We start from the raw sequence: 57,671 nt of genomic DNA on the forward strand, positions 1-57,671 counted from the left end.
GGACACCCTCGAACAACTCCCGCCGCCACGAATCCAACAAGATCCGGCCCAGCTCCCTGTCACCGGCACCGGTAGCCGTTACTCTGCTCATCGAGAACCCTGCCCATTGATGATCTTTGTGTGAGAACTCAGATCATGGACAGGGTCCTCCCCATTCCGCTAGACCTCGACCACCACAAATCCCCCCGATGGTCAAAACACGAGGAGAACGCCCGCCGGTGACGGCGGGCGTTCTTCGTAGGTACGGGATCAGCGCCGCCGGAAGCGGCGGTGGGCCGGGGCGGGCGCCAGTTCGGCGGCCAGTTCGGCTTCCAGTTCCTTGTCCAGCGCGGCGGTGAGTTCGTCCTCGCTGCTCAGGGCGGCGGCGCGGGGCTGAAGCGGCCGGGCGGTCAGGCCGGTGGGCCGGGTGGCCGGTGGCTCCTCTTCCTCCAGCTCGGTGATGGATTCGGCGAGTTCGGCCACCGGATCCATCTCGGCCATGGTGTCCCACTCGTCGCGCGGCAGGCCCTGCCAGGCCTGCTTCGGCTCGGCGGGCGCGGACTGGAACACGAAGGTGCGGTACGACCAGAAGCGGAACAGGGTTGCCAACACCACGCCCCCGGTCTTGGCGACATTCAGCGCCAGCAGGCTCGTCATGCCCAGCCCGTACTTGGCGGCGGCCAGGACCCCGAGTTCGATCAGCAGGCCCACCCCGTTGAAAAGGAAGAAGAGGGCGTATTCCCGCTGCATGGCCGATTTGGGGCGATCTCGGTACGTCCAGTGCCGATTCATCAGATACGACGTGATGGTCGCCACCACTGTGGCGACCACTGTCGCTTTCAGTTGGCCATCGACGAAAACGGTGAGTGCCAGGGCGTTGAACACCGCGTAATTGATTGCGGTGTTGACGCCACCGACCAGGCCGAATTTGAGCGCCTCATGGATGAACTTCTGCCAGCGCTCAGGCAGCAGACGGACAAGAGGCATGCGTAACACCTTAGGGCAGTGGGCTGGGGCCGGCAGGCTCCGGCCGGACGGGTGGGCGGCAGGTCACGCCCCGCGGTCCCGGTTCACTTCCGTGACGACAGGGGTTCCCGGATCCACGAAGACGAACCGTCGGTAGGACCAGAATCGGAACAGGGTCCCCAGGCCGGTGCCCACCACGAAGCTGGCGATGTTGTCGGCCAGCCGGGTCTGGAAGACCTCCGGCCAGATGCTGCCCAGGCCGTACCGGCTGATGGCCAGGCAGGCCACCGCGATGCCCAACCCCACGGCGTTGAAGAAGAAGAACAGGGCGTACTCGCGCGCCGGGTGGGAGCGCTTGCGGTGCCGCCAGGTCCAGAAGCGGTTGCCCAGGAAGGCGAAGGTGGCCGCGATCACCGTGGCGATCGTCTTCGCCGTGATCTGCTCCACACCGGCGGGGCCGATCAGGTAGTTGAACAGGGCGAAGTCGATGACAAAGGCCACACCGCCGACCGTGGCGAACTTGCTCATCTCACGCACGAGGTGACCAAAACGGTCGCGCAGGGAGTGGATCAGACCCGTGCGGGTCTGCCGGGGGCCTGGCTCCCCGGTCATCGTGGCGGCCACCGTGCGAGCGTACCGGTTCGTGACCCTATAGCGGCGGATCGACCGCTTGCGGTGTCCGTCGGCGCGGCGGTGGACTCGGACATCAACGGAGCGTAACCGGGTCTGAGCGATCCGGAGTTGAATTCCACTACCTCCCAGCGGGTGACAAAGCGCCGCCGTCGGGTAGAGCGGATAGAGGCCCGCCGCAAGATTTGCGTGAAACTGCGCGCGAAAGCGGGTAAAGGGCCGTGAAGCGGCAGCGTGCCCGCGCCTTGTGCAGTTCTTCACAACCAGTCCCACTGACTGGGGAGGTCCCTCGGTTTACGCTGAGCCCAATCCCAGGTTTCCACGAAGGCGACGCACAACGCGCGCCAAGACTCGTGCATCCCATAGACAGGTCAGCGTCGACCACAAGGAGATGTGTCATGGTTGCTCCGGCCACTGTTCGGGGTATCGATCAGGCCCCGACGTCCCACCCCAAACTGCTCGCCTGGGTCCGTGAGGTCGCTGAGCTGACCACCCCTGACCAGGTGGTCTGGGTGGACGGGTCCGATCAGGAGTGGCGCCGCCTCACCGATGAACTGGTCGAGGCCGGTACCCTCATCCGGCTCAATCCCGAGAAGAAACCCAACTCGTTCTACGCTCGGACCGACCCGACGGATGTCGCCCGCGTCGAGGAGCGGACATTCATCTGCTCGGTGGACGAAGCGGACGCCGGCCCCACCAACAACTGGATGGCGCCGGCCGAGATGAAGCGGACGATGACGGATCTGTACCGCGGTTCGATGCGCGGTCGGACGATGTACGTCATCCCGTTCGTGATGGGTCCGGTCGAGGCCGAGAAGCCCATGTTCGGTGTGGAAATCACCGACAGTCCATATGTCGTCGCCTCGATGCGGATCATGACCCGGATGGGTGCGAAGATCCTCGAGGCGATGGGCGACGACGCGGATTTCGTGCAGGCCCTGCACTCGATCGGCGCCCCGCTGGCGCCGGGCCAGCAGGACGTGGCCTGGCCCTGCAACGAGACCAAGTACATCTCGCACTTCCCGGAGACCCGGGAGATCTGGTCCTTCGGCTCCGGCTACGGCGGTAACTCGCTGCTCGGCAAGAAGTGCTACTCGCTGCGGATCGCCAGCGTGATGGGCCGCGACGAGGGCTGGCTCGCCGAGCATATGCTGATCCTCAAGATCACCTCGCCGGAGGGCAAGGTCTACCACATCGCCGGGGCCTTCCCCTCGGCCTGCGGCAAGACCAACCTGGCCATGCTGGAGCCGACCATCCCGGGCTGGAAGGTCGAGACCATCGGCGACGACATCGCCTGGATGCGGTTCGGCCCGGACGGCCGGCTGTACGCGGTCAACCCGGAGTACGGCCTGTTCGGCGTGGCACCCGGCACGGACTGGAAGACCAACGCCAACGCCATGCGGACCCTGGACAAGGGCAACTCCATCTTCACCAACGTTGCCCTGACCGACGACGGCGACATCTGGTGGGAGGGGATGGGTGAGCCGCCGGCGCACCTGATCGACTGGAAGGGCAACGACTGGACCCCGGAGAGCGACAGCCTCTCCTCGCACGCCAACAGCCGGTTCTGCACCCCGATCACCCAGTGCCCGATCCTGGCCGAGGACTACTACGACCCCAACGGGGTGCCGATCGACGCGATCCTGTTCGGTGGCCGGCGGCGGGACACCGTACCGCTGGTGACCGAGGCCCGGGACTGGGTGCACGGTGTCTACATGGGCGCCACCCTGTCCTCGGAGACCACCGCCGCCGCCTCCGGTGCGGTCGGTGTGGTCCGTCGCGACCCGATGGCCATGCTGCCGTTCATCGGCTACCACGGCGGTGACTACTTCCGGCACTGGATCGAGATGGGCAAGGGCGCCGACGGCGACGAGTCGAAGCTGCCCAAGGTCTACTACGTCAACTGGTTCCGCAAGGACCCCGAGGGCAGCTTCCTGTGGCCCGGATTCGGGGAGAACTCCCGGGTCCTGAAGTGGATCATCGAGCGGCTCGAGGGTCGGGCGGAGGCCGTCGAGACCCCGATCGGCATGGTCCCGACCCTGGACTCCCTCGACGTCGAGGGCCTGGACATGACTCCGGAGGATGTCCGGATCGCGCTCAAGGTCGACCCGGACGAGTGGCGCAACGAGCTGCCGTTGGTCACCGAGTGGTTCGAGAAGTTCGGTGACAAGCTGCCCGGGGTCCTCTGGGCGGAGTTGGACGCCCTGCGGGCCCGACTCGACGCGGAGCAGCCGCGCGGGGTGTGATCCAGGCGGGATTCGAGGCATCATCGGATCCCATGAGGACGGCCGCCGAGACCGAGGTCCGGCGGCCGTCCGCCGTCCGGGCCATGACCGTGCTGCTAGTCATGACCGCCCTGGCCACCGTCGTGGTCGAGGTGCTCAACTGGTGGTACGCCCCGGAGCAGGGCTTCGGGCTGGCGGTGCGTACCGGTTGGGCGATGCTGCGGTCGTTCGGCTTCCTGCTGCTGATCGGTCACGTCCGACGAGGGCGTACGGTGGCCCGCCCGCTGGGCCTGATCCTCGCCATCACCACGGTCTTCGCGGTGGGTCGCCTGATCGTGCCCCGGCACGGCGTGCCGCCGCTGCCCGGCCTGCTCGGCTTCGCCCTGCTCACCCTGCTGTGCGCCATGGTGGTCTGGATGCTGTACCGCTCCCCGGCCATCGCGGAGCATCTGGTGCGGCACCGGCCCCGCCTGGTCATCGACCGGTCCGGCATCTCCTGGCGGGAGACCCCACCCCGCAGGCCGGAGGCCAACGCCTGGCTGCTGACCAGCCGGGTGGCCGCCTTCACCTACAGCCCGCTGATGCTCGTACCGGCCCTGGTGGCCGGGGCGGCGATCCTGGACGGGCGGCCCTTCGCGCTGCCCGCGGTGCTGTTCTGGCTGGCGGCCGGGATCGCCACCAGCTATCTGGTGCTGTTCTGCACGGCGTTCCTGATGCGCGGCAGCCGGTGGGCGGGCACCCTGCTGGTGGTGATCACCCTGGCCGTCCTGGCCGTGGACCTACCGCTGTGCTGGTGGTTACTCGGTGTGGATGGTCTGATCCGCGACGGCACCCCACTGGTCGCCGCGGCGGGGCTGGCCCTGTACGGGGTACGCCGGGCAGCCACCGCCACACCCTCGTCCTGACCTGGGGGGATTCGACCGCCCTTTGCCGCCTGTGCGCGGTATCGGCCACCGGCCCGCCCACCGGCGCGAGGGCTCGCTACTCTGCAAGTGATGACTCTGCGGAAACTTCTCTACTCCGTCTACGAGCGGCGGCTGACGGCCAAGCTCGCGGGCCGTCCGGTGCCCCGTCATGTGGGCGTGATGTGCGACGGTAACCGCAGGTGGGCCCGGGAGATGGGCTTCCTGGACCCGAACGACGGGCACCGCAAGGGTGCCGAGCGGATCAAGGAGTTGCTGCGGTGGTGTGACGCGGCCGGCGTCGGGCACGTGACCCTCTGGCTGCTCTCCACCGACAACCTCTCCCGTCCGGCGGCGGAACTGAATCCGCTGCTTCAGATCATCGAGGATCTGACCACCGAGCTGGCCGAGGCGGGCAACCCCTGGCGGCTGCGGATGGTGGGCGCCCTGGACGTGCTGCCGGCACACCACGCCGAGGCGCTCAAGGCCGCCGAGGAGCGGACCCGGGAGCGCAGTGGCGGTGCCCAGGTCAACATCGCGGTCGGGTACGGCGGACGCCGGGAGATCGCCGACGCGGTCCGTTCGCTGCTGCTGGAGCATGCGGCCAACGGCGGCACCCTGGAGGACCTGGCCGGCTCGCTCGATGTCGACGACATCTCGGAGCACCTCTACACCCGTGGTCTGCCCGATCCGGATCTGATCATCCGTACCAGTGGGGAGCAGCGGCTGTCCGGCTTCATGCTGTGGCAGTCGGCGCACTCGGAGTTCTACTTCTGCGAACTCAACTGGCCGGACTTCCGGCGGGTCGACTTCCTCCGCGCACTGCGCTCGTACGCCACCCGCCAGCGGCGTTTCGGGGCCTGACCGCCGGGGTCCTCCGGCGTCAGGTCAGGTGGTGGGTGGCCTCGGTGAGGAAGTCACCCAGGGCGGCCGGGGAGTCGATGGTCAGGTCGGCGGCCTCGGCGACCTCGGCACCGGTCTCCGGGTTGGCCACGGCGACGCAGACCCCCAGGAAGTCGGCGTCCGCGGCGGCGCGGGCCCGCAACGCGGCGAAGGCCTTGATGTCGGAGACGTCGTCGCCGAAGTACCAGGCGCCACCGGCATCCTGCACCAGTTCGCCGATGACCATGCCTTTGTCCCGGTCGACCGGGGGCTTGATCTCCAGCACCATCCGCCCGCCCTGCACCCGCAGCCCCAGCCGCTCGGCCTGGGCCCTACCCCACTGCTCGACCGTCTCCGCCAGCGCAGGCGCGGTACGCCAGTGCAGGGCCACCGACAGCCGCTTGTACTCCACCAGGGCCTGGGCGGGAAGTTCGGCTCGGGCCCGCTCGGCCAGTTCGCTCATGGTGGGCACGAACGGCAGGGCGGCCGGCTCGGTGACGATCTCGCCGCCGGAGTGGCTGTGCTCCAACCCGTACAGGCCGTAGAGGTCCACGCCGGGCAGCCCGTCGAAGTGCTCCCGCAGGAACTCGACCGGCCGGGCGGAGACGATCGCGATCCGCCGCACCACCGGGGCCAGCGCCTCGAGAGCGGCCAGCACCTTCGGCGCCGGCAGCACCTTCGTGGGGTCGTCGGCGACCGGCGCGAGGGTGCCGTCGAAGTCGAAGAAGAGAACTGTCTCGGCTGCCCGATCGGCGGTGGCCCGCCAGGCCTGGTCGGCATTCAACGGGATCTTCGGCTGCTGGTCGCCCAGATTCAACGGTGGCACGCGCGACAGCGTACCCCGGGTTTCGGCGATGAATCCTGGCCCGAGTGAGCTCGTTCGGCCCTTGCGCTCAGCGTTCGGCGGCTCCTCGTCCTCGGCGTCCGAAGGGCACCACGGCCGCCTCCTGACCGTGACTGAGCAGGTAGCCCTCCACGAATCCGGCGTTGCGGTCGCCGGTCTGCGCCTCGATCTCCCGCAGCCGCTCGACCAGGAATTCGGTGAGCGCGGTGACCCGGTTGTTGAGCCGCTCGTGCAGCTCGGCCAGCACGGCCAGGACGATCGCGGTGCTCGCCGCGGCGAGCGCGAAGAGGTTGACGAGCAGGGGAAGCTGCCCGCCGTTGAGGGCCAGGGTCACTGCGTTACCGGTGACGCAGAGCGTTACCGAGATCGTCGCGACCACGACTGCCGACCATTTCAGGGTCATGAAAGACCCTCCTTCTGTCCCGCAGGGCTGGGTTCGGCCTTGTCCCGTCCCCCCGCCGACGACGAGCCCAAGCAGTACAGATACGGACGCTAGCGTGCCCGTTCCCGCCCCGTAGCGAAACGAATGAGCCTGACCTGCTGTTCTTTCGCCATCTGAGGAACTAGCTGGCCGCTTCTTCCCGTTTTCGCCCGGCAGGCGGCAGAGTTGGACGGTATGCGAGGTAACGGATGGTTTCTCGGATGTGGAACTTCTCCGCGTCCGACACCTCGGGGTCGACCAGGCGGCGCAGCAGGGCCTCGACGTCCGGATCCATCGGCGGGGGTGTCGGGTCGGCCCGGTGCCGGGAGGTGGTGCGGTCCCAGCCGAGGGCCGCGAAGGCCGCCGCCGGGTCGAGGCCAAGGCCGTCACAGAACGCCACCACCCGCTCGGCCTCCGGGTCACTGGCCCAGTCGCCGCGTACCCAGCGGTTGATGGTCTGTCGGGAAACCCCGGTACGCCGGGAGACCTCGGTGCCGCTCCACGCCCGGGTGGCGCGCGCCTCCTCCAGGGCCCGACGGACGAAGGTGGCGAAGGCGATCTTCCGGGCGTTGGCGGTCTCGGTCACCTCGCGACCGTACGACCGTTGAGTCTGGGTGGGGGGCCGCGGCGCGCCCCTGTCACGCTTACGTGACGCTGGTGGTGGGTGGTCGTACGGCGGCCAATCACTGCTCCTGAGGGGTCTCACCTGGGCAGGATAGATGTACGTAGGTGCCGGGGCAAACATGCGAAAAGCTGATACTGTCACGCCCATGGGACAACCTACGGTGTGTCACGTGCATGAGACGAAGGGTGCTCGCCTGCGTCACGCGCCCGTTGCGTGGGAGGTGTGGTGACCGAACTCGCGACCCGTGCCCAGGCCTTCGGTCTGGTCGCGGAGGGTGTCGCCGCGGGGCTGAGCGCACCCTGGCGGCTCTACCTGGCCCGGGGATGCCGCTACCTCTCGCTCAGCGTCGGTGACCGGGCCGAGTGGGACGCCTGGCGGACCCACCTCGGCTGCCCGGAGCTCAGCGTCCGGGTCTACGAGGCCGGTGGGGAGATCCGGCGGTCGTCGGTGGCCGAGGTCGTGATGGACGGCTGCCGGATCACCGTCGAGCTGGTGGAGGAGGTCGGTACGGACGACCTGGACCGGCTGCTGGTGATCGACCCGACGACTGTCGAGCCGGAGGAACGATGAACAACGTGCGAGGTACCGGAGCCGCCGGATGAGTCCTTTCCTCGCGATCTTCCTGGTGGTCGTGCTCGCCGCGACGAGCTACGCCGCCGGGCGACTGCACGGGCAGCTCAGCTACCGGATCGGTTACCGCTTCGGCTACCGCCAGGGCTACTTCGACGGTGACCGTGGGGCCTGGAACCGGCGGCGCCGGGACGCCCAGGCCGCGATCGCCACCGCCCTGGCGGTCACCGGGCCGGGCAACACCCGGGCACCCGCCGCGGTGGCTCGCCCGGGCACCACGTACACCGGATCGTCGTTCACGACGCCGACCGCCTCGGTCAACGGGCGGCACCCGACCGGCGCCCTGGTACGACGAACCGGCTGAGACCGGTCGACGGGCCTGCGGGACCGTCCAGGACCGCGGGGTACCGCCCTGCTGGGGCGGGTACCGCGGGGGATCACGTCAGACCGGGACGGTGGTCCCACCGGCCGGGGTGCGCGCAGGGGGCATGCATCCCGGCCGGTGCACCGCTCGTCGTGGGGGCCAGCGGATCGACCCCCTGAATCATGCTCTAGCCGGGACGGGTGCGGGCAGCTAGCGTCTAGGCATGGCGCGGGACTGTCCCGAGCCAGCCGGCCCGCCCGGCCTGCGACCTCGCGCACGGGGCCCGCATCCGACCCCGTGTCCGTCGGGCACCGGAGGAGGCGGACCGCGGGTGGCCGGGTGCCCATCCGCCGGAGCAGGCCTGTGACCACTCGCCGTACAACCGCCGGTGCCGACCAGGGCTCGGACGCGACTGCCACGACCCGCCGTACCGCCCGGAGCCGCCGTGGCGCGGCTGCCGGATCGGCCGACACCAGGGAGCCTCGACCAGCGGGACAGTCCTTTGTGCTGGACACCTCCGTCCTGCTCAGCGACCCGGCGGCGTTCCACCGCTTCGCCGAGCACGAGGTGGTCCTGCCCCTGGTGGTGATCTCCGAACTGGAGGGCAAGCGACACCATCCCGAGCTGGGCTGGTTCGCCCGCAAATCGCTGCGCATGTTGGACGAGTTGCGCATCCGGCACGGGCGGCTGGATCTGCCGGTGCCCGCCAACGACGAGGGTGGCACCCTGCGGGTGGAGCTCAACCACACCGACGACGGGGTACTGCCGCCGGGCTTCCGCAACGAGTCCAACGACGCCCGGATCCTCTCCGTAGCCCTGAATCTCGCCGCCGAGGGGCGGGAGGTGACCCTGGTCAGCAAGGACATGCCGCTGCGGGTCAAGGCCGCCTCGGTCGGGCTGCGGGCCGACGAGTACCGGCACGGCCAGGCCAGCGACCCGACCTGGACGGGGATGGCCGAGCTGGATCTGGCCGAGGAGGACATCGGACGGCTCTACGCCGGAGAGGCCATCGATGTGGACGCCGCGGCCGGCCTGCCCTGCCACACCGGCCTGGTGCTGCACTCCACCCGGGGGTCCGCCCTCGGTCGGGTGCTGCCGGACAAGACCGTCCGGTTGGTACGTGGCGACCGGGAGGCGTTCGGGGTGCACGGCCGCTCCGCCGAGCAGCGGATCGCCCTGGATCTGCTGCTCGACGAGTCGATCGGCATCGTCTCGCTGGGCGGCCGGGCCGGTACCGGAAAGTCGGCCCTGGCGCTCTGCGCCGGGCTGGAGGCGGTGATGGAGCGCCGCCGGCACAAGAAGGTCATCGTCTTCCGCCCGCTGTACGCCGTCGGCGGCCAGGAACTCGGCTACCTGCCCGGTTCGGAGTCGGAGAAGATGTCGCCCTGGGCCCAGGCGGTCTTCGACACCCTGGGTGCGGTGGTGCACGAGAACGTGCTGGAGGAGGTCACCTCGCGGGGTCTGCTGGAGGTGCTGCCGCTGACCCACATCCGCGGGCGCAGCCTGCACGACGCCTTCGTCATCGTCGACGAGGCCCAGTCACTGGAGCGGGGGGTCCTGCTGACGGTGCTCTCCCGGATCGGCCAGGGGTCCCGGGTGGTCCTGACCCACGACGTCGCCCAGCGGGACAACCTCCGGGTCGGCCGGCACGACGGAGTGACCGCGGTGATCGAGGCCCTCAAGGGGCATCAACTCTTCGCGCATGTCACCCTCAGCCGTTCGGAGCGGTCCCCGATCGCCGCCATGGTGACCGATCTGCTGGAGGACATCCCGCAATGATGACCTTTTAGGGCGTGTTTACCTGCATTTTGCAAGTGACCCACGTCACAATACAGTCTGGGCGTTTCCCAACCGCCTCACTGTGCGCGATCGTGTCCCACGGCGCTCACGTACCGCTGGAAGCGTTGGTGGCCATTCGTCACCTCCCCTGAGGGAGACGGATGATCACCGGGTGTAGGAGGTGCGGCCACGGTGACCGGGAAGCCGGTCACGGGCGCTCGCGGTGTGCTTCGGCCGGTGGGCTGGGTCACCCCGTGTCCCTGACCCCGACGAAGGGATCACCACGTGAGTCGGCTGTGGAGCCGGTTCGCCGCTCGTGGCGTCGCTGTCGTGCTGCTCTCCGGGGGCATCGCCGGCGGCTTCTACCTCAGCGATGACCGCCAGACGCCGCGCCCGGATCCGGGCGCGCAGGTGGCCGGCAGTGTCACCGAGATCGACGTCGACTACCGGCAGGAGCAGCAGGTCTCCCGCCAGCTACGGGCGGTGCGTCAGCAGGCCGCCGAGACCAGGAAGCAGGCCCGCGCGGCCGCCGAGAAGGCCCGCAAGGCCGAGGAGGCGGCACGCAAGAAGGCTGCTGCGGAGAAGGCCGCCAAGGAGGCTGCCGCCGCTCGGGCCCGGGCCCTGAAGCCGTACGACGGACCGGTCCCGGCCTCCTGCAAGGAGTACAGCGGGCACCGGAAGACCGGCTGCGCCCTGATGATCGACGCTGGTTTTAAGATCGACCAGTTCCCCTGCCTGGACAGGCTCTGGAACAAGGAGAGCGGCTGGAACCCCCGGGCCCACAACAGCAGCTCCGGCGCCCACGGCATCCCGCAGGCCATGCCGGGCAGCAAGATGGCCACGGTCGGCGCGGACTGGGAGACCAACCCGGTCACCCAGATCAAGTGGGGCCTCGGCTACATCAAGGGCCGCCACGGTACGCCGTGCAACGCCTGGAACCACTCGCAGAACCGCGGCTGGTACTGACCGCTTGACCGCCGGGTCGGCGGGAACGAAGGGGTGTCTCCCTGGTTCCCGCCGACCCCGTGCTGTCCGTGCCGACCGTATGCCGAGGGGCGGTGCCCTGGGGCGAAGAGTGGCGGCTGCCGGAGTTTGCTGATAGCTGTTGACAGGTGACCCTGCACCCTGTCAACGGCGACCCGCACCGGTTCGGCACGGAAGCCTTCTATGCGTCCATCGGCCGGGCCTTCGTCGCGATGTGCGCCGTGGTGCCGGTGCTCTTCCTCATCGAGGGCCTGGACACCTGGCTCGGTGCCGGCTTCGACGCCGCCGCAGGCATCATCCCGCAACGCATCGAGGGACTCGACGGGGTCTTCTTCTCACCCTTCCTGCACCACGGCTTCGAACACCTCTACAGCAACAGCATCCCGCTGATCCTGCTCGGCACCTTCGTGCTGGCCGCCGGCGCCCGGCGGTTCCTCTGGTCCACCCTGGTGATCGTCCTGGCCAGCGGGTTGGGTGTCTGGTTCACCGGGTCGCCCAACACGATCGTCGTCGGGGCCAGCGGGGTCATCTTCGGCTACCTGGGCATCCTGCTGACCCGGGGCATCTTCGAGCGCAGCTGGTGGAACTTCGCCGTCTTCCTGCTGGTCGGCCTGCTCTACGGCGGTCAACTGGCGCTCGTCCTGCCGACGGACGAACGGATCTCCTGGCAGGGGCACCTGTTCGGACTGCTGGGCGGCATCGTGGCGGCGATCATCTTCCGCCGTCGACGTACGGAGTACGACGACCCGTACGGCTCCCAGTCGCCGATGACCATGCCCTGAGCCGTACCCTCACCGCGGCCTTCGGCGTCCGGTCAGGGCGTGGAGCCGACCGCCCAGGGTGGCGACCGCGACGGCGACCAGGGTCAGCAGGGCCCCCAGGAAGGTCCGCGGGCCGGGCTGCGAGGCGGCCGTGGGCAGCACCACGTCCAGCAGCACCGCACCGATGACCTGGCCGGCGATGGTGGCCAGCCCGAGCACGAGTACGCCGATGAGCCGCACCACCGCGGCGGCGACCGCGATGAACGACACCCCGACCAGCCCGCCCAGGTAGAGCCAGGGCTCGGTCGGCAGGCTGCCCGAGGGTACGCCGCGTACCCCTAGGCTGACGGCGAAGGCGACGAGCAGGACGCTGGTCCCGACGGCGAAGTTCACTCCGGTGGCGGTCAGCGTGCTGCCGCTGGCCACCCGGACCCAACCGTTCACCGCCTGCTGCCAGGCCACCCCGATCCCGGCGATCAGCGGCAGCGCGATCAGCCCGAGGGTCTCCGGTTCCAGCCCTCGACCGCCGACGGCCAGCAGCACCGCGACCACGGTCAGGACCGCACCGGCCAGCCGGGTGCCGGTCACCGGCTGCCGTCCACCCGGGCCGATGCCCGCCCGGTCGACCGCCAGGCTGCTGCCGGACTGCCCGGCTACCACCGCCACCGTGAAAGCGGCCACCCCCAGGGTGCCGACCGTGGCCCCCTGGGTGAACACCAGCAGGGCTCCACAGGCCCCGCCCAGGCACTGCCAGGGGCGCAGGGCACCCGAGGCCAGGGCGTCCCGCAGGGCAGCCAGCCCGCGACGCCCACTGCGGGTGGCCGGCAGCAGCACCATCAGCAGCAGCAGGCCGACCCCGAAGGAGATCACGGCCGCGGCCAGGCCGTCGCCGAGGCGTACGCCCAGTTCGCCGTTGATCCGCGACTGGACGGCCACCGCCATTCCGGCCACCGCCGCCAGGGCCACCGCGCCGACCCGGCGCCCCACGGAGGGCGACGTCCGGGGCTGGCTCACTCCCTGGCCCCCGTGGGGGTTCGTCTGTCGTACCCGCTCACGCCTGCTCGGCCAACGGCCGGCCGTCGAAGTCCACCGCCGAGTAGAGCGCCAGCTTCTCCAACCGGTGGTACGAGTCGATCACCCGGATGGTGCCGCTCTTGGACCGCATGACGATCGACTGGGTGTACGCCCCACCGGCCCGGTACCGCACCCCCCGCAGCAGGTCACCGGAGGTGACCCCGGTGGCCACGAAGAAGCAGTTGTCGCCGGTGACCAGGTCGTCCGTGGTCAGCACCCGGTCCAGGTCGTGCCCGGCGGCCAGCGCCTTCTCCCGCTCGGCCTCATCCTGCGGCCAGAGCTTGGCCTGCATCATCCCGCCCATGCACTTCAGGGCGCAGGCCGCGGTGATCCCCTCGGGGGTGCCGCCGATGCCCATCAGCACGTCGACGTCGGACTCCCCGCGGGCGGCGGCGATGGCACCGGCGATGTCGCCGTCGGAGATGAAGCGGATGCCGGCACCGGCCCGGCGGATGTCGTCGACCAGGCCGTCGTGGCGGGGCCGGTCGAGCACACAGACCGTCACCTCGGAGACGCTGGTGCCCTTGACCTTGGCGATCCGGCGCAGGTTCTCGGCGACACCGGCGTTGATGTCGACGACGTCCGCGTAGGCCGGTCCCACGGCGAGCTTCTCCATGTAGAAGACCGCACTGGGGTCGAACATCGCACCCCGCTCGGCGACCGCCAGCACCGCCAGGGCGTTCGGCATCCCCTTGCTCATCAGGGTCGTACCGTCGATCGGGTCGACGGCGACGTCCACCTCCGGGCCGCTGCCGTCACCGACCTCTTCCCCGTTGAAGAGCATCGGGGCGTTGTCCTTCTCGCCCTCGCCGATCACCACGATCCCGCGCATGGGGATCGAGTTGATCAGCTTGCGCATGGCGTCGACGGCGGCGCCGTCGCCGCCCTCCTTGTCGCCCCGTCCCACCCACCGGCCGGCAGCCATCGCTGCCGCCTCGGTGACCCGGACCAGGTCGAGAGCGAGGTTGCGGTCGAGATTCTGTGGGGTACGCGTCCTGGTGGTCGTCATCTGAACGGCTCCTCCTCGCGGCGGTGCGGGGTTGACCGGGCCGACAGTGGGCAGCTGCCGGCGGTGTCCCTGATCCTCACACGATGGCGGACGCGGAGCGGGGGCGGGGCGGTGATGGGCCGGATACCGCCGGTCGGGCGGCTGCCAGAATGGTCGGGTGGAATCTGCACTGCCTGCCGACCGCGAACCCGCAGACCAGCCGCCGGGCGATGCCCGGCCGACCGCCGAGCGGCGGGGCGGCCCGGGCGGACCTGACCGGCCTCCGGGCCCCTCGGCGGCGCCCGGGAAGCCGGCCTCCACCCGCTCGCCCCGCGACATGGCCATCTCCCTGCTGGTGCTGCTGATCCCGATTGCCCTGCTGCTCGCCTTCTACCGGGGTTTTCTCGGCGGCGACCAGCCGACTCCGATCGATCCGGTGCCGGCCTTCGAGCAGGCGCAATCCGCCGGGGAGTTCCCGGTGAGCGTGCCCTCCGGGCTGAGCAAGGAATGGCAACCCATCCGGGCCTCCTACCGCGCGGTAGAGGGGGGTTCCACCCTGCGGGTGGGATATGTCACCCCGGAAGGACGTGGCGTCCAGTTGGTGCAGAGCAACGTGCCGCCGGAGCGACTGCTGCCCACCGAACTCACCGACGCGGGACAACCGCAGGGGCAGACCGATCTCGGTGATGGCACCTGGCAGCGGTACACCGCGCGGGGCAACGAGCAGGCCCTGGTGCTGCTTCAGCCGGACCGCACCGTGATCGTGATCGGCGATGCCCGGGACAACGAACTGCGGGAGATGGCCAGCGCCGTGGACTGATTTACGGGCCGCGAGATGTCGGTCCGATCCGTTACGCTTCCGGCGTTCGTTTCTCGGGTGGTGTGAACCGTCCGGCTTTCCCAGTTTGAGAAGAGATTTTCTGTGAAGATTCGACGCTGGAGCGTGGGCGTTCTCGCCGCCACCTTGCTGGTTCCCGGCGTAGCCGCCTGCAATTCCGACGCCACCGACTCGTCCAGCGGGTCGGGCACGGCGGCCTCCATCCCGAAGGACCCGAAGACGGCCCTGGTCGCCTCCACCAAGGAGTTGAACGAGGGGAACTTCACCTTCACGATCGACTCGGAGTCGATCAAGGGAGGCGGCAGCGTCCACAAGCCGAGCAACAGCGCGCAGTTCTCCATGAAGGCCGGCGACGAGACCTTCACCATGGAGATGGAGATCATCAAGATCGACGCCGACAGCTACGTGAAGATGGACCTGGGTGAGCTGTTCGCCAGCCTCCCGGGGGCGGAAGACATGAAGGGCAAGTACCAGCACGTCGACGCCACCAAGGCCGGCGACGCCAAGAGCCTCGACATCTTCAAGGACGGCACCGACCCGGCCAACTCCGCCGAGATGTTCAAGGGTCTGGGTGAGGTCCAGGAGACCGGCCCGGGCACCTACAGCGGCAAGATCGACATCACCGCTGCCAAGGACTCCGTGGCCGCGGACGAGGACATGCTCAAGGCCCTGGGTGACCAGGCCAAGGAGATCCCCTTCACCGCGAAGGTCGACGACCAGGGCAGACTGACCGAGCTGGTGCTCTCCGTGCCGGCCGCCGGCGAGCTCAAGGCGCAGGAGATCACGGTCAAGTACGCCGACTACGGTGCGGCCAGCCCGGCCAAGAAGCCGGCGGATGACGAGATCGTCGAGGCCAACGAGCAGCTCCTGGAGATGTTCAGCTAGGTCGACAGGTGTCACCCGGACGGGGGAGCGGGCATGATCCGCTTCCCCGTTCGGCGTCTGTGGGGTGGGTGGCGGGCCGGGATCCCGGGAGTCGGTGCCGGAGTAGGTGATTGCCCGACCGGCCGGCAGGGAACAGAGAAGACAGCCTCCGGCGCGCGAGATGCGTCGGGCGACCCTGCTGGGAGACACCGATGACCGTTCGACGACTGAGCGCCGGCCTGATGGCCGCCGCGTTGCTTACGCCCGGAGTCGCCGCCTGCACCACCACCGGTGACGGCACCGCCGGGACCACCGCCACGCCGTCGGCCACCACGACCGCCAGTGGTGCGGCCGGCGACGCCGACGCCAAGCAGGCCTTGCTGGACTCCACCCGGGAGATCAGCAACGGCAACTTCCGGTTCCGGATGTCCGGTGCCGGTTCCACCGCCGAGGGGCAGGTCCACCAGCCCAGCCAGAGCGCCCAGATGAAGGTGAGCATCGGCGAGCCGACCGATGACCTGGCGATGACCCTCGACCTCATCCACGCCAAGCCGGACAGCTGGGTCAAGCTGGATCTTCAGGGCTCGGCGGCGTCCAGCGTCCCCGGGCGGGACAAGCTCAGCCTCGGCAAGTACCAGCACCTGGACCAGAGCCGCATCCAGGGCAACCGCAACCTGGGCTTCGACTTCGACAAGGTCGACCCCGCCGGCAGTGCGGTGCTCACCCAGGCCATCACGGAGGTACGCCGTACCGGCGACGGTGCGTACGCCGGCACCATCGACCTGTCCAAGGCGGCCGAGGCCGGCTCGCTGGACCAGAGCATGATCACGGCCCTCGGCGCGCAGGCGAACTCCGTGCCCTTCACCGCCACCACGGACACCCAGGGTCGGCTCACCGAGATGGTCCTGCAGATCCCCGGGGTTCAGGCGGGGGCGGCGACCCAGGAGATCCGGGTGACCTACAGCGACTACGGCAACGCGACCGCAGCCCAGAAGCCCCCGGCCGACCAGGTCGTCGAGGCGCCGCCGGAGCTGTACAACCTCTTCGACTGAGCACCACCGATCGCGCGGCCCGGGTTCACCACCTGGCGTCGCGCGATCACTCTTTGCGCTCCACTGGCTGACCGCGATCACGCGGCTGGGGTCTTGTCGGCTGGCGCGGCGCGGGGTGGTCAGCCGGCTGGGTCTGTCGCCGCGCGATCGCTCGGCCGCGTTCTTACCGGTTGGCTTGGCGTGGGGCGGTCAGCCGGCGGCGTTCTGTCGGCTGGCCTCGATGCGGGCGCGGGCCCCGTCCAGCCAGCGCTGACAGATCACCGCGAGTGCCTCACCCCGCTCCCAGAGGGCCAGGGACTCCTCCAGGGAGGTCCCGCCGGCCTCCAGCCGATCCACCACCGAGGCGAGTTCGGCCCGGGCCTGTTCGTAGCTGAGCCGTTCGTCGGGCCCGCTCGTCTGCTCGTCAGTCATCGCATCCATCTCAACACAACCCTCCGACACCTCCCGCCACCGCACCGCGGGTTGCGGTGGTCAGGTGGTCACGGTGGCGGCCAGTTCGCCCTCGGCCAGGCGTACCCGCAGGGGGTCACCGGGGCCGACCTGGTCGGCCGCGCGGACGACATGGCCGTCGGACCGCTGCACGATGGCGTACCCCCGATCGAGGGTGGCGGCGGGGGAGAGGGCCCGCAGCCGGGCCAGGGTGTGCCGCAGGTCGTCGTCGGCGGCGGCCAGGCGGTGGCCCAGGTTGCGTTCGGCCCGCTGGCGCAGGGCGGCCAGGTCGGCGGCCCGTTGGTCGACCATCACCTGAGGGCGGGCCAGCACCGGCCGGGAGCGCAGGGCCTCGATCCGGTGGCTCTCCCGATCCAGGAGGTGGTGCACCGCCCGGTGCAGCCGGTGCCGTGCCTGGTTGATCAGGCGGATCTCCTCGGCCAGGTCCGGCACCACCCGCTTGGCGGCGTCGGTCGGGGTCGAGGCGCGTACGTCGGCGACGTAGTCGACGAGCGGGGCGTCCGTCTCGTGGCCGATCGCGCTGACCACCGGGGTACGGCAGGCGAACACGGCCCGGCACAACGCCTCGTCGGAGAAGGGCAGCAGATCCTCGATGCCACCGCCACCCCGGGCCAGGATGATCACGTCGACGCTCGGGTCGCTGTCCAGCACCTTCAGGGCGTCGATGATCTGGGTGACGGCACCGGGGCCCTGTACGGCGACGTTCACGGTGCGGAACTCCACGGCCGGCCAGCGGCGGCGGGTGTTGGTGAGCACGTCCCGTTCGGCGGCGCTGGCCCGACCGGTGATCAGCCCGATGCGTTGCGGCAGGAAGGGGAGCCGTCGCTTGCGGGCCCGGTCGAACAGCCCTTCGGCGGCCAGCAGCTTCTTGAGTTTCTCCAGCCGGGCCAGCAGCTCACCCAGGCCGACCTGGCGGATCTCGTCGGCCCGCAGGCTTAGGGTGCCCCGGGCGGCGTAGAACTCCGGCTTGGCGTGCACCACGATCCGGGCACCCTCACGCAGCTCGGGAGCGCCGGAGTCGAGCACGTCCCGGTTGGTGGTGACGGTGAGGCTCAGCTCCGCCGAGGGATCACGCAGGGTCAGAAAAACCGTGCTGGCTCCCGGCCGCCGGCTGATCTGCGCCACCTGCCCGTCGACCCACACCCAGCCCAGCCGAGCCACCCAGGCGCCGATCTTCTGACTGACCACCCGCACCGGCCACGGCTCCTCCGAGCTGCTGGCCCCCGAGCTGCCGGCCCCCGTCCCCCCACCCACCCCATCACCCACCCCCCCACCCTAACCCCCACCCACCCCACCCCATCGAGCCCCGTTGATCATGAGGTTGGCGGCAGCGTGGAGATCGAAAACTGCCGCCAACCTCATGATCAACAGCTGCAGGCGGTGGGGGAGTGGGGGCGGGCGTAGGATGGGGGGGTGACTGAGGCTGGCATCGGGAAGCGCGTGCTCTTGGCCAAGCCCCGCGGTTACTGCGCGGGCGTCGACCGGGCGGTGCAGACCGTCGAGGAGGCCCTCAAGCTCTACGGTGCGCCGATCTACGTGCGTAAGCAGATCGTGCACAACAAGCATGTGGTGCGGACGCTGGAAGCCAAGGGCGCGATCTTCGTGGAGGAGAACGAGGAGGTTCCCGAGGGCGCCACGGTGATCTTCTCCGCCCACGGGGTGGCACCCGAGGTCTACGAGCAGGCCAAGCAGCGCTCCCTCAAGGCGATCGACGCGACCTGCCCGCTGGTGACCAAGGTGCACCAGGAGGCGAAGCGGTTCGCCGCCGAGGACTACGACATCCTGCTCATCGGTCACGAGGGCCACGAGGAGGTCATCGGCACGGCCGGCGAGGCCCCGGAGCACATCCAGCTGGTGGACGGCCCGGAGGACGCCGACCGGATCACCGTGCGTGACCCGAACAAGGTCGTCTGGTTGTCCCAGACCACCCTGTCGGTGGACGAGACCATGGAGACGGTGGCCCGGCTGAAGAAGCGGCTGCCGATGCTCCAGTCGCCGCCCAGCGACGACATCTGCTATGCCACCAGTAACCGTCAGTACGTGGTCAAGGAGATCGCGGCCGAGTGCGACGTGGTGATCGTGGTCGGCTCGCGTAACTCCTCGAACTCCGTACGCCTGGTGGAGGTGGCCCTGGACGCGGGCGCCCGGGCCGGGCACCTGGTCGACTTCGCCCACGAGATCGACGACGCCTGGCTGGTCGGCGCCCAGACGGTGGGCCTGACCTCGGGAGCCAGCGTCCCGGACGAGTTGGTCCAGGAGGTGCTGACCCATCTCGCCGCGCGCGGCTACACCGACGTGGAGGAGGTGGTGACCGCCAACGAGCGACTCACCTTCTCCCTGCCGCAGGAACTCAAGCGCGACATGAAGGCCGCTGCGGCGGCCCGCGGCTGAGCGGCCCACCCGAGAAGATGGAACGGATCACCCGGCTACCACGTCAAAGGCTGGCATGAGGACCCTTCGGATCGCCGCCACGGCGTTGATCGTCTGCACCGCGCTCGTCGCCTGCGCCGGCCAGGGCGCCGGGGACGGCACCGCCACCCCGACGGGAGCGCCAACCGTGACCGAGCTGCCCACCCCGGACCCGACCGAGCCTCCGGCGGCCGACCCGACGGACACGACCGGCCCGCTGGGCCGACCCGGCAAACGCCCGGGCGGCCCGCCGCAGCCGACTTCCACCGGTGAGATGACCCTGACCGGTCAGATCGAGTCCGGGGTCGAGCCCGGATGCCTGCTGCTCGACGGCTACCTGCTGCTCGGCGGCCCGCGCGAGGTGCTGACCGCAGGCGCCGCCGTGACGGTCACCGGGCGACCCGAACCGGGCCTGATGACCACCTGCCAGCAGGGCACCCCCTTCAAGGTCGCCTCCGCCAAGCGCGCCTGAGGTAGCCCCGCCGGGGGCGCGAGAATCCTGTCCGGACGGCAGGATGCATCGATGCGTCTACGATCGTTGCTCCTGCCGTCGGCAGGGCTCCTGTTCGCCGTACACCTGGCGGGTGTGCTCACCTCCGCGCCGATCCTGCGTCACGCCGAGGTCCTCGCGGTGGCCCTGATCCTGGCGTACGCGCTGGTAGTCGGTCTGCCGTCGCCGCGCTGGGTGGTGCCGGCCGGGCTCGTCGTGGTGGCCGTCGACGCCTGGTCGACGATGCCGGTCGATCCTGCCGCCGCCGGCTACCGGTGGCACCTCCTCGAGCCCGGTCCGCCTCCGGAGTTCACCGAGGGGCTGTGGACCGGGCTTGAACTGACCTGGGCGGCACTGGTCTTCGTGCTGCTGCTGGCCCTCGTGAACCGGCGGGCAACCGCCGGGGGACGGCCGCGAACCGACTCCCCGGCGAGTGGACGGCTGGTGATCGGGCTGTTGCTGGCCGGCGGGCCGGTGCTGGGGTACGCGGTGTTCCGGGTGGTCGAGGTGCGCCGCAACACGATGGAGGTCGAGCTGGCGGACCAGCACGACGGGCAGCCCGGCACTGAGGTGCTCGCCGCCGCGGTGCTCGCGCCCCTGGCGCTCGCCCTGGCCGCCCTCCTGCTGGCTGCGCTACTGCTGGGTCAGGGTCGGCGGCGGGCCACCGGTGGTGCGGTCCTGCTGGTGGTGGCAGCGCTGTTCCACATCGATGCGGCGCTGGCCCCGTACACACTGCTGCCGTTGTCCCCGACCCGGGGGACTGTGTTCACCGGCGTCATGGTCAGCCCGATCCTGGTCATGGCACCGGCCCTGGCCGTCGCCGCCGAACTGACCGGATACCTGCTGCTGGTGGCGGGACTGCGCCCCGACCGGCCGGATCGGCGCCGGGCGAAGGGTGATCAGCCGAGGCCGGCGATCGGCTAGGCCAGGAGCGAAAGTCCGCAGCCAGAGACATGCCTGAACGGGCGGGAGCCCGCCTCCGGTGGATCCGGAGGCGGGCTCCCTGGGTGGTGCGGTGGTGCTGGGTCAGTTCACCGAGCCGATGTTGACCGAGCCGCGGCCGACGACCGCGCCTTCGCTGGTCACCACGGACAGCTCACCGGAGAGGGTCCGGCCCGCGGGCGGGGCGGACTGGGCGGTCACCGTACCGGTCAGGGTGCCGGTGGCGCCGTGCGCCAGGGTGAGGCTGTTGCTGGACGCCGTCAGGGTGCCCAGCGCCGGGGAGGAGTACGAGTCCCGGTAGTCGTACGCGGTGCTGCCGCCCGCGCCGTCGACCGAGTACGCCTCGACGACGACCGTGTAGGTGCCGGCCGCCGGGTTGTTGAGGGTGACGAACTCCTCCGAGTCGCCGTCGGCGTTGTACGCCACCAGGGTGGCGCCCCGGTAGACGAACAGGTCGAGGTCGGCGCTGGCGTTGGAGACGTTGCCGATGCGGGCGGTGAAGCTGGTGGCCCCCGCCGGAACCTCGACGGTGAACTCCTGCACGGCGAGCTCCACGATGGTCGGGCGCTCGGTGTGGGTGCTGGACAGCGCACCACCCTGACCGGTCACCGTGACCGGGCCGAAGGTGTTCTTCAGCGACCAGGTCACCGGGGTCGGGGTGCCGGTGGTGACCGAGGGCAGCTCGACCACGGCCGGCTCGACCGCTACGCCCTGCACCCGGGCCTGGATCTGGTACGGGTTGTTCAGCGACGGCGAGGTACGCCGGGACTCCACCTCGATCTCCCAGATGCCCGGCATCGGGTTGGCGTAGTCACGCTCGAACGGGTTGCAGACCACCGTGCTGACGTGGTTGGTGAAGCAGGCCAGGCTGGAGGTGCTCTCCACCGGGACGCCGTACGGGTTGAACGCGATGAAGCGGGTCTGCGACGCGGTGGCGATGCCGGAGAGGTTCACCTGCAACGCACCGGCACCCGGGGGCACCGTCACGAAGTACGACGTGGTGTGGTTGCGGTCCACCGAGCCCTGCGCCGAGTAGGCGAAGTTGGGCTCGACGACGTCGTTCGAGGCCACCACGACGGCGGAGAACTCGAAGTCGATCGTGTTGGTGGCCTTGTCGTCCACGGTGACGATGGTGCTGTGCGCACCGGCCGTCTTCGGCTTGGCGGTGACCGTGATGGTGACGGTCTGGTTCAGCGGCAGGGTGACGTTCTTCGGCGCCGAGAAGGTGCCGTTGTTGCCACGCAGGCCGATGGAGTGCTTGATGTTGCCGGCCGGGCCGCTGGTCCGGGTCAGCTTCACCTGGTACGACTTCGACTGGTTGATCTTTTGTCCACCGTTGGCCGAGTCGCAGCGGTTGTAGATGCCGGTGCCCTGGTTCGGGGTGGCCAGCTGGCTGGACAGCGGGGTGCAGACCGGGGCGTCAGCGGTGTACGAGCGGGTCTGGACGCCCTTGCGGAGCAGCTTCCAGGCGCCCGGTACGTCGAACATGCCGTAGCCCTGAGCGTAGGTGGGGGTGTCGGCGATCGGCTTGGCCGAGGTGTAGATCGCCCGACGCAGCGCCTCCGGGGTGACCCCCAGGTGGTTGGCCTTGGCGGCCGAGAGCAGCAGGGCGGCGGCACCGGCGGCCTGCGGGGAGGCCATCGACGTACCGTTGAACATGGCGTAGCCCGGCGGCAGCGCGTAGCCGGCCTCGGCGACCGGGCTGCCGGCCTGCCAGACCGGGGTGGTGGAGATGGCCGAACCCGGCGCGGCGATGTTCGGCTTGGCGCCGCCGTCCTCACGCGGACCCCGCGAGGAGAAGTTGAACAGGGCGTTCTTCTTCTTGACCACGGAGCCGTAGTTGGCCAGCCAGGTGTCCTTGCTGACGCTGGCGGCCACACTGACCACGTTGCTCGACGCCGAGGGGTCGCCGATGGTGTTCACACCCGGACCGGAGTTACCGGCCGAGATGAACATCTGCACCCCGTACGTGGTGATCAGGTTGTTGTAGAGGGTGGCGCGGGCGTTGTTGCCGTCGTTGAGCGCCGGCAGGCCACCGATCGACATGTTGATGACGTCGACCCCACGGTTGATCACCAGGTCGGCCATGCCGGTGGTGAGGGCGGCGTAGGTGCAGCCACCACCCCAGGAGCAGGCACGGGAGGAAACGATCTTGGCGCCGGGGGCGGCACCGTTGAACGCGCTGTTGCCCATCATGCTGTTGGCGGCGGTGATGCCGGCGACGTGGGTGCCGTGCGCGCTCTCGATGATGCCGATGTTGACGTAGTCGACCAGACCCGGGCCGCCGACCGGAGTGGTGTCGACGTTCTTGCGGTACTCGACCACGAACGACATCCGCTCCTTGACCGGAGTCGCCGGGTCGTCCGTGCCGAAGTAGCCGACGTCGAACTTCTCCTTGTACGGCCGCATCAGGGCCTCGTCGGTGAAGTCGCCGTCCTGGTCGGTGTCGACCCAGACGTTGTTGGTGGCCGGGTCGTACAGGACACCCCACTGGTCGGTGCGGTCGCCGTCGCGGTTGACGTCACCGGCCGGCTCACTGTTGTTCGTGATCGACTCACTGAACAGGTTGAACCGGTAGGTGCCCGCCGGTGCGGTCCAGGTGCGGCCGGCGAGGGTGAAGGACGGGCCGGTCACCTGGTTGAGCATCGGGCGCCAGCTGGCGTCCTCCAGGGGATCGGTGGCGGTGACCCAGTCGACGATCTTCCGCTCGCCGGTGGTGGTCCGCTGGAGCGCCGGGTGCTCCAGGTCCACACCGGAGTCCATGACGCCGATGGTGACGCCCCGGCCGTCCCACTTCTTGTTGGACTTGACGAACTTGACCGCACCGGTCTCGCCCGTCGGCATGTAGGGGTTGTCGGCGGGGGTGTTGGCGCCCGGGCCGCTGAGGGTGTCGCCCTGCTTGTCGCCCTTCTTGCCGCCCTGGACGACCTCCGGCTTGGGGTCGGGCAGCTGGATCTTCTCGTCCAGGTCGACGGCCGAGACGCCGGGCAGGGTGGCGGCCTTGACCGCCTTGCTGGTCGGCACCTTGGCCAGCACGTAACCGATGGTGTCGAAACGCTGGGTGACCGCAGCACCCAGGTCCTTGAGGTCGTCGGCGACCTCCTTGGCCTTGCCCTTGTCGGTGGCCACGATCATCGTGACGTTGGGGGCCTTCTTGGCCTCTGCTTCGGCGAGCAGCTTGGCGTCGTGCTCGCCCAGGGCCTCGGCGGGGGTGACCTGGGCCGGGTCGGTTCCGGCAGGAGCGGCGCTCGCGGTGGCGGTACCGCCCACCACGGACACGGCACCCGCCGCCATGACCGAGGCGAAGAGCGCGGCGGAAGTACGCCGGCTCAGGTTTCGGGGTCTGCTCACGTTCTCTTTCCTCCAGAGAACTCAGGCGCCCTCAGATGCAGGGCACGCGTGAGCGAAATCCTTCGTGGTGCCGACCGTCAATGTCACTACCGACAGGTACGTTGTGACCATCTCGTGATACGTGGGACGCCCAATGTCACATCGAAGGTGATAAGAACCCGATTAGGTTGACCGAGTTCGACCCTCCCAGTTGGATTCCTCCAACAGCAGCTCAGGAGCCTGCGGCTGCCGGGGAGCCAACTCCACCTGAGCCGGTGTGGACAGCTCCTGGTCAGAAACCCCCAGCTCAGCCAGCTTGCGGGCGCTGACCAGCACCCGGGCCTCCAGCGACCCCACCGCCCGGTTGTAGGCGGTCACCGCGCCGCCGAGTGAGCTGCCGAGTTTGGCTACATGATCGCCCAGGGTGGAAAGTCGACCATAGAGCTCCCGGGCCAGGGAATGCACCGCTACCGCGTTGCGGGCCAACTGCTCCTGCCGCCAGGACCAGGCCACCGTACGCAGCATTGCGACCAGAGTGGCCGGAGTGGCCAGCACCACGTTGCGGGCGAAGGCGTGCTCCAGAAGGGTCGGGTCGCGTTGCAATGCGACATCGAGGAAGGGATCCGCCGGCACGAACAGCACCACGAACTCCGGGGTCGACTCGAAGGCCGTCCAGTACGACTTCGCCGCCAGCGCGTCCACATGGGCCCGCAGATGCCGGGCGTGGGCATCGAGCTGGGTGTCACGACTGCGCTCGTCGCGAGCCTCCATCGCGGTCAGGTACGCGTCGAAGGGGGCCTTGGCGTCCACCACCACTGTCCGGCCGCCGTGCAGCCGGACCACCAGATCGGGGCGTACGGTCTGCTGGTCGGTGGCGGCCGTGACCTGCTCGGAGAAGTCGCAGTGCTCCAACATGCCGGCCGCCTCGACGATCCGACGCAGTTGGTGCTCGCCCCACCGGCCGCGTACCTGCGGGGCCCGCAGCGCCGCGACCAGCTGTTTGGTCTCGGTGCGCAGCTCGCCGGAGACGCTGCTCATCGCCCTGACCTGCTCACGCAGCTCTGCGTACGCGTCCACCCGGTCACGTTCCAGTTCGGCCACCCGCTGCTCGTAGCGGCGCAGGGTGTCGTGCAGTGGGGCCACCGCGCGGGCGACCGCCTCCTGGGACTGGGCCGTCGCCTCGTAGCTCAGCGCCCGCATCGACTGTTCCAGCCGCCCCTCACCCTCGCGGGTGGCCCGCAGGGTGGCGTCCAGCCGGGCGATCTCGGTGGCCGCGCGGGAGCGGGCCGCGAACCAGCCCACCGCGCCGCCCGCGCCGAGACAGACGACGACCACTGCCAGGGTCGCTAGCTCCATCCCAGGAGCTTGCCAAAGATGTGCCGACGGTGCCGCGTCGGGGCCGGAAATGCCGATGGGCCGGGCACAAGGCCCGGCCCATCGCCGGTCACCGCATCAGATCGACGCGGTGACCGGGTTCGGTCACTTCAGCGTGTGAGCGAGACCGAGGGTGGCGCCGCCGCGCTCGTACGAGACGAGCAGCGAGGAGCCGGCCGGCAGAGCACCGTTGAGGGGCAGGACCAGGGTGCGGTCCCTGTTCAGCGAGACCTCGGTCTGCGCCACGACCCGCTCGCCGTCCCAGATGAAGACCCGGGCGATGCCGGACTTCTTGACCTTCAACTGCACCGAGACCTTCGAGGAGGACTTGGTGACCTTCTTGATCTTGACGATCTTGTCGTCAAGAGCCGCGTAGCCACCCGGCGCCACCCCGTCCGAGGCGGACTGGAGGATGGTCTGCGGCGACTTGACGCTCTGCGCCGCGGTGTCGGGCATGATCGGCGCCTTCGGCGCCGCCGGCCGCGCCGGCAGGCCCGGCAGGGTGGCGACACCCCAGCGCCACGCGTCGGCCCGCACGCCGCTCCAGGTCGACCAGCCGATCCGGGTCTGCGTGGACAGGTCCTGCGTGTCCGAGTCGTTGACCAGGATGTTCATGCCCATGTTGTTCGGGTCGATGGTGTCCGGCAGCACGCTGAACGGAACCTTGACCTCGATCTGGTATCCGGTGCCGGTGAGAACCGAGGCGACCTCGAGACCCGGTGCGGTCTCCGGGCCACCCTGGTGGTTGTCCCGCTCCCGGGCGAAGCACGGCGGGTTGCCGTTGGCCGGGTCGTTGGTGGCCGGGAAGAGCGCCACGTTGAACACCGTGGAGGTGTTCGCCGAGTTGCCCCGCGGGTCGATGCCGAACTCGACGGCGTCGGCACGACGCGGGCGCTTGCAGTCCTCCGGCAGCAGGAACCGGCCGAGCACGTCATCGGTGATGTTGAAGATGGCGTACAGAGCGTCGTCGGTGTGGGCGATCTGGGCGGTGCCGGAGATGTCCGCCGCCGTGGTGGCGGTACCCTCCCAGCGCGTCGAGATGTCGATGACCTCGCCGGTGTACTCGTGGCTGTGGCCGTGGCCGTCGACGGTCGGCGCGGTGGTGGCCTTCGGGATCACCGTGGTCGGCACCAGGTTGAAGGCACCCGGCTCGGTGGCGCTGCCACCGTTGTAGGTGGTCTCGATCTGGAGCCGGTACGCACCGTTGTCCGGCGCCCGGTTGGCGGTCGGCAGGGTGGCGTCGGTGTTGGTCACCGTGAAGGTCACCGAGCTACGGGCACCGGGCTGGAGCCCGCTGTACGGCAGCTGCTGCGGGTTCGCCGAGAAACCGGCCGGCAGGTTCAGCCGGACGGTGCCGGACTGGACGGTGTCGCTGTGGTTGGCCAGGTCCACCCGGACGCTGCGGCTCTTGCCGCTCGGGATGTTGAGCAGCGACTCGATGAGGGCGTCGAGCTGCTTGACCTTCTTCTGCTCGGTCCACGCCCGGAAGTCCGCGATCTCCTCCAGCGGCTCGAGGGTGCCCCGAACCGGAGCGGTCGCCTGCACCCGTCCACTGCTGGTGCCGCTACCGTCCTTGCTGCTGGTCAGCGTCGCTTCGATCTTGAAGCGGGTACCCACCGGGAGCTGCGCGGGCGGGGTGACCGTGAAGCTCTTCACGACCTCCTTGCCCTTCTTGAGCGTGCCGACGTTGCCGTTGCCGCTGACCCGCCAGCCGGCCGGAACCTGGAGCGAGACCTTGGCACCCTTGATGTCCTGGGTGGCGTAGAGGACGGTGTCGACCTTGGTGGACTTGCCGGCCAGCACCTCCCACTTCTCCGGACGCACGTGGATCTCGGTGCCGAGCGGCAGGCCGCCCGGGGCACGGAGGGTGGCGCCCTGGAGCGCACCGGTGCCGGCGCCCACGTTCGGGTCCGGGTACGGGGTGCGGGTGTCGATCAGGGTCAGCCGGTTGCAGCCGATGTTGTCGGGGTTGGTCGTCGGGAAGTTGCTGTTGCCCCAGCCCTGCGACACGTACTCCCGGCGGGCCCAGGTCGTGACCGTGTTCCACCGGTTGCCGTCGTGCCGCGCCGACTCGTAACCCTGCCAGGTGCCGAAGATGACGTTGCTGGCCTCGGTCGGGGTGAAGCTGGTCTCGCAGGACGGACCCATGTTGCCGGAGCCGCTGCCGCCGGTCTGGAAGATCCGGGAGACCCGCCAGGGCTCCAGGCCCTCCTTGGTGATCTGCTCCGGGAACTTCTTCGGGTCGGCCGCCGCGTAGAAGGCGTCCACGGCCAGCATCGCGGCTTCCTGGTGGTTACCGTGGTTGCCCTGGGTGGCCGAGGGGTTCATCGTGAGGATGACCTCGGGCCTGGTGGTCCGCAGCACCCGCACGATGCGGGACAGCGTCTCGTCGTAACCCCAGACCTCGGCGGTCAGCGGAGCGCTGGCGGTGTACCAGAAGTCGAGGGCGTCGAGGTTGTAGATGTGCTCGATGCCGGCGTAGGCGACCGCCTTGCGCTCCTCGGCCTCCCGGAGGATACCGAGATCCGGGCCCTCCTCGAAGCCGGTGGCGTTACCGCCACCCTCGCCACGGGTGGTGGTGATGACGCCGGCCTTCATGCCGTGATACTCGTTCCAGTATCCCAGCATGCCGAGTTGACCGGCCTCGTCGTCGGGGTGCGCGCCGATGAACATGATGTCCAGGTCGACGGGCTTGTCGGACTTGGACGGGCCCTTCGGCTGGCTCTTCGAAGGTGAGGGGTGCTTGGGCGACGAGCCCTTGGGGTGAGCCTGAACCGGAGCGGCCAGGCCCAGCGTGAGCAGACTGCACATGGCGATCGTCGCCGTGGTGCGCCATCTCATGGGCATACCTCTTCGCGTAAGGGAGCGCGTGCTGCGTCTGGGACGGATGCAGGGCCGGCCGAGGCCCCCTGACACGTGACTCATGCCGGGCCCTGATGGCGGACAGCTGTCCACTGGAGACCGGTGTGGTCTCCGTAGGTGATGGTGCTGTTGTCGGGGGTGGGGGTTGTGCGCACACACCGTCACGGCGTGAGCGGTGCGACGGTGGCGGGGGTAGCTCCACCGGAAGGCCTTCGGGCCGTAACGCTAGGAATCTTGCGCTCCGATAGTCAAGGGTCCGTCAGTACTTTCTTCCTTTTCCGAAGAAACGATGTGCCTGTTCAGGGGGCACCGACCATCGGTGTGGCTAGAGCAATAGTTACCTTTGCCCCAGTTTGGGTGATCAACTTCTCCCCGGGGGTCCGATGTGCGCCTGCGGGGGTGGCCGGACCGGTGGAGATAGCTTGTCGATCTATCGTTTTGCCTGGTCGGAGCTGAGATCATCTCGTTACTTGACGGTCCACTTTTTTCTCAGTAGGAATTAATCGTGTCCGACAGAGCAGCAGCGACCAGCCCGGTCAGCCGTGAGCGGTCCCGAGAGATCAAGCGCCTCTCGGTGATCCTGGCTGCCCGGCAGGCGCGGCTGTTGTCCCGAGTGGACCTGGCGGAGATGACCGGCCTGCCGGCGGCCACGGTGACCGCGCTCGTGCGGGAGCTCATCGCCGAGGGCTACCTCATCGAGCGGGGACCCGGCACCCCCACCACCGGGCGACCTCGGGAGATGCTGGAGTTCAACCCGCGTGCCGAGCTCGTCGCCGCGGTCTCGCTGGAACCACCCCGGATCAGCTGCGAGATCGCCGACAGCGAAGGGGCGCTCATCGCGCACCGCACCGCACGGTTCGGTGGCGACGTGGTCGAGACCGTCTGCGACTTCGTCCTGGACCTGGTCGGCGAAAACCTGCCCTCACTGCGCGGGGTGGCGATCGCGGTGCCGGGGGTCTCCACCAACGGTGCCGTACGCCTGGCCCCCTCCGTCGGGCTGGTCGAGGCGTGGCCGATCGGAGAGTCCGTCCAGCAGCGACTCAAGGTGCCCGTAGTCGTCGACAACGACGTCAACCTCATGGCCGCCGGTGAATGCGTGGCCGGTGCTGGAGCCGATGTCGCCAACCTGCTGCTGATCCATGTCGCCGACGGCATCGGCGCCGGGCTGGTGCTCGACGGCAAGGTTCGCCGGGGTGCCAGCGGAGCCGCCGGCGAGGTGGGTTTCCTGCCGGTGGACGCCGCGCCGGTGCGCAGCTACAGCGGCGTCGGTGAGTTCGAGGCCCGCTGGTCGGTCAACGCCATCGCCGAGCGGTTGGTCGCGCTGAACCCGGGGCGACGACCGGAGTCGCCGGTACGGGAACTGATCGAACTCGCCGCCACCTCGAAGCCCGCCCGCGAGTACCTGGACGAGGTGCTCGACGCCTGGGCGCGGCTCATCCTCTCCTGCGTCTGCGTGATCGACCCCGGGCTGGTGCTGCTCAGCGGCGCCGCCGCGGAGCTCGACGACGCCGCGCTGGAGCAGATCCAGAGTCTTCTCGCCGCCAAGACCCCCGCACCCACCGAGGTGCGTCGAGCCACCCTCGGTGACCAGGCCGTACTGCACGGAGCGATCAGCTACGCGCTGTCGGCCGCGGTCCCCCTGCCCTCTCTGCCCTGACCAGAACACCACCCTTCGAGAAACCACCACCCCGACCCTGCTAGAGCCACCACCGCCGTACCCACCACCCCGACCCCTGTTACACCACCACCCCTGAGCACCGACACTCGTCCGCCCTTGCCGCCCCCGCCCCGGGGTGACAGCCGGCAGCGGCGGTGCGTCACGACGTGTCCCGCTCCGGTCCCGTCCGCATCCCATCCGCCCGAACCACCCCGTTTTCGGCGGAGTCCGATTTACAGCTGTCTATCGGAAACTTCCCATAGATTCCCCCGTCAAGTGGAGGTACCAATGAGACGTCCTCTGGCCATGGCCATCGCGATCGGCGCGATGCTGGCTGTCACCGCCGGTTGCGGTAGCAGCGACAACAACGAGGGCGAGGCCGGCGCGTCCGGTGCCCCGTCGGCCGAGAAGCTCGTCATCTACAGCGCCCGCGACAAGTCGGTCACCGACTTCGTCGTCGAGCAGTTCACGACCAAGAACCCTGAGTACAAGGGCAAGGTCGAGGTGCTCAACATGGGCGCCCAGGAGGTGCTGGAGCGGGTCCGGGCCGAGAAGGCCAACCCGCAGGCCTCCGTCTGGTGGGGTGGCACCCAGCAGGGTCTGTCCGCCGGTGCCGCGGAGGATCTGCTGGCGCCGTGGCAGCCCACCTTCGCCGCCAAGATGGACGAGCGGTACAAGGACGCGCAGGGCCGCTGGTTCGGCGAGATCCTGCTGCCCGAGGTCATCATGTACAACAACAAGGCGCTGACCCCGCAGACCGCGCCGCAGGACTGGGACGACCTGATCGACCCGAAGTGGAAAGACAAGATCATCATCCGGGACGTGGCCGCCTCCGGCACCATGCGCTCGATCTACGCCTCGATGATCCAGCGGCTCTCGCCGGACGGCTCCAACCCGCAGCCGGGCTACGACTGGCTGCTCAAGCTCGACACCAACACCGTCGAGTACGCCGCCAACCCGGCCGACCTCTACCTGAAGATGTCGCGTGAGCAGGGCGTGGTGAGCGCCTGGAACCTCCAGGACATCCTGCTCCAGGCCAACGAGGGCATGCCGTTCGGCTACATCATGCCGACCGCCGGCGCTCCGGTGCTGGTCGACGGCGTGGCCGCGATCAAGGGCGGCAACACCGCCGGTGCGCAGAAGTTCCTGGAGTTCCTCTTCGACGACTCGCTGCGGGCCACCCTCGCCAAGGACTACTTCCAGATCCCCGCGGTGGAGATCGCCGAGAAGCCGGAGTGGCTGGCTCAGCTCGACCTCCGGCCGATGGACGTCGACTGGGACGTGATCGGTCAGAAGGAGACCGAGTGGATCACGCACTGGAACGCGGAGATCAAGGACAAGGGCTGAGTTGATCGGGGTCCGGGTCGTGCCCTGGCACGACCCGGCTCCGTCCTGGAAGGACCCAGAAATGATCGATGTCCGGCTGACTGCCGTCAGCAAGCGCTTCGACAAGTCGAGCGATAACGCGGCGGTCGACGATGTCACCGTCACCATCGGCGCCGGCGAGTTCTTCACTCTGCTCGGACCCAGTGGCTGCGGCAAGACGACGACCCTGCGCATGGTGGCGGGCTTCTATTTTCCGACCTCCGGGCAGATCCACTTCGGTGACGACGACGTCACGCACTTGTCGCCGAACAAGCGGGACGCCGGCATGGTGTTCCAGAACTACGCGCTCTTTCCGCACATGACGGTGGCGCAGAATGTCGCGTACGGGCTCAGGGTGCGCCGGGTCTCCCGGACCGAGCGGGACCGCAGGGTCTCCGAGGCCCTGGCCCAGGTGCACCTCTCCGGGTACGGTGCCCGGCGCATCGACGCCCTCTCCGGCGGCCAGCAGCAGCGGGTCGCCCTGGCCCGGGCCCTGGTCATCCGGCCCCGCACCCTGCTGCTCGACGAGCCGCTGTCCAACCTGGACGCCAAGCTGCGTGAGGAGACCCGCACCGAGATCCGGCGCATCCAGCGGGAGAGCGGCAACACCGCCATCTACGTCACCCACGACCAGGCCGAGGCGATGGCCATGTCGGACCGGATCGCCGTCATGCAGTCCGGCAAGGTCCAGCAGGTCGGCTCCCCGCAGGAGATCTACTACCGGCCCGCCAACGCCTTCGTGGCCCGCTTCATCGGGCGCAGCAACGTGCTGAGCCTGCCGGTGGTCGGTGCCGCTGAGAACCGGGTCGAGGTACGCCTGCCCAACGGCACGACCATCGAGGTCGGCGCCGCCACGGGACACGGTCTCACCGAGGGTGACACCGCCCTGGTGTCGGTCCGTCCCGAGCACATCACCCTCGCGAGTGGGGAGGACGAGTCCGCCCTGCGGGGTCGGGTCACCCATGTCGAGTTCACCGGAATGGCCACCAACCTGACCGTGGACGCCGAGGGTACCGAGGTGATGGCGGCCGTCGTCGACGCGCCGTCGAGCATCAACGTCGGTGACCTGGTGGGCCTGCGGCTGGTCCGGGAACGGCTCTGGGTGGTCAAGCCGTGACCGCTCTGCCCGAAACCGCCCCGCCCCGGCTGGCCTGGCTGCGCCAGCGTCTGGCCGGCGGCACCAACTCGCAGTGGTTCCCGTACCTGCTCGTGCTGCCGCTGGTCCTGGTGCTCTACGGCTATGTCGTGCACCCGATGTTCGCCACCTTCTCGGAGAGCGTCAGCGAGAACGGCACCCGCAACTACCTCCAGTTCTTCACCTCCTCCGGGGTGGCCCGGGAGTCGCTGTTCACCTCCCTGTTCATCTCGGCGGCCAGCGTGCTGCTCTGCGGCATCGTCGGCGTGACGATGGCCTTCCTGCTCAAGCGGTTCAGCTTCCGGGGTCGCCGCCTCATCGAGGCGATCATCCTGGTGCCGGCCGCCCTGCCGCCGCTGATCGGCGCGGTCTCCTTCCAGCTGCTCTACAGCAACATCGGCATCCTGCCCCGAGGGCTGCAGGCCCTCTTCGGCACCGAACGGCCGATCCTGGCCTTCGACGGGATCGCCGGGGTGCTGGTGGTGCACACCTTCACCATGTACCCCTTCTTCTACCTGGCCGCCGCCGCCGCGCTGGCCGGGATGGACCCCTCCGTCGAGGAGGCGGCCTACAACCTCGGTGCCGGGCGGGTACGGGTCTGGCGGACCGTCCTGCTGCCGATGCTCACCCCCGCGATGGTCTCGGCCTCTCTGCTGGTCTTCATGACCTCACTGGCCTCGTACACCGCGCCTCTGCTGTTCAACGTCAGTCAGACCATGACGATGCAGATCTACATCAACCGCACCAACGGCGACCTGCCGATGGCCTCGGCGTACGCCTCCGTGCTGGGCATCGTCTCGATCATCTTCCTGCTGGCGATGCGGTGGTACGAGGGTCGGCGCAGCTACCAGTCGCAGTCGAAGGGCATCTCGGCGAACCGCCGGGAGCTGAACAACCCGATCGGCCGGTGGCTGGCCCCGATCGCCTCGGTGCTGGCCACGATGGTGCTGCTCGCCCCGGTAGCCACGATCGCCCTGGTGGCCTTCTCGGAGAACCGGTCCTGGACCACCCAGGTGCTGCCGGAGACGTACACCCTGGACAACTTCGTCACCATCTTCTCCGACCCCAAGGCGTTCGAGCCGATCCTCAACTCCCTGCAGATGAGCCTGCTGGCCGCCGTCGGTTGTGTGGTGATCGGTGTGCTCGTCGCGTACGCCGTGCGGCGCCTGAAGTTCTTCGGCCGTGGGCTGCTCGACGTGGCGGTCATGATCGCCTGGGCCCTGCCCGGCACGGTCGTGGCGATCAATCTGATCTCGGCCTTCAGCACCGGCAACGCCTTCAGCTTCGGGCAGGTGCTGATCGGCACCTTCTGGATCCTGCCGCTGGCCTACTTCGTGCGGTTCCTGCCGATCGTGTTCCGGTCCAGCTCCGCCGCCCTGGCGCTGATCGACCCCTCGCTGGAGGAGGCCGCCCGTAACCTCGGCGCCTCCTGGCTGCGGGCCTTCTACACCATCACCGTACGGCTGATGCTGCCCGGCGTGCTCGCCGGTGCCCTGCTGGCCTTCGTGCACGGTGTCGGCGAGTTCGTCGCCTCGGTGCTGATCTACACCTCCTCGACCGTGCCGATCTCGGTGGCGATCAACAACCGGATGTACTCGTTCGAACTCGGCACCGCCGCGGCCTACGGCATGCTCCAGGTGGCGCTGATCTTCGTGGTGATGTGGTTCTCCGGCCGGCTGGAGAGCAGCCGCACCGCCACCCGGAGGGCCGAGCAGTGGACGAACTGATCGAACGGTGGAAGGCCGAGGGCGGACTGCTGCCGATCACCCGGGTACCCGGCCACGCGTTGGCCGTGGTGGCCGAGGCGGCTGACCTGGCGGTGCTGCCGGTGGGGGCCGTCGAGTGGCACGGTCCGCACCTGCCCCTCGGCACCGACCTGCTGCTCGCCGAGGGGTTCGCCGGGGAACTGGCCACCGGCACCGCCCGGGCGGTGCTCTTTCCGGCCGCACCGTACGCCGCCTGTCCCGGCCAGACCCGTCCCTGGCCGGGCACGGTGGCCCTGCGGCCGGAGATAGCCGTGGGCTATCTCAGCGACGTGCTGGCCGGCATCGTGGAGTCGGGTTTCCCCCGGCTGCTCGTGGTCAACGGTCACGACGCCAACCTCTCCACCGTCCGCGCCGCGATGGAGTGGGTCTCCGGCCGGCACCTGGCCAGCCTGCTGCTGGTCAACTGGTTCCAGTTGGTCGGCCCGGAGGAGACCGGCGAGATCTTCGGGGACCTGCCGGCCCGGGGACACGGCGGAGCGTACGAGAGTTCGGCCGTGCTCGCCTTCGACCCGGAGGCGGTGCACCTGGCCGCCACCGGGGACCTACCGCCGAAGCCGAAGCTGCCCACCCCCTACCCGTACGTCCTCATCGAGTCGCGGCCCGACCCCTGGCAGGGCTGGTCGGGGCATGTCTCGCTGGCCACCGAGGCGGCCGGGCAACGCATCCGGCACCTGGCCGGGGCGCGGCTGCGTGAGGTGATCGAGGCGTGGCTGGCGGCACCGTTACCCAGCCCGCCCGGGACGGACCAGCCCGACTGGTCCGACCGACCGGCCTGGTCCGACCGACCCGACGGGACCGGACGGTCGGACCAGGCCCTCGGATGACCCACATGCCGGCTGCGCAGGACGACGGACCACTTGGGAGGCCACGATGACCCCGTCACTGACCACGTATCAACAGCACCACCTTCGCGTCGTGTTCGAGCATCACGTCGCCAACCTGTACCCGGCCATGGTCAAGGCCAGCCAGGCGCACGTCGTCATGCTCGCCGAGCAGGGGCTGATCCCCGCCGACTCCGCCGCGATGATGCTGCGTGGTCTGCTGGTGCTCGCCAAGGACCGGCCCGGCGACCTCGACTACGACGGCAGCGTGGAGGACGTCTACTACACGCTGGAGAAGCGCCTTGCCGCCGCCTGCGGGGTGGAACCCGCCCAGCTCAGCGTGCAACTGGCCCGTAGCCGCAACGACCTCGACGCCGGGGTGTTCCGGATGGTGCTGCGCGACCAGCTGCTCCAGGTGCTCGACGCGGTGCTGACCACCGGCCGGACCGTACTGGACCGGGCCGACCGGCACGCCGACGTGGTGATCACCGGCTACACCCACCGTCGCCCGGCCCAGCCGACCAGCATCGGGCACGTCTTCGCCGGCTACGCCGAGGCGCTGGCCGGTGAGGGGGTCGCCTACGCCGACCTGCTGGACGAGATGAACCGCTCGCCCCTGGGCTCCTGCGCCTTCGCCGGCACCGACCTGGACATCTCGCCCCGCCGGCTGGCGGACCTGCTCGGCTTCGAGCAGCTCATCGTCAACTCCTACGAGGCGGTGGCCGGGGCGGACCACCTGGTCCGGGTGGCCACCCTCAACGCGCAGTCACTGGCCACCGGGGCCCGGCTGGCCCGTACCCTGATGGACTGGCTGACCTGGGGCTGGGTGGTCACCCCCGGCTCATTCACCCAGGGCAGCAGCATCATGCCGCAGAAGCGCAACCCGGTCGTACTGGAACACCTGGTCTCGATGGCCGGTGCGGCCGCGGCCGACGCCGCCAGCGTGCTCAACAACGTCGGTGCGGCCTGGTGGGAGGACTCCAACAACGCCACCACGGACGTGCAGGCCCGGCTCTGGGACAGCGACGACCGGGCGTACCGCTTCTTCTCCCTGCTCGGCGGGCTGATCGCGGAGCTCGATCCGCTGCGTCCGCCGACCAGCGAGGAGATCGTCGCCGCGGGTGCCACCACGACGGCCGCCGCCGACGCGCTGGCCCGCCACGGCGTACCGTTCCGGGGCGCCCACTCCCTGCTGGGTCGACTGGTACGCGCCGGTGCGCCAGCCACCTGGACCGTCGAGGAGGTCCGGGCGGCGGCGGTCGATCTGGGGCTGGCCGACCAGCTCGACGAGGCCGCGATCGACGATCTGCTGGCCGCCGCCGTACGCCCGGAATTCGTGCTGCGACGGGCCCAGGCGGACGGCCCCGGGGAAACCGCGGTCCGTCAACAGGTGGCGCAGCTGCGCTCCATCATGGACGATGTGGCGGCCCGGGTGGACACCCTGCGGGACCGGCTGCACCGGGCCGATGCCGCGCTGGCCGAGGCGGTCGCCGCGAGGGTGAGCCCGTGACCGGGCAGCACCGGCAGCACCGGCAGCACGGTGCGACAGCGGCGGTGCTGCCGCCGCGAGCGCAGAAGTACCTGGACCGACGGCCCGAAGGGCGATCTGACAACACCATGGAACAACCGGCAAACCCGCGACTGCTCGGTATCGATTTCGGCGGCACGAAGATGGCGATCGGCGTGGGCGACGTCAACGGTCGGCTGCTCGTCTCCGAGCGACTGCCGACCAACGCCGAGCAGGGTGCGCGGCAGGCCCTCACCCGGGCCCTCGACCGGGCCCGGGAACTCGCCGACGGGACCGGTGGCACCCTGGTGGCAGCCGGCATCGCCTCCCCCGGGGTGGTCCACGACCACTCCATCGAACTGGCCCCGAACGTCCCCGGGTGGGAGCAGCTGCGGCTGGCCGACGAGGTCCGGGCCCATCTGGGGGTGGCCTCCGTACGGGTGGCCAACGACCTCAACGCCGCCGCCTACGCCGAGCTGCGTCTGGGCGCCCTGCGGGGGGTCGATCCGGGTCTGGTGATCGGGCTGGGGACCGGGGTGGCCGCAGCGGTGACGGTCGGCGGCCAGGTGGTCGCCGGACACCACGGCGCGGCCGGGGAGATCGCCTACGGCCTGACGGATCACAGTTGGCCCCCGAACCTGGAGCCGATGCTGGAGAGCACCTTCTCCGGTCGGGCCCTGGACGAGTTGGCGCAGCGCCTGGGACTGACCGGCCAGGCCGCCGCCCTCTGCGCCGCCGCGGTGCAACCCGGCCGCTTCCGGGACGAGCTGCGCCAGCGGGTCGACGAACTGGCCCGGCACCTGGTCACCTGCTGTCTGCTGCTGGACCCGCACCGGATCGTGCTGGTCGGCAGCGTCGCCGGCAACGAGGTGGTCCGGGAGCTGCTCATCGCGCGGTTGAAGCACGCCCTGCCCTACCAGCCGGAGATCGTCCTCTCAGCCTTCGCCCAGGACGCCGCCCTACTCGGCTCCCTAACCATGGCCGTAGAAGCCCTCCCCGCCACCGTCTAACCCACCCCCCACCCCCACAGAGCCCCGTTGATCATGAGGTTGGCGGCACGTTGGAGATCAACGAGTGCCGCCAACCTCATGATCAACGCTGAAGGGGCGGGGTGGGGGTTGGTGGGGGTCAGCCGGTGTTGCGCATGCCGGCGGCTATGCCGTTTACGGTGGTCAGGAGGGCGCGTTCCAGGGCGGTGCCGTCGTTGGGGGCTCGGCGGCCACCGGGGGCGGTGATCACCGCGCGGCCGGCGGCACCGGAGTCGCGGTACTGCCGCAGCAGGGCCACCTGGAGGTGGTGCAGGGGCTCCAGGTAGGTGTCCCGCACCGCCAGGGTGCGTTGCAGCACGGGGGAGTTCTCCAGCAGGTCCGGTGCGTCGGTGACGGCCAGCACCTCGCGCCGGGTCAGCTCGTACTCCTGCTCGATCTTGTCGAAGATCGGGTGCAGCTTCTTCGGGACCAGGGTCTCCACGTACCGCCGGGCGATGCCCAGGTCGGTCTTGGTCAGCATCATCTCCACGTTCGACAGGAAGGTGCGGAAGAAGTGCCAGTTGCGGTGCATCTCGGCGAGCACCTCGGAGAGCCCGGCCTCCCGGGCGGCGGCCAGGCCGGAGCCCACCCCGAACCAGCCGGGCACGATCTGCCGGGTCTGGGTCCAGCCGAACACCCACGGGATGGCCCGTAGCCCGGCGAGCCCGGCCCCGGTGTTCGGCCGCTTAGCCGGCCGGGAGCCGATGTTCAACGCACCGAGCAACTCCGTGGGGGTGGAGGCCCAGAAGTACGCCGGCAGATCCGGATCCTCCACCAGGGACCGGTAGGACCGATAGGCGGACTCGGAGACCACATCCATCGTGGCGTCCCAGCGCTCCAGCATCTCGGCCGGCTGCCGGGGCGCGGTGTGCAGCAGGGTGGCCTGGAGCACGGCGGCCACGGTCAGTTCCAGGTTCTCCCGGGCCAGGGCCGGCAGGGTGTACTTGTCGGAGATGACCTCGCCCTGCTCGGTCACCTTGATCGCGCCGTCCAGGGTGCCGTACGGCTGGGCCAGGATCGCGTCGTGGGTGGGCCCCCCGCCGCGGCCCACCGTGCCGCCCCGGCCGTGGAACAGCCGCAGGTGCACCCCGTGCCGGGCGGCCACGTCCCGCAGGGCCCGCTGGGCCCGGTGGATGGACCACTGGCTGGTGGTGATGCCGGCCTCCTTGTTGGAGTCGGAGTAGCCCAGCATCACCTCCTGCACATCTCCCCGGGCCGCCACCAGGGCCCGGTACGCCGGCAGGGACAACAACTCGTCCAGCAGTTCACCACCGGCGTTCAGCTCGGTGGGAGTCTCCAGCAGCGGCACGATGCCGATCCGGGCCCGGCCGCTGTGCACGTCGATCAGCCCGGCCTCCCGGGCCAGCACCACCGCGGCCAGTACGTCGTCCACCCCCAGGGTCATCGAGATGATGTACGACTCGATGACCTCGCTGCCGAACCGGTCCTGGGCCTCCCGGATGGTGCCGAACACGTCGAAGGTCTTGCGGGCCGACTCGGACAGGGGGGTGTCCGCGGCGGACAGGGGTCGACGGCCGGTCAGCTCGTCGGCGAGCAGCTTGGTGCGCTCCAGCCGGGTCAACGAGGGGTAGTCGTCCACCTCGCCGACGGCCGCGTACAACTGGGCCAGCACCTCGTGGTGCTTCTCGGCGTGCTCCCGTACGTCCATGGTCGCCAGGTGCAGGCCGAAGGCGGAGACCGTACGGATGGTCGAGGCCAGCCGTCCGACGGCGGTTAGCTGGCCGGAGTTGCGGGCCAGGGAGGCGCGCAGCAGCTCCAGGTCGGCGATCAGCTCGGCCGAGCCCCGGTAGTCCCGCCCCGGTACGTGGGGGGTGCCCTGGCGCAGCCGGGCCCGGGTGTTGGCCAGCTTGGCGCGTACGCAGCGGGCCTTGAGGCGGTATGGCTCCTCGGCGTTGACCCGGCGGAACCGGGGGGCCACCTCGGGCAGGGCGTCCAGGTCGGCGGCGAGGCTGGCGGACAGGTCCAGCGACACCCCGCGCAGTCGGCGGGACACCGACACCTCGTTGATCAGTTCTTCCATCGCCGCCTCGGTGGCGGTCAGCCCGTGCTCGTGCTGGATGGCCAGCACCTCCCGGGTGACCGTCGGGGTGACGAAGGGGTTGCCGTCGCGGTCGCCGCCGATCCAGGTGCCGAAGGTCAGCGGGCGGGCCGTCGGTGAGGTCTCCACCCCCAGGGTGCGCAGGGTCTCGGCGAGGTCGTCGAGCACCTGCGGGGCGGCCTCGGCGTACAGGTCCCGCAGGTAGTAGATGGCGTTGCGGGCCTCGTCGGTCGGGTCGGGGCGGTCCAGCCGCAGCTCGTCGGTCTGCCACATCAGGTCGAGCAGTTCGGCCAGACGGCGGTTGGCCGGGCCCTCGTCGCTGGCGCCGTAGAGGATCGCGTTGGCGGTCTCGGTGTCCAACTCGTCCGCGATGGCGCGCAGCTTCGACAGGATCGAGCGGCGGGCCGCCTCGGTCGGGTGGGCGGTGAAGACCGGGCGGATCGCCAACCGGCGGGCCACTGCGGCGATCTCCTCCGCCGGTACCCCCCGCTCGGAGATCATTTTGGCTGCCTGGTCCAGCCAACCACCGTGCATCGCCCGGCGTCGCCGCAGGTCACGGGCCCGATGCGCCTGCTCGGTGATGTTGGCCAGGTGGAAGTAGGTGGAGAAGGCACGAGCCAGCTTGGTGCCCGTGGTGACGTCGAGCCCACCGAGGCGGCGGGCGGCGGCCGGGGCGTCCGTACGGACCTGGGCGCGGATCTCCTCCACCAGGTCGAGCAGGGGCCGACCCTCCTGGCGGGCCAGGGTCTGTCCGAGCAGGGTGCCCAGCCTGCGGATGTCGGCGCGAAGGGCGGCGTCGGGGCCGTCGTGATCGTGCTGGTCGGTCACCATGCGCTCCTCACGTTGGTGCGAAGGACAGCGCTGTCCGACTTCCCCCGATCGTATCCGCGAACGACCGGATGAAAGGAGGGGACCCTTGTTATCGCTTTCTGTATAGGAAGGGCCCCTCCTTAACGTCACGGACTGTCGATCGGCGGATACCAGTGCTGGTCGGGACGGTGATATCGCCCCGAGCAGCGCCGGGGTGCGGGCCGCCGAAACCGGGCTGCGGTGATCAATGCCACGCCGTACCGTCGGGGAGTGTTGATCTACCCACCCAAGCCCCGGCCCGGCGACCGCGTCGCGGTGGTCTCGCCCTCGGCCGGTCTGCCGGCCCTCTTCCCCCACGTACACGAGTTGGGGCTGCGTCGGCTGCGCGAGGACTTCGGCCTGGAGCCGGTCGAGTACCCGACCACCCGGGTCATGGGCGCCGACCCGCGTGCCCGGGCCCGCGACCTGACCGCCGCCTTCGCCGACCCGAGCATCACCGCCGTCCTGGCCACCGTCGGCGGCGACGACCTGATCACCGTCACCCCGCACCTGGACGACGAGGTGCTGCGGGCCAACCCCAAGCCCTACTTCGGATACTCGGACAACACCAACCTGCTGAACCACCTGCACCGGCTGGGGGTGGTGAGCTACCACGGCGGGTCGGTGCTGGTGCACCTCGGGCGGCCCGGCGCCCTGCACCCGCTCACCGCCGACTCGCTGCGGGCGGCCCTGTTCCGCTCCGACTGGTACGGCCTGTCCCCGGCCCCGCAGTGGGGCGACGAGCCGAGCGACTGGAGCGATCCCGACTGCCTGGCCGAGGAGCCGGTGATGTTCCCCGGCACCGGTTGGTACTGGCAGGGCCCGGCGAAGGTGGTCGAGGGGCCCACCTGGGGCGGCAACCTGGAGATACTGCACTGGCTGCTCGCCGCCGACCGGGTAGCCCCGGCGGAGTCCCTGCACGGCTCGGTCTTCCTGATGGAGACCTCCGAGGAGTTGCCGTCGGCCGTCGAGGTCTACCGGATGCTGCGCAACCTGGGCGAGCGAGGCCTGCTGGCCGGCTTCCCCGCCGCCCTGGTCGGTCGCGCCAAGGCGTGGGAGTTCGGCCGCCGGCTCACCCCACCCGAGAAGACGACGTACGCCCAGCAGCAGCGCGCCGCGGTCAGCCGGGCCTTCGCCGAGTACGCCCCGGAGGCGGTGCTGGTCTTCGACGTGGACTTCGGCCACACCGACCCCCAGTTGATCATCCCCTACGGCGGCCAGGTACGCGTCGACCCCCTGGCCCGCCGCATCTCCGTCCGCTACTGAGGGGCCCGAGGCGCGCGCCGGGCGGGGTGCGCAGGGGTGGGAAGCCGCCGTTTCGGCGTAACGGAGTCGATCAAGAGTGCCCTCAGATGAGGCGGCAGCGGTTGGCGCTGAATCGGGCGACGGCGGCGAGGATCTCCGCCTCGGACTTGTCGGCGAAGTTGAGGGTGGCCACCAGGCCGGAACCGTGCAGGGCGCTCATTGCCGCACTGTCCAGCGCCGTGTAGAAGCCTGCCTTCGGCAGTATCCGGGGATCGTAGGGCTTGACCACGAGCATCTTCTCGAAGGTCCAGCGGCGGCGGGAGATCTGCGCGATGGCCTCCCAGGGCAACCAGACAGCCTGGCCACGGGTGGGTCGGGTGCGGATCCACAGCCCGGCCGGGCCCAGCGCCAGCACCGGGGCACGCCCGAGCAACCACAACTGGATCCCGATCGGGACGGCGCTCAGCGCGAGCAGGCAGCCGACCAGGCCCAGGATGCTCAAAGCGGCGTTCTCGCGCAGGTCGGGGTCGGCGGAATCCAGGATGCCGAGGCTGGCGCAGGTGGCGAGCGGGGCGACGAGCAGCGGCGTGATGCCGCCGAAGAGCAGCCCTCGCTTGACGAGGTTGGGGCGTACGACGAAGGGCTGGTCCTGCGGAATGCGGGCGACCATGGGCGCTTGTGGTGGGGGAGGACCCGAGGGCTGGCCGTGGTACGGCGCATGGTGTGGGGGCACGGCGGGGGGTTGGCCGCCGTACGGCGGGGGTGGGGGTGGGTAGCCGGGTGGCGGATCGGTCACGGTTCTCCGGTCTCCGGTGGATACGGGCGTCGGGAGGGAAGGTGTCGTCCGCGGGGGACCTGCACTGCGACCGGGGTGTGGGTCGCGGTCGGCGAAAACGCCCGTAACGTCGAACTGCGTACCACATCCCCGTCCAGCGGGGGCAGCCGATCACAGAGCGGTGGCAGCGTCAAGGCCGGTCGGCGAGTGCGGGGTGAACCTGAGCACGGCAACAGCCGTGGACGGCGGTGGATCGTCGGCCCGGAGCGATAGTGTCGACCGGTATGACCCCCCGTCCGGCCGGACGCGGGGTGCTCGTCGTGTCCCCGCCTCGGAAGTGATCATGACTGCGCTCACCGGACTGTTCGCCGCCGCCCTCGCCGACCCCGGTCTGGCCCGGGTTCGTGACCTGGCGCGCTCCGGTGCGGCCCAGGTCGACGGTCTCGACCTGACCGCCCCGCCGGCCCTGCGCCCGTTCGCGGTGGCCGCCGTCGCGGCCGACCCCACCACCGCTGCCGACAAACCGGGCGGCGGCGCGGGGCGGCCGGTGCTGGCGGTGACGGCGACCAGTCGGGAGGCCGAGGACCTGGTCGCCGCGCTGGGCAGCCTGCTGCCGGCCGAGCAGGTGGCGATCTTCCCGAGCTGGGAGACCCTGCCGCACGAGCGGCTCTCCCCCCGCTCGGACACGGTGGGTCGGCGGCTGGCGGTGCTGCGCCGGCTGGCCCATCCGGACTCCACGGACGCGCACGGGCGTACCGGGCCGTTGCGGGTGGTCGTGGCCCCGGTGCGGTCCCTGCTGCAACCGCAGCTCAAGGGGCTCGGTGACCTGGAGCCGGTGCAGCTGTCCGCCGGGGACGAGGCCGACCTGGAGCAGGTCGCCCGCCGGTTGACCGACATGGCGTACGCCCGGGTCGACCTGGTCACCAAGCGGGGTGAGTTCGCCGTACGCGGCGGCATTCTGGACGTCTTCCCGCCCACGGACGAGCACCCCTGTCGGGTCGAGTTCTGGGGCGACGAGGTGGAGGAGATCCGCACCTTCGCGGTCGCCGACCAGCGCACCATCGAGCAGGTTCCCCAGCTCTGGGCGCCGCCCTGTCGGGAACTGCTGCTCACCCCGGCGGTACGGGAGCGGGCCGCCGCCCTGGCCGGGCAGCATCCGGAACTGGCCGAGATCCTGGACAAGCTGGCCGGCGGGGTACCGGTGGAGGGGATGGAGTCCCTGGCCCCGGCGCTGATCGGCGCGAACTCCATGGAGTTGCTGCTGGACTGCATGCCCGCCGGCACCCACGTACTGCTCTGCGACCCGGAGCGGATCCGCACCCGCGCCCACGACCTGGTGCGTACCTCGGATGAGTTCCTGGCGGCCAGTTGGGCCGCCGCCGCCGTCGGGGGCCAGGCCCCGATCGACCTGGGCGCCGCCGCCTTCCGGACCCTGGCCGAGGTACGCGCACACGCCGCCACCCTGCGCCAGCCCTGGTGGACCCTGTCCCCCTTCGGGCTGGCCGAGCCGGGTGCGGCGCAACGGCAGCCCTGGGAGGACGAACCGGACACCGTAGAGGTCACCCCGGACGACGCGATCGCGGTGACCCTGGCCGCCCAGCCGGCGCCGCTCTACCACGGGGAGACCGCCCGGGTGGTCGACGACCTCAAGCGGTGGGCCGGCGAGGGCTGGTCGATCGCGCTGGTCTTCGAGGGGCACGGTCCCGCCCAGCGGGCGGTGCAGGTGCTGCGCGACGGTGGCCTGGGGGCCAGGATGACCGAGCAGGTGCCGGCGGCCCCCACCGCCGGTGAACTGCTGGTCACCTGCGGCAGCCTGACCGGTGGTTTCGTCGACGAGGCGGCCCGGTTCGTGCTGCTGACCGGCAACGACGTCACCGGCGGACGGGGTGCCTCCACCCGGGACATGCGCAAGATGCCGAGCCGTCGGCGCAACACCATCGACCCGTTGGAGCTGCGCGCCGGTGACCATGTGGTGCACGAGCAGCACGGCATCGGCCGGTACGTGGAGTTGGTGCAGCGTACGGTCAACGGGGCCTCCCGGGAGTACCTCGTCATCGAGTACGCCCCGAGCAAGCGGGGCCAGCCGGGCGACCGTCTCTTCGTCCCCACCGACCAGCTCGACCAGCTCAGCCGGTACGTCGGCGGTGAGCAGCCCACCCTGCACAAGATGGGCGGCTCGGACTGGCAGAAGTCCAAGGCCCGGGCCCGCAAGGCGGTCAAGGAGATCGCCGCCCAGCTGATCCAGCTCTACGCCGCCCGCAAGGCCTCCAAGGGCCACAACTTCGGGCCGGACACCCCCTGGCAGCGGGAGTTGGAGGACGCCTTCCCCTGGCAGGAGACCCCCGACCAGCTGGCCGCGATCGAAGAGGTCAAGCGGGACATGGAGCAGAGCGTCCCGATGGACCGGCTGATCTGCGGCGACGTCGGCTACGGCAAGACCGAGATCGCGGTACGCGCGGCCTTCAAGGCGGTGCAGGACGGCAAGCAGGTGGCCGTGCTGGTGCCGACCACCCTGCTGGTGCAGCAGCACTACAACACCTTCGCGGAGCGGATGAGCCAGTTCCCGGTGGCCATCCGGCAGCTGTCCCGGTTCCAGACCCCGAAGGAGGCCGAGCAGACCCTGGAGATGGTGGCCAACGGCACCGCCGACATCGTCATCGGCACCCACCGGCTGCTGGCGGCCGCCACCCGGTTCAAGTCGCTGGGTCTGGTGATCGTCGATGAGGAGCAGCGTTTCGGGGTGGAGCACAAGGAACACCTGAAGTCGATGCGGGCGGCCGTCGACGTGTTGAGCATGTCGGCCACCCCGATCCCGCGAACCCTGGAGATGGCGATCACCGGCATCCGGGAGATGTCCACCATCGCCACCCCGCCGGAGGAGCGGCACCCGGTGCTCACCGCGGTCGGGGCGTACGACGACCGGCAGGTGGCCGCCGCGATCCACCGTGAGCTGCTCCGCGACGGCCAGGTCTTCTACCTGCACAACCGGGTGGAGTCGATCGAGCGGACCGCCCGCAAGCTGCGGGAACTGGTGCCCGAGGCCCGGGTGGCGGTGGCGCATGGCCAGATGGGCGAGGAGGCCCTGGAGAAGGTCATGGTCGGCTTCTGGGAGAAGGAGTTCGACGTGCTGGTCTGCACCACGATCGTGGAGTCCGGCATCGACATCCCGAACGCCAACACACTGATCGTGGAGCGGGCCGACCTGCTGGGCCTGGCCCAGCTGCACCAGATCCGGGGCCGGGTTGGCCGGGGCCGGGAGCGGGCGTACGCCTACTTCCTCTACCCGCCCGACAAGCCGCTGACCGAGCACGCCCACGAGCGGCTGGCCACCATCGCCCAGCACACCGAGCTGGGTGCCGGCATGTACGTGGCGATGAAGGACCTGGAGATCCGGGGGGCCGGCAACCTGCTCGGCGGCGAGCAGTCCGGCCACATCGAGGGCGTCGGGTTCGACCTGTACGTGCGGATGGTCGGTGAGGCGGTGTCGGCCTTCAAGGGCGAGCAGCCCGAGTCCGACGGCACGGTGGACGACGTCCGAATTGACTTGCCGGTGGACGCCCACCTGCCGCACGACTACGTCGGTGTGGAGCGGCTGCGTCTGGAGATGTACCGCAAGCTCGCCGAGGCCCGGGACGAGGAGCGGCTGCGCGAGGTGGCCGCCGAGATGACCGACCGGTACGGCGAACCGCCCGCCCCGGTGCAGAACCTGATCGCGGTGGCGCGGTTCCGGCTGCTGGCCCGCCGCTACGGCCTGACCGACGTCAGTGTGCAGGGCAAGCATCTGCGGTTCAGCCCGCTGCCGCTGCCGGACTCCAAGCAGTTGCGGCTCAAGCGCTACCACCCCGACTCGGTCTACAAGACCGCATTGGACCAGGTCAGCGTCCCACGTCCGACCACCCGCCGGATCGGCGGCGAGCCCCTGCGCGACCAGGCCCTGCTGGACTGGTGTGCCCAGTTGCTCTCCGACGTCCTGGGCGCCCCCACCCCTGCCCAACCGGCCACCGCCGCCGCCCGCTGAGCCACCTGGCGAGGCTGCGGCGGAACCCTCCCAGCCAGGGCGGGGACCGCTCATGAGAGAGTGACGGAATGCGTGCTCGCCGTCTTGTCGCCGTCGCCAGCATGGCGGTCGGCCTGGTTGCCCTCGCCGGCTGTCGTTCCGAACCCGGTGTCGCCGCCTATATCGGTGACCATGCGGTCACCGAGGATGCGGTCACCGCGATCATCGACGACGCCCGGGTGAACAACCCGGCGCCGACCGAGGAGGACGCGGCCATGCCGGGGCAGCAGCCCCGGCTGCCCGGGCGCAGCGAGGTGGTCAGCGTCCTGGTGCTCAACGAGGTGTGCGAGCGGGTCTCCGCCGCCGAGAACTACCGGCCGCAGAACGTCGTCGATCCCGCGCAGATCGCCCAGGGTGTCGGGATGAACCCCGAGACCGAGTACGTGCGGCGCACCGCCGAGCTGTACAGCTGCCTGTCCGGCATCCCGGTCGGCGAGCCGGTGGCCCCGACCCAGCAGGAGCTGGCCGACCTGGTCGCGGCCGGCAAGCGGGCCGGCGCCGTACCGGCCGAGGTGACCGTGGAGCAGGCCGCCGGCCAGCTCGACGGTGAGCAGTTGCGCTACGCCCTGGCCAACCGCAACTCGCTGGCCGAGGCGGTCAAGGCGTACGACGTGACCGTCAACCCTCGTTACCGTCCGCTGGTGTTCCCGGTGTTGAGCTTCTCGGGTGCGACTCCGATCGTCGCGGTGGGCGTGCCGCTGGGTGAGCCCGCCTCCACGGCGGTCACGGACATCTCCACCCCGAAGCCGATGCCGACGGGTCCCGGGGACGAAGGGGACGACGCGGGTCACGGGCACGGCTGAGCATGCCCCGGATCGTCCTGCTGGTGACCTCGCCCCGGTTGCCGGCCGGTCTGCTGACGGCAGCCGCCTGGGATGTCGTACGCACCGCTGTGGTGCTGGCCGGGGCGGAGAGTGAGCTGGCCACGGCGATCCGGTCGGCGGGCGGTCAGGTGCGGGTGCCGGACGGCCCGGCGGTGTCGGCGTTGCTGGACGCCGCGGCGGCCCACGACACCGTGGTCTGGTTGGCCGGCCCGGCCGGTGACGAGGCCCTGGCCCGGGAACTCGGCCTGCGCCTGGCCCGGCAGCCGGGGCTGGCCGAGCTGGAGCTGATGTACGGCTCCTGGGATCCCCCGGGGGCTCGGCTGCTCGACGCGGTGGCCGTGCTGGACCGGCTGCTCTCGCCCGGTGGTGATCCCTGGAAGCGGGCCCAGACCCACCAGAGCCTGGCCGGTTTCCTGTTGGAGGAGTGCTACGAGGCGTACGACGCGATCGTCGCCTCGGACACCGACGGGCTCCGCGAGGAGTTGGGCGACGTGCTGCTTCAGGTGGTGCTGCACGCCCGGCTGGCCGAGGAGTTGCCCGAGGACGAGCGGTGGACCATCGACGATGTGGCCGGTGGGCTGGTCGACAAGATGATCCGCCGTAATCCGCATGTCTTCGCCGGGGAAGAGGCGGGCAGCCTGGAGGAGATCACCGCCAACTGGGAGCGGATCAAGCAGTCCGAGAAGGCCCGCAAGTCGGTGCTGGAGGGCATCGCGCTGAGCCAGCCCGCCCTGGCCCTGGCCACGCAGATCCTGGACCGCGCCGCCCGCGCCAACCTGACCGCCCCCCTCCCCACCCCCGAGACCCAACCGACTCCCGAACAGGCCCTGGGCGCCACCCTCCTGTCCACAGTGGCTCAAGCCCAGGCCGCCGGCCTGAACCCCGAATCCGCCCTCCGCCACACCACCCTCGCCTACGCGAAAACCCTCCCCGAACCCCCCACTCCGTCGAGTTGATCAAGAAGTTTGCGTCTGGAATCGCGCCCCGGTAGACGCAAACCTCTTGATCAACCGGATGGCGGCGGGGGGTCGGTTCGGTGGGTAGGGTCGGGGGGTGGAACCGTTTGGGGTGGTGGGGGAGCGGATCGTCGAGGCTCTGCTGGTCAGTCGGCCGGGAATGGCCACTGCGGCGGGGGATCATCGGTTCGACGACCGGTTGCCGGACCTCAGTGCCGAGGCCGTGGCCGGGGACCGGGCCATGCTGGTGGACGCCGCGAGTGTCCTGTGCGAGATCGACCCGGAGGCCCTGGAGGTCGACGAGCAGGTGGACCACGCCCTGCTGTCCACCCTGGTCGACCGGCAGATGTTCGAGCTGACCGAGATCCGTGAGCACGAGTGGAACCCCCTCGTGCACAACCCCGGGCCCCTGCTGTATCAGCTCCTGGCCCGGCCGTACGCCCCGGCCGAGCAGCGGCTGACCGCCCTGGTGGGTCGGCTGACGGCCGTGCCGGATGCCCTGGCCACCGCCCGCGCCACCCTGGGCGACATGCCCCGCATCCATGCCGAGACCGCGGTCGGGCAGTTCACCGGCGCGGCGGCGCTGATCCGCGACCAGGTCCCGGCCCTGGTCGACCAGGCCCCCGCCCTGCTGGACCAGGTAGAGCTGGCGGCCACCGGCGCGATCGCCGCCCTGGAGGAGTTCGTCGCCTGGCTGCGCGCCGGTCTTGCGGTAGACGCGGGACCCGGCCGCGATCCGCGACTGGGCCGCCGCCGGTGGGAGGCGAAACTGTGGTACGCCCTGGACACCGAGCTGAGTGCCGCCGAGATCCAGCGTCGGGCCTGGGAGGCCCTGGACCGGATCGGTGAGGAGATCCGCGCCGCCGCGGTCGACCTGGTCGGCGGCCCGGCTGACGACCAGGCGGTACGCCGAGCCCTGGACCTGCTCGCCGCCGAACATCCCGACGACCAGACCATCGTCGACCTGGCCTCGATCACCATGGACGAGGCGAGCGACTTCGTCCGCGCCCACGACCTGGTCACCGTGCCGGAGGACCCGTGCGTGATCCAGGTGATGCCGGAGTTCGCCCGGGGGGTGGCGGTGGCCTACTGCGACGCCCCCGGTGCCCTGGAGACGGCCGACCTGCCGACCTTCTACTGCATCGCACCCGCCCCGGCGGACTGGCCGGCCCACCAGGTGGACTCCTTCTACCGCGAGTACAACGACCACATGATCCGCAATCTGACCGTGCACGAAGCGATGCCGGGGCACTTCCTGCAACTGGCCCACGCCCGCCGCCACCTGGGCTCCACCCGGGTACGGGCCCTGACCCGATCCGGCCCGTTCGTGGAGGGCTGGGCGGTCTACGCCGAACAGCTGATGGTCGAGCACGGGTTCGGCGGCCTGCCGGTACGCCTTCAGCAGCTCAAGATGCAGCTGCGGATGACCCTGAACGCCCTGCTCGACCAGTTGGTGCACGCCGAGGACCTGCCCGAGGCGGAGGCGATGGCGCTGCTGACCGGGCGCGGTTTCCAGGAGGAGGGTGAGGCGGCGGGCAAGTGGCGGCGTGCCCTGCTCACCTCCACCCAGCTGTCGACCTACTTCGTCGGCTACCACGAGGTGGCGCAGATCGCCGCCGCCCGACCCGCCGGGGTGTCGCTACGCGAGTGGCATGACGAGATGCTGGCCCACAACTGCCCGCCGCCGCGGCATCTGCGGACTCTGCTGGGGGTGTGAGGGTCAGGAGCCGCTCTGCCGACGATCCACGATCCCGGCCCCCTTCGGCAGCTCGAAGGCCGCCCCGTCGACCTGCTCCCGGAAGCGGCTCATCGCCACCTCCACGGGCTCGCCGTCGATCCGGCCGGTGAAGCTGCCCAACGCTCCCTCACCGGTCACGCAGGCGGAGAAGTCCTCGCTGCCCTGCCGCACCTCGACGCAGGTGGCCAGGAGCCCGGCGATGGTGGTGCTGCTCTGGGTGATGACCGTCCCCGGGTCCAGGGCGGCGGCGGTCAGCAGCCCCATCACCATCGGTGGGGTGACCAGACCCTCCCGCTCGGCGGCGGCGTAGACCACCACGGAGGGCTTGCTGTTGACGGCCGGGGGTGCTTCCAGGGTGCAGACCGGGCGCTTGCCCTCGGTCTCGCAGTGGGTGGTCGCCTCGGCGGTGACCGTCAGCTTCCCGCCGGGCCACTCGTACGCGGACCGGGCCGGGTCCTGGGCCTGGGTGATCAGGGCGGTCCGCCCTCCGCCGAGCTGGTACTCCGCCGAGTAGGTCATCTCCAGGGCCCGGTCGATCCGGGCGGCCAGATCATTGACGATGTCGGACCGTCCCATGGCCCGCCCGGCGTCGTCCAGAGCCTGGCATCCGGTGACGGTGAGCAACACGGCGACCGACGCGGCGAGGGTGCGAAGGGTGGTCGAGGCGGCGGACATGGCGACAAGCCTGATCGATCAGGTCCCGCTCACGCAAACTCGTTGCCGGTTGAGGCACGAGAATCCGGGAATGTCCGACCTGCCCCGGCCGTCCAGGGCCCGCCCGGTCGCCATGCGGGCAGGCCGGGACCGATACGCTGCGTTCAACACCTGCCTCAGCCGCACCGTCGCGGCCGATACCGGACGAGACCACACAAAGGGAGCGACTCAGTGGCAACCATCGAGGTAATCGAGGCTCGGGAGATCCTGGACTCGCGGGGTAACCCGACCGTCGAGGTCGAGGTCGGGCTCGACGACGGGACGATCTCCCGGGCGGCCGTGCCCTCCGGCGCCTCGACCGGCGCCTTCGAGGCGATCGAGCTGCGCGACGGTGACAAGAGCCGCTACCTGGGCAAGGGAGTGGAGAAGGCGGTCGCCAACATCGAGGACCGGATCGTCGACCAGCTGATCGGCTACGAGGCCAGCGAGCAGCGGGTCATCGACCAGAAGATGCTCGACATCGACGGCACCGACAACAAGGCCGAGCTGGGCGCCAACGCCATCCTGGGGGTCTCGCTGGCGGTGGCCAAGGCCGCGGCCGGCAGCGCCGAGCTGAGCCTCTTCCGCTACCTGGGCGGCCCGAACGCGCACCTGCTGCCGGTGCCGATGATGAACATCCTCAACGGTGGGGCGCACGCCGACAGCAATGTCGACATCCAGGAGTTCATGATCGCGCCGATCGGGGCCCCCAGCTTCCGGGAGGCGCTGCGCTCCGGTGCGGAGGTCTACCACGCGCTGAAGTCGGTGCTGAAGAAGAAGGACCTGTCCACCGGGCTCGGCGACGAGGGGGGCTTCGCCCCGAACCTGCCCACCAACGCCGCCGCGCTGGACCTGATCGCCGAGGCGGTGGAGAAGGCCGGCTACCGGCTCGGTACGGACATCGTCTTCGCCCTGGACGTGGCGGCCACGGAGTTCTTCGCCGACGGCCGCTACACCTTCGAGGGGGTCGCCAAGACCGCCGAGGAGATGAGCGAGTACTACACCAAGCTCGCCGACGCGTACCCGATCGTGTCGATCGAGGACCCCCTGGCCGAGGACGACTGGACCGGCTGGCAGACCCTGACCGCCGCGATCGGGGACCGGATCCAGATCGTCGGCGACGACCTGTTCGTCACCAACCCGCAGCGCATCGCCCGGGGCATCGCCGAGAAGGCCGCCAACGCCGTACTGGTGAAGGTCAACCAGATCGGTTCGCTGACCGAGACCCTGGACGCGGTCGACCTGGCCCACCGGGCCGGCTTCAAGTGCATGATGAGCCACCGGTCCGGGGAAACCGAGGACACCACCATCGCCGACCTGGCGGTGGCCACCGGCTGCGGCCAGATCAAGACCGGTGCCCCGGCCCGCTCGGACCGGGTGGCGAAGTACAACCAGCTCCTGCGGATCGAGGAGGAGCTGGCCGACGCGGCGCGGTACGCCGGGGCGGGCGCTTTCCCGCGCTACCGTTCCGCCTGAGCCGAAGCGAGACCTCGGGGGAGGGGTGTGATGCAGCAGCGCCGCACGCCGGGTGGTCAGCGTCCGGCCCGCCGGCCGGTCCGCCCCGGCACCGGGCGAGGCGCGGTCCGTGACAGCGGGGTGCGCGCCCAGTCGCGTACCGCCGGTCGCGCGCCGTCGGCCGCCCGCGGTGCCGAGGGCGTACGCTCCGCCAAGCGGCCTGCCGCCAGGCGGTCGGCGGTCGGCGGGGTGACCCGGCTGGCCGCCCCCCGACCCCGAGGTCTCACCGGCCGCGCCACCGTGCTGATCGCGGTGTTGATCGCCCTGGCGCTGGCCTACACCTATCCGGTCCGGGTCTATCTGGATCAGCAGGCCGACATCGAACGGATGGAGGCCGCGCAGGCGGCCCAGCGGGAACTGATCGCCGAGCTGACCAGCGAGGCCGAGAAGTGGCAGGACGACGCGTACATCGAGACGAAGGCCCGGGAACGGTTCTTCATGCACCGGCCCGGCGAGAAGATGGTGATCCTGCTGGAGGATCCGGTCGGGGCGGCCCGGGACGCGGGCCGGAGCGGGGAACCGGAGGTACCGGTCGAGCCGGACCCCTGGTACGACACCCTGTGGTCGAGTGTGCGGGCCGCTGACGCCGCGCAGCTCGACCCGACGACCGACTCGCAGTTGGACGAGTGAGCACCGAACGAGAGATGGCACCGTGACTGTCGTACCACCGCCGGAGCCGGCGGCGGCTTCCGTACCCCCACCGAAGCGTGAGCCGGCCACCGAGGCCGACCTGGCGGCGGTGGCCGCCCAGCTCGGCCGCCCGCCCCGAGGGACCCGTGCGGTGGCCCACCGCTGCCCCTGCGGCCTGCCCGACGTGGTGGAGACGACCCCCCGGCTGGCCGACGGCACCCCGTTTCCCACCCTGTACTACCTGACCTGCCCCCGGGCGACGGCCGCGTGCAGTCGGCTGGAGTCGGCCGGCTTGATGCGGGAGATGGCCGACCGGCTGGCCACCGACCCGGAGTTGGCCGCCCGCTACCGGGCCGCGCACGAGGACTACCTGACCCGCCGGGAGGCCATCGCGGAGGTACCGGAGATCGCCGGGATCTCCGCCGGTGGCATGCCCGGCCGGGTCAAGTGCCTGCATGTGCACCTGGGTCACGCCCTGGGTGCCGGGCCCGGAGTCAACCCCTTCGGGGACGAGACCCTCGACCTGGTCGAGCCCTGGTGGGCGGCCGGGCGCTGCGTCGACCTGCCGGAGACTGAGTGAGCGCCGAGGCGACGGTGCCTGACGACATCGTGATCCGGCGGGCCCGCACCGCCGACGTACGGGCCATCCGGCGGCTGGTAGACACCTACACCGACGACCGGCGGCTGCTCAGCAAGGCCACGGTCACCCTGTACGAGGACGTGCAGGAGTTCCGGGTGGCCAGCCGGCTCAGCGACGGCCAGGTGGTGGGCTGCGGGGCCCTGCACGTCATGTGGGAGGACCTGGCCGAGATCCGTACGGTCGCGGTCGACCCCCGCTTCCGGGGGCATCGGATCGGGCACCGGATCGTCTCCGAGTTGATCGGCGCGGCCCGGGAGCTGGGGGTGGCCCGGATCTTCGTCCTGACCTTCGAGACCAGCTTCTTCGCCTCCTTCGGCTTCACCGAGATCGACGGTGCGCCGGTGCCGCACCCCGTCTACGAGCAGTTGCTGCGCTCGTACGACGAGGGTGTCGCCGAGTTCCTCGACCTGGAACGGGTCAAGCCCAACACCCTGGGCAACACCCGGATGCTGCTGCGCCTCTGACCTCGGCGTAAGGGGCTGCCCGCCCGGCGTGGCGGAATGCCTGCGAGCCGGGTGAGGTTGCCGCTTCAGGCCCTGTCGAGCTGAGCCGTCTGCGCTCTCGCGGTTCTTCGGGACACGGGTTCGCCAAGTAGGGGTCGGCCGCTGGGCCGACACACGCCGAAGCCCCGCCCAGTCGGGGCTTCGGCTGGTCGGGGCTTCGGCGTCAGCGGGCGGTCAGGGGGTCGGGGCGGTCGTCTTCGCCAGCTCGACGAAGCTCGCCCAGGAGGTCGGGGTGAAGGCTAGGGTGCCGCCGTCTCGGTCCTTGGTGTCGCGGACGAGCACGACCCCGGTCAGGTTGTCGGCCACCTCCACGCACGACCCGCCGTTGCTGCCCGAGTAGCTCGACTTGCGCCAGTTGGCACCTGTCATGTCCATGTCTGCGCCGCTTCCTTGATCAGCTGGAGGGACTGCCTGCGGGGGAGCGCCTCACCCCGGACCGCCTCCCAGGTCCGTTGTAGGGCGGCCAGGTCGTCGGTGTGGTTGACGATCTGCGCCCGGACCTGGTGGTCGAGGTGGGCCACCTCTGAGCCGTCGCTCAGCGTGGCGAGGATGAACCCTCCCTGCAACCCAGAGTAGAGCCCGCTCTCCTCCGGCACCACGAGGATCTGCACGTGCGGCAGCTCGGTGATCTTGACCAACTGTTCGAGCTGCTCCCGCATGATGTCGGTACGCCCGTTGATCCCCCGCCGGAGCACCATCGCGTCGAGCACCGCCACCACCGGCACCGGCACGTCCCGGGTGAGGATCGCCTGCCGGTCCAGCCGGGACGCGACCCGCTGGTCGACCTGGTCGGGTGGGAGCAGGCCGTCGCTCATGGTCGCGCGGGCATAGGCCTCGGTCTGGAAGACGCCGGGCAGGTACGCCGGCTCGTACCAGCGCAGCAGCGCCGCCTCGCGCTCCAACTCGATCCATTCCCGCAACCACGACGGGGTCTGCTCCAGCTTCGACAACTCCCGCAGCATCCGGCCGAACCGCCCCTCCGCCGCCTCCGCGTCGAAGGCCGGATCGTGGGCGCGGTCGACAGCGAGCATGTAGTCCTTCGTCGGTGGTCGGCCGCCGGTCTCGACCGAGCTGACGTGTGAGCCGGAATAGCCGATGACCCGGCCGAAATCGTCCTGACTCAGCCCGAGGTGAGCCCGCAGCAGTCGCAGTTCCTCGCGTACGTAGTCGATTGCGTTGCCCATCGATTCCTCACCTCTGCCCAATTCCGCCCGACGTCTTGTCAAACCGGCCCTGAAGCCGCTCGCACCTGCGCAGATGCCGCGAGCACGTATCGACACCCGTGCCGTCCTGGGCAGACTCCCACACATACGGATCTGCTCCTATCCACGAGGGACGGGGTGGATTTCGTGTCGGGGCCGCCCTGGACTTCCCCCGTGCCGGGGCGGCCCTCCCCACCACCGATGTGCGTGCAGTGGCGAGCGAATGGTGAATGACGATGATCACTAATCAACTCCTGGGGCCGGGCCGGGGTCCGCACCCTGTTCGCCCGTACGCCAGCGGAGTGAACGCCCCGCACACCCCGCTGCGGCCGATGTGGTGCTGTCGGGTCGACGGGCAGCCCTGGCCCTGCGCGGAGGCGCGGCTCCTGCTTCGTGTCGAGTTCGACCGGAACGCCGTCGGCCTGACGATCTACCTAGCCGGCCTGATGTACGAGGCCATGCGCGATCTCTACCACCTCAACCCACACGACGGGCCCGAGCCGATGGCGCTGTTCCACCGGTTCGTCGGTTGGGCGGGACGGGGACGGAAAGCCCGGCGCGACGGGGACGGCGAGTAGGAGTTCGCGGCGCGGCGGCGCTATAGGGTGACCGACGTGACGACGCGTGTGGCCGCCATCGACTGCGGAACCAACTCCATCCGGTTGCTGGTCGCCGACCTGCCCGACCCCTCGGCGGGTACGACCGCACCCCTGGTCGACCTGACCCGGCGGATGGAGATCGTGCGGCTCGGCCAGGGGGTGGACGCCACCGGGCGGCTGGCTCCGGAGGCAATCGAGCGGACCCGGATCGCCTTGACCGACTACGCCGCCGACATCGCGAAGCTGGGGGCCGAACGGGTGCGGATGTGCGCCACCTCGGCCAGCCGGGACGCCGAGAACGCCGCCGACTTCCGGGCCATGGTGGAGCAGACCCTGGGGGTGCCGCCCGAGGTGGTCAGCGGCGACGAGGAGGCCCGGCTCTCCTTCACCGGGGCGGTGCGCGGGCTGCCCGCCGAGGCCCGGTCGCCGTACCTGGTGGTGGACATCGGGGGTGGCTCTACGGAGTTCGTCGTCGGCAGCCGGGAGGCGGGGGTGCACGCGGCGATCTCGATGGACATCGGCTGCGTCCGGATGACCGAGCGGCACCTGCACGGCGACCCGCCCGGCCTGGACCAGATCGCCGCCGCCCAGGCGGACATCGCTGTGGCGGTGGACCGGGCGTTGACGGCCGTGCCGGGCCGCGAGGCGGCCACCCTGGTCGGGCTGGCCGGTTCGGTCACCACCGTGGTCGCGATAGCCCAGGGCCTCACCGAGTACGACCCGAGCCGCATCCACCACGCCCGGGTGTCGTACGACCGGGTGGCCGAGGTGACCGCACAGTTGCTGGCGATGACCCGCGAGCAGCGGCTGGCCATCCCGGTGATGCACCCCGGCCGGGCCGACGTGATCGGGGCCGGTGCCCTCGTGCTCCGCGTGATCATGGAGCGGGCCGGCCTGGACTCGGTGGTCGCCTCCGAGCACGACATCCTCGACGGCATCGCCTGGAGCCTCGCCAATTGAGACATCTTCCGCAGCGGCCAGCGCGGATGCGAACAGGAGGTGTATGCCACTGTTCCGGCATCTTCCGGCGGGAGGTGACCGCGTGGCAGGCTACCGGCACGTAGGACCACTGGGCGACCAGCCAACGATGACTGACCGCTAGGAGGACGGGCCGATGGGCGAAATGGTTACCTACCGTGGTGGTGGCGGTACGCATGAGGGTTACCTCGCGATACCGGCCACCGGCACGGCCAGCCCCGCCGTCATCGTCATCCAGGACTGGTGGGGGCTGGCGCCGCACATCCGGTCGGTGGTGGACCGGTTCGCCGAGGCGGGCTTCGTGGCCCTGGCCCCGGACTTCCGGCGCGGGGAACCGGCCGGCAAGCCGAGCGAGCCGCAGCAGATGCTGAACGGGCCGCAGATGGACGAGGCGGCGCGGGAGATCGCCGCGGCCGCCGAGTACCTGGCCGGCCGACACGAGGTGACCGGCAAGATCGGCTGCGCCGGGTTCTGCGCCGGGGCCAGCCTGGCCCTGTGGGCCGGGAACTTCTCCGAGCGGATCG

General features: G+C 70.2%; 50 protein-coding genes (1 of these 50 running past the window's edge). 33 read left to right on the plus strand and 17 right to left on the minus strand.

What is annotated here, in order from left to right; translation table 11 throughout:
* Positions 1-249: 249 nt before the first annotated feature.
* A complete protein-coding gene (locus ABZ795_RS02890) occupies positions 250-966 on the minus strand; it encodes a GtrA family protein (protein ID WP_357528341.1) in 717 nt (238 codons plus the stop codon).
* A 63-nt stretch (positions 967-1,029) separates the two neighbouring features.
* Positions 1,030-1,557 carry a GtrA family protein gene (locus tag ABZ795_RS02895; protein WP_357528987.1) on the minus strand — a complete coding sequence of 176 codons (528 nt, stop codon included), beginning with the start codon at positions 1,555-1,557 and terminating at the stop codon, positions 1,030-1,032.
* A 416-nt stretch (positions 1,558-1,973) separates the two neighbouring features.
* Between ABZ795_RS02895 and ABZ795_RS02900 the strand changes: the two genes are divergently transcribed.
* From ABZ795_RS02900 to ABZ795_RS02910, 3 genes are all read left to right on the plus strand, one after another.
* The gene (locus ABZ795_RS02900; RefSeq protein WP_357528342.1) at positions 1,974-3,821 is read left to right on the plus strand and encodes a phosphoenolpyruvate carboxykinase (GTP); all 1,848 of its coding nucleotides are present in this window, start codon (positions 1,974-1,976) and stop codon (positions 3,819-3,821) included.
* 32 nt (positions 3,822-3,853) lie between these two features.
* Positions 3,854-4,705, plus strand: coding sequence for a hypothetical protein (locus ABZ795_RS02905; protein WP_357528344.1), 852 nt, complete (start codon positions 3,854-3,856; stop codon positions 4,703-4,705).
* Between the two features lie 90 nt (positions 4,706-4,795).
* Positions 4,796-5,566, plus strand: coding sequence for an isoprenyl transferase (locus ABZ795_RS02910; protein ID WP_327022739.1), 771 nt, complete (start codon positions 4,796-4,798; stop codon positions 5,564-5,566).
* 19 nt (positions 5,567-5,585) lie between these two features.
* On the opposite strand, the gene otsB is transcribed toward ABZ795_RS02910, so the two are convergent.
* The 3 genes from otsB to ABZ795_RS02925 all read right to left on the minus strand — a co-directional run bounded on the left by otsB (position 5,586) and on the right by ABZ795_RS02925 (position 7,435).
* A complete protein-coding gene (otsB, locus tag ABZ795_RS02915; RefSeq protein WP_327022738.1) occupies positions 5,586-6,410 on the minus strand; it encodes a trehalose-phosphatase in 825 nt (274 codons plus the stop codon).
* Between the two features lie 67 nt (positions 6,411-6,477).
* Positions 6,478-6,831 (minus strand): hypothetical protein, encoded by a 354-nt coding sequence (locus tag ABZ795_RS02920; protein WP_357528346.1) that lies wholly within the window; start codon positions 6,829-6,831, stop codon positions 6,478-6,480.
* A gap of 160 nt (positions 6,832-6,991) precedes the next feature.
* On the minus strand, positions 6,992-7,435 hold the full coding sequence (locus ABZ795_RS02925; RefSeq protein WP_327022736.1) for a helix-turn-helix transcriptional regulator: 444 nt from the start codon (positions 7,433-7,435) through the stop codon (positions 6,992-6,994).
* 264 nt (positions 7,436-7,699) lie between these two features.
* Between ABZ795_RS02925 and ABZ795_RS02930 the strand changes: the two genes are divergently transcribed.
* The 5 genes from ABZ795_RS02930 (at position 7,700) to ABZ795_RS02950 (ending at position 11,953) form a co-directional block, all read left to right on the plus strand.
* Positions 7,700-8,044 (plus strand): hypothetical protein, encoded by a 345-nt coding sequence (locus ABZ795_RS02930; protein ID WP_327022735.1) that lies wholly within the window; start codon positions 7,700-7,702, stop codon positions 8,042-8,044.
* Positions 8,045-8,072: 28 nt separating this feature from the next.
* Positions 8,073-8,408, plus strand: a complete 336-nt coding sequence (locus ABZ795_RS02935; protein ID WP_357528348.1) for a hypothetical protein — start codon at positions 8,073-8,075, stop codon at positions 8,406-8,408.
* A 363-nt stretch (positions 8,409-8,771) separates the two neighbouring features.
* Positions 8,772-10,187: a PhoH family protein gene (locus tag ABZ795_RS02940; RefSeq protein ID WP_357528350.1), complete on the plus strand. Its 1,416-nt coding sequence runs from the start codon at positions 8,772-8,774 to the stop codon at positions 10,185-10,187.
* A gap of 285 nt (positions 10,188-10,472) precedes the next feature.
* Complete coding sequence (locus ABZ795_RS02945) at positions 10,473-11,153, plus strand: transglycosylase SLT domain-containing protein (RefSeq protein WP_357528352.1); 681 nt, start codon at positions 10,473-10,475, stop codon at positions 11,151-11,153.
* A 146-nt stretch (positions 11,154-11,299) separates the two neighbouring features.
* Positions 11,300-11,953 (plus strand): rhomboid family intramembrane serine protease, encoded by a 654-nt coding sequence (locus ABZ795_RS02950; protein ID WP_327022731.1) that lies wholly within the window; start codon positions 11,300-11,302, stop codon positions 11,951-11,953.
* A 9-nt stretch (positions 11,954-11,962) separates the two neighbouring features.
* On the opposite strand, the gene ABZ795_RS02955 is transcribed toward ABZ795_RS02950, so the two are convergent.
* On the minus strand, positions 11,963-12,919 hold the full coding sequence (locus ABZ795_RS02955; RefSeq protein ID WP_357528989.1) for a DMT family transporter: 957 nt from the start codon (positions 12,917-12,919) through the stop codon (positions 11,963-11,965).
* A 64-nt stretch (positions 12,920-12,983) separates the two neighbouring features.
* A complete protein-coding gene (gene glpX / locus ABZ795_RS02960) occupies positions 12,984-14,015 on the minus strand; it encodes a class II fructose-bisphosphatase (RefSeq protein ID WP_327022730.1) in 1,032 nt (343 codons plus the stop codon).
* Positions 14,016-14,172: 157 nt separating this feature from the next.
* On the opposite strand from glpX, the gene ABZ795_RS02965 reads away from it, so the two are divergent.
* The 3 genes from ABZ795_RS02965 (at position 14,173) to ABZ795_RS02975 (ending at position 16,748) form a co-directional block, all read left to right on the plus strand.
* Positions 14,173-14,814 carry a DUF4245 domain-containing protein gene (locus ABZ795_RS02965; protein ID WP_327022729.1) on the plus strand — a complete coding sequence of 214 codons (642 nt, stop codon included), beginning with the start codon at positions 14,173-14,175 and terminating at the stop codon, positions 14,812-14,814.
* Positions 14,815-14,916: 102 nt separating this feature from the next.
* Positions 14,917-15,717 carry a hypothetical protein gene (locus ABZ795_RS02970; RefSeq protein ID WP_357528355.1) on the plus strand — a complete coding sequence of 267 codons (801 nt, stop codon included), beginning with the start codon at positions 14,917-14,919 and terminating at the stop codon, positions 15,715-15,717.
* A 191-nt stretch (positions 15,718-15,908) separates the two neighbouring features.
* Positions 15,909-16,748 carry a hypothetical protein gene (locus tag ABZ795_RS02975; RefSeq protein WP_357528357.1) on the plus strand — a complete coding sequence of 280 codons (840 nt, stop codon included), beginning with the start codon at positions 15,909-15,911 and terminating at the stop codon, positions 16,746-16,748.
* 189 nt (positions 16,749-16,937) lie between these two features.
* Here the strand turns inward: ABZ795_RS02975 and ABZ795_RS02980 are convergent, their stop codons facing one another.
* Both ABZ795_RS02980 and xseA read right to left on the minus strand, forming a co-directional pair.
* Complete coding sequence (locus ABZ795_RS02980) at positions 16,938-17,159, minus strand: exodeoxyribonuclease VII small subunit (protein WP_327022726.1); 222 nt, start codon at positions 17,157-17,159, stop codon at positions 16,938-16,940.
* A gap of 60 nt (positions 17,160-17,219) precedes the next feature.
* Positions 17,220-18,452, minus strand: coding sequence for an exodeoxyribonuclease VII large subunit (xseA, locus tag ABZ795_RS02985; protein WP_357528360.1), 1,233 nt, complete (start codon positions 18,450-18,452; stop codon positions 17,220-17,222).
* Positions 18,453-18,611: 159 nt separating this feature from the next.
* Here xseA and ABZ795_RS02990 point away from each other — a divergent pair, with 159 nt between their 5' ends.
* The 3 genes from ABZ795_RS02990 to ABZ795_RS03000 are packed head-to-tail and all read left to right on the plus strand — an operon-like array spanning position 18,612 to position 21,021.
* Positions 18,612-19,589, plus strand: a complete 978-nt coding sequence (locus ABZ795_RS02990) for a 4-hydroxy-3-methylbut-2-enyl diphosphate reductase (protein ID WP_357528362.1) — start codon at positions 18,612-18,614, stop codon at positions 19,587-19,589.
* 55 nt (positions 19,590-19,644) lie between these two features.
* A complete protein-coding gene (locus tag ABZ795_RS02995) occupies positions 19,645-20,079 on the plus strand; it encodes a hypothetical protein (RefSeq protein ID WP_357528364.1) in 435 nt (144 codons plus the stop codon).
* A 51-nt stretch (positions 20,080-20,130) separates the two neighbouring features.
* Positions 20,131-21,021, plus strand: coding sequence for a hypothetical protein (locus ABZ795_RS03000; protein ID WP_357528366.1), 891 nt, complete (start codon positions 20,131-20,133; stop codon positions 21,019-21,021).
* A gap of 102 nt (positions 21,022-21,123) precedes the next feature.
* Here the strand turns inward: ABZ795_RS03000 and ABZ795_RS03005 are convergent, their stop codons facing one another.
* The 3 genes from ABZ795_RS03005 to ABZ795_RS03015 form a co-directional block, all read right to left on the minus strand.
* A complete protein-coding gene (locus ABZ795_RS03005; RefSeq protein ID WP_357528368.1) occupies positions 21,124-24,390 on the minus strand; it encodes a S8 family serine peptidase in 3,267 nt (1,088 codons plus the stop codon).
* Positions 24,391-24,552: 162 nt separating this feature from the next.
* The gene (locus ABZ795_RS03010) at positions 24,553-25,725 is read right to left on the minus strand and encodes a DNA recombination protein RmuC (RefSeq protein ID WP_357528370.1); all 1,173 of its coding nucleotides are present in this window, start codon (positions 25,723-25,725) and stop codon (positions 24,553-24,555) included.
* Between the two features lie 123 nt (positions 25,726-25,848).
* A complete protein-coding gene (locus ABZ795_RS03015) occupies positions 25,849-28,584 on the minus strand; it encodes a sugar-binding protein (protein WP_357528372.1) in 2,736 nt (911 codons plus the stop codon).
* Positions 28,585-29,110: 526 nt separating this feature from the next.
* Between ABZ795_RS03015 and ABZ795_RS03020 the strand changes: the two genes are divergently transcribed.
* The 7 genes from ABZ795_RS03020 (at position 29,111) to ABZ795_RS03050 (ending at position 37,866) form a co-directional block, all read left to right on the plus strand.
* A complete protein-coding gene (locus ABZ795_RS03020) occupies positions 29,111-30,262 on the plus strand; it encodes an ROK family transcriptional regulator (RefSeq protein ID WP_357528374.1) in 1,152 nt (383 codons plus the stop codon).
* A gap of 288 nt (positions 30,263-30,550) precedes the next feature.
* Positions 30,551-31,609, plus strand: a complete 1,059-nt coding sequence (locus ABZ795_RS03025; protein ID WP_357528376.1) for an extracellular solute-binding protein — start codon at positions 30,551-30,553, stop codon at positions 31,607-31,609.
* Positions 31,610-31,670: 61 nt separating this feature from the next.
* The gene (locus ABZ795_RS03030) at positions 31,671-32,744 is read left to right on the plus strand and encodes an ABC transporter ATP-binding protein (protein WP_357528378.1); all 1,074 of its coding nucleotides are present in this window, start codon (positions 31,671-31,673) and stop codon (positions 32,742-32,744) included.
* Positions 32,741-34,489, plus strand: a complete 1,749-nt coding sequence (locus ABZ795_RS03035; RefSeq protein WP_357528380.1) for an iron ABC transporter permease — start codon at positions 32,741-32,743, stop codon at positions 34,487-34,489. The genes ABZ795_RS03030 and ABZ795_RS03035 overlap by 4 nt, the downstream gene beginning before the upstream one ends.
* Positions 34,477-35,352: a creatininase family protein gene (locus ABZ795_RS03040; protein ID WP_357528381.1), complete on the plus strand. Its 876-nt coding sequence runs from the start codon at positions 34,477-34,479 to the stop codon at positions 35,350-35,352. The genes ABZ795_RS03035 and ABZ795_RS03040 overlap by 13 nt, the downstream gene beginning before the upstream one ends.
* Before the next feature lie 46 nt (positions 35,353-35,398).
* The gene (locus ABZ795_RS03045) at positions 35,399-36,859 is read left to right on the plus strand and encodes a lyase family protein (RefSeq protein WP_357528383.1); all 1,461 of its coding nucleotides are present in this window, start codon (positions 35,399-35,401) and stop codon (positions 36,857-36,859) included.
* Positions 36,856-37,866 carry an ROK family protein gene (locus ABZ795_RS03050; RefSeq protein WP_357528385.1) on the plus strand — a complete coding sequence of 337 codons (1,011 nt, stop codon included), beginning with the start codon at positions 36,856-36,858 and terminating at the stop codon, positions 37,864-37,866. The genes ABZ795_RS03045 and ABZ795_RS03050 overlap by 4 nt, the downstream gene beginning before the upstream one ends.
* A 118-nt stretch (positions 37,867-37,984) precedes the next feature.
* Here the strand turns inward: ABZ795_RS03050 and ppc are convergent, their stop codons facing one another.
* Positions 37,985-40,771, minus strand: coding sequence for a phosphoenolpyruvate carboxylase (ppc, locus tag ABZ795_RS03055; RefSeq protein ID WP_357528387.1), 2,787 nt, complete (start codon positions 40,769-40,771; stop codon positions 37,985-37,987).
* Between the two features lie 252 nt (positions 40,772-41,023).
* On the opposite strand from ppc, the gene ABZ795_RS03060 reads away from it, so the two are divergent.
* Positions 41,024-42,058 (plus strand): S66 peptidase family protein, encoded by a 1,035-nt coding sequence (locus ABZ795_RS03060; RefSeq protein ID WP_357528389.1) that lies wholly within the window; start codon positions 41,024-41,026, stop codon positions 42,056-42,058.
* An 82-nt stretch (positions 42,059-42,140) separates the two neighbouring features.
* Here the strand turns inward: ABZ795_RS03060 and ABZ795_RS03065 are convergent, their stop codons facing one another.
* Complete coding sequence (locus ABZ795_RS03065; RefSeq protein WP_357528391.1) at positions 42,141-42,707, minus strand: hypothetical protein; 567 nt, start codon at positions 42,705-42,707, stop codon at positions 42,141-42,143.
* A 448-nt stretch (positions 42,708-43,155) separates the two neighbouring features.
* On the opposite strand from ABZ795_RS03065, the gene mfd reads away from it, so the two are divergent.
* The 4 genes from mfd (at position 43,156) to ABZ795_RS03085 (ending at position 50,366) form a co-directional block, all read left to right on the plus strand.
* Positions 43,156-46,830, plus strand: a complete 3,675-nt coding sequence (gene mfd / locus ABZ795_RS03070) for a transcription-repair coupling factor (protein WP_357528393.1) — start codon at positions 43,156-43,158, stop codon at positions 46,828-46,830.
* Between the two features lie 68 nt (positions 46,831-46,898).
* The gene (locus ABZ795_RS03075) at positions 46,899-47,672 is read left to right on the plus strand and encodes a hypothetical protein (protein ID WP_357528395.1); all 774 of its coding nucleotides are present in this window, start codon (positions 46,899-46,901) and stop codon (positions 47,670-47,672) included.
* A 2-nt stretch (positions 47,673-47,674) separates the two neighbouring features.
* Positions 47,675-48,649 (plus strand): nucleoside triphosphate pyrophosphohydrolase, encoded by a 975-nt coding sequence (locus ABZ795_RS03080; protein WP_357528397.1) that lies wholly within the window; start codon positions 47,675-47,677, stop codon positions 48,647-48,649.
* A 97-nt stretch (positions 48,650-48,746) separates the two neighbouring features.
* Complete coding sequence (locus ABZ795_RS03085; RefSeq protein ID WP_357528399.1) at positions 48,747-50,366, plus strand: DUF885 domain-containing protein; 1,620 nt, start codon at positions 48,747-48,749, stop codon at positions 50,364-50,366.
* 3 nt (positions 50,367-50,369) lie between these two features.
* Here the strand turns inward: ABZ795_RS03085 and ABZ795_RS03090 are convergent, their stop codons facing one another.
* On the minus strand, positions 50,370-51,062 hold the full coding sequence (locus tag ABZ795_RS03090) for a hypothetical protein (RefSeq protein ID WP_357528401.1): 693 nt from the start codon (positions 51,060-51,062) through the stop codon (positions 50,370-50,372).
* A gap of 210 nt (positions 51,063-51,272) precedes the next feature.
* On the opposite strand from ABZ795_RS03090, the gene eno reads away from it, so the two are divergent.
* The 4 genes from eno to ABZ795_RS03110 are packed head-to-tail and all read left to right on the plus strand — an operon-like array spanning position 51,273 to position 54,329.
* On the plus strand, positions 51,273-52,556 hold the full coding sequence (gene eno / locus ABZ795_RS03095) for a phosphopyruvate hydratase (RefSeq protein ID WP_357528403.1): 1,284 nt from the start codon (positions 51,273-51,275) through the stop codon (positions 52,554-52,556).
* Between the two features lie 30 nt (positions 52,557-52,586).
* Positions 52,587-53,225: a septum formation initiator family protein gene (locus ABZ795_RS03100; RefSeq protein WP_357528405.1), complete on the plus strand. Its 639-nt coding sequence runs from the start codon at positions 52,587-52,589 to the stop codon at positions 53,223-53,225.
* 22 nt (positions 53,226-53,247) lie between these two features.
* Positions 53,248-53,805: a DUF501 domain-containing protein gene (locus ABZ795_RS03105; protein WP_327022702.1), complete on the plus strand. Its 558-nt coding sequence runs from the start codon at positions 53,248-53,250 to the stop codon at positions 53,803-53,805.
* On the plus strand, positions 53,802-54,329 hold the full coding sequence (locus ABZ795_RS03110; protein ID WP_357528406.1) for an amino-acid N-acetyltransferase: 528 nt from the start codon (positions 53,802-53,804) through the stop codon (positions 54,327-54,329). The genes ABZ795_RS03105 and ABZ795_RS03110 overlap by 4 nt, the downstream gene beginning before the upstream one ends.
* A gap of 213 nt (positions 54,330-54,542) precedes the next feature.
* On the opposite strand, the gene ABZ795_RS03115 is transcribed toward ABZ795_RS03110, so the two are convergent.
* Together ABZ795_RS03115 and ABZ795_RS03120 are read right to left on the minus strand one after the other, a co-directional pair.
* Positions 54,543-54,737 (minus strand): DUF397 domain-containing protein, encoded by a 195-nt coding sequence (locus tag ABZ795_RS03115; protein ID WP_357528991.1) that lies wholly within the window; start codon positions 54,735-54,737, stop codon positions 54,543-54,545.
* Positions 54,734-55,552: a helix-turn-helix transcriptional regulator gene (locus tag ABZ795_RS03120; protein WP_357528408.1), complete on the minus strand. Its 819-nt coding sequence runs from the start codon at positions 55,550-55,552 to the stop codon at positions 54,734-54,736. Before ABZ795_RS03120 ends, ABZ795_RS03115 begins: the two co-directional genes overlap by 4 nt.
* 254 nt (positions 55,553-55,806) lie before the next feature.
* Between ABZ795_RS03120 and ABZ795_RS03125 the strand changes: the two genes are divergently transcribed.
* From ABZ795_RS03125 to ABZ795_RS03135, 3 genes are all read left to right on the plus strand, one after another.
* Complete coding sequence (locus ABZ795_RS03125) at positions 55,807-56,148, plus strand: hypothetical protein (RefSeq protein ID WP_357528993.1); 342 nt, start codon at positions 55,807-55,809, stop codon at positions 56,146-56,148.
* A 48-nt stretch (positions 56,149-56,196) separates the two neighbouring features.
* Positions 56,197-57,129, plus strand: coding sequence for a Ppx/GppA phosphatase family protein (locus ABZ795_RS03130; RefSeq protein WP_357528995.1), 933 nt, complete (start codon positions 56,197-56,199; stop codon positions 57,127-57,129).
* Positions 57,130-57,283: 154 nt separating this feature from the next.
* On the plus strand, positions 57,284-57,671 hold the 5' portion of the coding sequence (locus tag ABZ795_RS03135) for a dienelactone hydrolase family protein (protein WP_357528409.1). Its footprint extends 299 nt past the window's final position; 388 of the gene's 687 nt are visible here — the first part of the coding sequence; its start codon is at positions 57,284-57,286; the stop codon falls past the right edge of the window.

The sequence above is a fragment of the Micromonospora sp. NPDC047134 genome, assembly GCF_040643455.1.
In the GTDB taxonomy this organism is placed as follows: domain Bacteria; phylum Actinomycetota; class Actinomycetes; order Mycobacteriales; family Micromonosporaceae; genus Micromonospora.

Excerpts from the sequence above, each read along its gene's own strand:
- ABZ795_RS02980 (WP_327022726.1), bottom strand. The coding sequence starts at position 17,159 with ATGACTGACGAGCAGACGAGCGGGCCCGACGAACGGCTCAGCTACGAA.
- ABZ795_RS03090 (WP_357528401.1), bottom strand. The coding sequence starts at position 51,062 with ATGTCCGCCGCCTCGACCACCCTTCGCACCCTCGCCGCGTCGGTCGCC.
- ABZ795_RS03015 (WP_357528372.1), bottom strand. The coding sequence starts at position 28,584 with ATGAGATGGCGCACCACGGCGACGATCGCCATGTGCAGTCTGCTCACG.
- ABZ795_RS02935 (WP_357528348.1), top strand. The coding sequence starts at position 8,073 with ATGAGTCCTTTCCTCGCGATCTTCCTGGTGGTCGTGCTCGCCGCGACG.
- ABZ795_RS03045 (WP_357528383.1), top strand. The coding sequence starts at position 35,399 with ATGACCCCGTCACTGACCACGTATCAACAGCACCACCTTCGCGTCGTG.
- ABZ795_RS03030 (WP_357528378.1), top strand. The coding sequence starts at position 31,671 with ATGATCGATGTCCGGCTGACTGCCGTCAGCAAGCGCTTCGACAAGTCG.
- ABZ795_RS02995 (WP_357528364.1), top strand. The coding sequence starts at position 19,645 with ATGAGGACCCTTCGGATCGCCGCCACGGCGTTGATCGTCTGCACCGCG.
- ABZ795_RS02910 (WP_327022739.1), top strand. The coding sequence starts at position 4,796 with ATGACTCTGCGGAAACTTCTCTACTCCGTCTACGAGCGGCGGCTGACG.
- ABZ795_RS02895 (WP_357528987.1), bottom strand. The coding sequence starts at position 1,557 with ATGACCGGGGAGCCAGGCCCCCGGCAGACCCGCACGGGTCTGATCCAC.
- ABZ795_RS03080 (WP_357528397.1), top strand. The coding sequence starts at position 47,675 with ATGCCCCGGATCGTCCTGCTGGTGACCTCGCCCCGGTTGCCGGCCGGT.
- ABZ795_RS03115 (WP_357528991.1), bottom strand. The coding sequence starts at position 54,737 with ATGACAGGTGCCAACTGGCGCAAGTCGAGCTACTCGGGCAGCAACGGC.
- ABZ795_RS02975 (WP_357528357.1), top strand. The coding sequence starts at position 15,909 with ATGACCGTTCGACGACTGAGCGCCGGCCTGATGGCCGCCGCGTTGCTT.
- ABZ795_RS03120 (WP_357528408.1), bottom strand. The coding sequence starts at position 55,552 with ATGGGCAACGCAATCGACTACGTACGCGAGGAACTGCGACTGCTGCGG.
- ABZ795_RS03100 (WP_357528405.1), top strand. The coding sequence starts at position 52,587 with ATGCAGCAGCGCCGCACGCCGGGTGGTCAGCGTCCGGCCCGCCGGCCG.
- mfd (WP_357528393.1), top strand. The coding sequence starts at position 43,156 with ATGACTGCGCTCACCGGACTGTTCGCCGCCGCCCTCGCCGACCCCGGT.
- ABZ795_RS02900 (WP_357528342.1), top strand. The coding sequence starts at position 1,974 with ATGGTTGCTCCGGCCACTGTTCGGGGTATCGATCAGGCCCCGACGTCC.
- ABZ795_RS02905 (WP_357528344.1), top strand. The coding sequence starts at position 3,854 with ATGAGGACGGCCGCCGAGACCGAGGTCCGGCGGCCGTCCGCCGTCCGG.
- ABZ795_RS03065 (WP_357528391.1), bottom strand. The coding sequence starts at position 42,707 with ATGGTCGCCCGCATTCCGCAGGACCAGCCCTTCGTCGTACGCCCCAAC.
- ABZ795_RS02920 (WP_357528346.1), bottom strand. The coding sequence starts at position 6,831 with ATGACCCTGAAATGGTCGGCAGTCGTGGTCGCGACGATCTCGGTAACG.
- ABZ795_RS03000 (WP_357528366.1), top strand. The coding sequence starts at position 20,131 with ATGCGTCTACGATCGTTGCTCCTGCCGTCGGCAGGGCTCCTGTTCGCC.
- ABZ795_RS03010 (WP_357528370.1), bottom strand. The coding sequence starts at position 25,725 with ATGGAGCTAGCGACCCTGGCAGTGGTCGTCGTCTGTCTCGGCGCGGGC.
- ABZ795_RS02890 (WP_357528341.1), bottom strand. The coding sequence starts at position 966 with ATGCCTCTTGTCCGTCTGCTGCCTGAGCGCTGGCAGAAGTTCATCCAT.
- ABZ795_RS03125 (WP_357528993.1), top strand. The coding sequence starts at position 55,807 with ATGATCACTAATCAACTCCTGGGGCCGGGCCGGGGTCCGCACCCTGTT.
- ABZ795_RS03025 (WP_357528376.1), top strand. The coding sequence starts at position 30,551 with ATGAGACGTCCTCTGGCCATGGCCATCGCGATCGGCGCGATGCTGGCT.
- glpX (WP_327022730.1), bottom strand. The coding sequence starts at position 14,015 with ATGACGACCACCAGGACGCGTACCCCACAGAATCTCGACCGCAACCTC.
- ABZ795_RS03075 (WP_357528395.1), top strand. The coding sequence starts at position 46,899 with ATGCGTGCTCGCCGTCTTGTCGCCGTCGCCAGCATGGCGGTCGGCCTG.